Genomic DNA, 55,834 nt, shown 5'->3' on the forward strand with positions numbered 1-55,834 from the left:
GAGCATCCGCTCCAACTGAGAGTTCGTCAGGACCGGGAAGCGCAGCATTCGGCAGCGTGATCGGATCGTGGGCAACAGCCGCGAAGGGCGGTGCGCGACCAGCATGAAATAGGTGCCTTGCGGCGGTTCCTCGAGGCTTTTCAGAAGGGCGTTCGCCGCGCTGATTTCCATATCATCCGCGGGATTGATGATGATCACGCGCCTCTCGCCCAAGGTTGGCCGCGTGGTCAAACGGCGCTGCATTGCGCGGATCTGATCGACGCGGATGCTGCGCGCGCGTTCGAACTTCTTGCCATCGGCCTGGGCGCGCGCTTCCTTGTCGTTCTTGGCGCCATAGGTGAGGACGATGATGTCGGGATGGTCGCCCGGCGGCTGCGGAACACCCTCTTGCGCAACCAATTCGCGCGCGGCGGCCATGGCAAAGTCGAGCTTGCCGAGCCCCTTTTTGCCTGCGAGCAGCCAGCCATGATGCATCCGCGCACCCGCCATCGCCCCGCGCCAGTCGCGCCAGGCATCCGCGTGGTTGAGCCATTCGGGGGTTGGCGCATTGCTCATTCGGGCGAGTTCTCCAGCATCGACGCAAGAGCGGACAAAACGCGAGCATGGACTTCTTCCGGAGTCCCAATCCCGTCGAGGCGTTTGATGCCAACAGGGTCTTCAGTGGCCAGCATGCGGAAACTGTCAGCCACCGCCTCGTGATAGGCTGCGCTGCGCCCTCCGATTGCGTCGCTTTCCCCGCCGTCGCGTGCGGAAAGACGCTCGGACAGGCGCGCGCTGTCGACTTCAAGAAGAAGCGTGCAGTCAGGTCGCATCCCATCGCTGCCAAAGGCGTGGAGTGTTTGGATGGCTTCATCCCCCAGCCTCCCTGCTCCGCCCTGATAGGCGCGGCTTGAATCGACGAAGCGATCACAGACTACCCAGGCTCCGCGCGCCAAAGCGGGGCGGATCAGCGTCGCAACATGGTCAGAGCGAGCCGCCGCAAACAGCAACGCCTCAGCCTTCGCGTTCCACCCCTCCCCCGGCGGATGGAGCAGCAATTCACGAATAGCCTCTGCACCCGGAGTACCGCCTGGCTCGCGAGTGACGATCACTTCGAGCCCACGCGCCCGCAAAGCCGCTGCCAACATCTTGGCCTGAGTGGACTTGCCGGTCCCCTCCCCGCCTTCAAAGGCAATGAAGCGCCCTCTTGGCGTCCGACCGATCATGAGAACCACCCCGCAATCCCGTTGAACAGGCGAGAGAAGAACCCAGCCTCTCCCACCGCTTCAACCGCGTGCAAGGGAATGCGGGCGGGCTCCATTCCCGGCACCTCGACCACCAAAGTCGCGATGCTTTGCCCTTCTGCAATCGGAGCGCGTACCGGACCATTGTAACGGATCACAGCGGAGACTTCGCCCATTCGCCCTTTAGGGACGTTGACGAACACATCACGATCAGCTCGCAACTCGACCGAGCGCGCATTGCCGTTTTGCACCCGCGCAGAGCCGATGACCGTTCCCGCATTAAACAGCAGTTTGCGATCAAACTCGGCAAAGCCCCATTCCATCAACCGCCGCGCAGCCCGTGTTCGGACCGATTGTCGCGGGGCTCCAGCGATGACCAACACAAGCCGTTGCCCGTCGCGCTCAGCGGTACCGAGATAGCCGAAGCCTGCCTCGTTCGTGTAGCCGGTCTTGATCCCATCCGCCCCTTCGATCACGCCAATAAGAGGGTCGCGATTGGTCTGTTCGATCCCGCCATAGGCAAAGCCGGGCTTGCCCATATAGCGCGCATATTCGTTCGGATAGCGCGTCACCAGCGCCTGAGCGAGCTTCACCAGATCGCTTGCGGTTGTGAAAGTAGCACCTTCATCCGGCCACCCATTGGGCGTGCCGAAATGGCTGCTCGTCATGCCCAAAGCGCGCGCCTCTGCGTTCATGCCGTCGACCCACGCAGCAACCGACCCCGCTTGTCCTTCAGCGAGCATTATCGAGGCATCATTGGCGGAGATATTAGCGATACCCATCAGCAAATCGTGGACCGCAACCTGATCGCGCGCATTGATCCACATCGTGGAGCCCTGCCCGTTCCACTCCTCCCACGTTTCATCACGCATCGTATATGCCTGCTGCGGATCGAGCGCGCCCTCCTCCATCCGCCTGAAGGCCGTGAACAAGGTCATGGTCTTTGTGATCGAGGCGGGGACAAAGCGCCGCTGCGTTTCCCGCGCGAACAACACCTGCCCGCTGGTCACGTCGACCAGGATCGCGATGGGGGCATCCTCAGCGCTGGGCACACCCGGCTGAACCTGCGCAAATGCTACATGCGGCAGCAGGAATGCCGCAAGAAGGAGTGTGAGAGCTCTAATCACACCGGCGTTCTAGCCCGCAGACCCGCAATAGGCGAGGCCGGAGCGGTGCTTAGTTCACGATTTCGTCAGCCAGCAATCCAACGCTCATCGCGTAATAGTTCGAGCAATTATACTCGAGGATCACGCGGTAATTGCCAGTGAGGAGGTAAGCGGGCTCTCCCGGACCATCAGGCTGGAACAGGCTGGTGAGTGTGTCGTCTGGAAGCGGGCGTTGCGGTTGCACTCCCAGCGCGCGCCATTCAGCGATGGTCTTCCACTGGCTGTGCCGTTCATGCACACGCGAGCAGACGGGGGAAACCAATTCTGACTTATAGGCATCGACGTCGAAGCCGCGCGGAACACTGGCGCGCACGCCCCAAGGCTGTCCGGTGCGCCATCCGGCGTCTTTGAAGTAGTTTGCGATCGAGGCAAATGTATCGGCGCGATTGGTGAAGATGTTGGCCCGGCCGTCCCCATCACCATCCTTGGCGAGGCGCAGATACACCGAAGGCAGGAATTGCGGATTGCCGAAAGCGCCAGCGTAACTGCCGACGAGCTGACTGCGCGAATAGCCTTTGTCGGCGACCTGCATCAGGGCAACCCACTCGCCGGCAAACAGGTCGCGGCGGCGACCTTCCCATGCGAGAGTTGCAAGGCTGCGTGACAGGTCGAAATTGCCTCGGATCTGGCCATAAGCGGTTTCATGTCCGAAGATTGCGACGATGATCTCTCCCGGCACGCCATATTCCGCTTCGACCGCGCGAAGTTGGGCAGAGTTCGCGCTGTAAACCCGCTTGCCACCAGCGATGCGGGTCGGATTGACGTGGGTCCGAATGTAAGGGGCCATGGCCGGATAGCCGCGCCGCGTCGGGCTTCCGGGTTGGCCGCGGTCAAGGCGGATCACTCGCTCGTTCGGCGTCAGACCAGCGGTCATGCGGCTAAGCGTTGCCTCGCTCACACCCTCAGCCCGCGCCCGCGCCTTCAGAAGTTCGAGATAAGCGTCAAAGTCGATCCCATCGCGCGCGGCCACTTGCGCATGTGTCGGGGCTGGAGCGGAAAGGCTACCGACCATCGCGGCGGCAAGAATGGCGAAGGAAGTGGTAAGCAAGCGGTTGAAGCGCATCTTTGGGCGTCTCTCAATCAGGGGTTGTTGCAAGTCAGATCGCATAATTCAGCATGAACTCATAGTCTTCGCGGCACGCATCGGCTGTTTTTCTATACTCTCCATCGAGTGCCGGCAGCGCGCCGGGCGCAGTGCCAAACCCGGTGGAGGCGTTGACCTTATCATACCAATGTGAACCCCAGATGCCGTCTTGGGGATGAGGTCCGCGCTCCCAGCTGAGCATCGCAGGGTCCCAAGCGATATCGAGCGCGGCGCACAGCTTTCTCAGAGCGCTTTCGGGATCGAGCAAAATGGTGTGGCTGTCGATTACAGGCGGCGCGCGGCCTGTCCGCTCAGCTTCCTTCTCGAAATATTCGCGTTGGCGCATGACGCCCAGATGTTCGGGCCGGATGGCAGCGCGTTTGTTGGCATAGCTCGCCGCGACGCGGATCGGGTCTCGGATCAGGAAGGCGTGGCGGGTCTCGGGAAAGTCGAGGATGCTGACCGGGCCTTCCATGTGGTGGGGCATATGCTTCTGATACCAAATTGCGCTGCCATCGGGCGCGCTGCCGTTTTGAGCCTCCTTCACGCTTTCCCAGTCGCAATCCATGTCGGCGATGATCTCATCGATCATCGGCTGCGGATCGCGCGTGGTGTTAAGATAGGCTCCGTAGAACGGCTCATCACTCACGAACGTGTCCGACCGGCTCGAGAAACTGCGCATCATCGCGGTCGAAAGATTACGCGGCCCCGACCACATGGCGATACGAAGGGTCATGAGACGTCGCGATCCATCAGCTCGCGATAGAGACCCTGTAAGCGCTCGACCATCGGCCCGCGCGCAGGCGTGAGTGCTCGGCCATCCACTTCGGTCACGGGAACGACGCCTGCGAAGGTCCCGGTGACAAAGGCCTCATCCGCGCCATAAACATCGGTGAGCGAGAAGTTCTTCTCAAACACCGGAATGCCAGCCTCTCGGCAAACCTGGATGACATTGCTCCGGGTAATCCCGCCCAGGCAATAATCGCCGGAGGAAGTCCACACCTCACCCTTCCTCACAATGAAAAAGTGGGTCGAATTGCACGTCGCGACGAAGCCATGCGGGTCAAGCATCAAGGCCTCATCCGCACCCGCCTGCGTCGCCTGAATGCAGGCGGTGATGCAGTTGAGTTTGGAGTGCGAGTTCAGTTTCTGGTCCTGTACCGCCGGATCGCCTCTCCGCACATGCACAGTGAAAAGCCGGATACCGGTCTGAATGGTCGAAGGCAGCGGAGCCTTGTACTCCGGGATGATAACGATGGTTGCGGGCGAGATGACAACGCGCGGGTCTTGATACGGCGTTGAGCGAATGCCGCGCGTCACCATCAGTCGTATGTGCACGCCCTCTTCCTCACGCATGCCGTTGCCGTCGACTACTGCGTCGATGCGCTCGCACAGTTCTTCGCGGGTGAGGCCGATATCCATCGCAATGGCCTTCGCGCCTTCATACAGCCGGTCGAGATGCGCCTCCAGAAACGCGATCTTGCCGCGATGCAACCGCAACCCCTCCCACACGCCGTCGCCCAGCATGAAACCACTGTCAAAGACCGAAACCGTCGCCTCAGCGCGCGGGGTCAGCACCCCGTTGACGCTGATCAGAACCGTGTCATTGCGGAGATCAGGAGTGAAATCGTGCGTGCCTTGAGCCATGAAATGCTTCTACCTGCATGTTGGGTGGTGACAAGCGCCTCGCACCTCGCTAGCGAGCTTTTCGAACCACGGATGCGGACAGTTGGCAGAGTGGTTGAATGCACCGGTCTTGAAAACCGGCAAGGGTGCAAGCCCTTCCAGGGTTCGAATCCCTGACTGTCCGCCACCTCTTTTCTGTCCTACCGCTTCGCCGCTTGAGGACGGCTTCTCCAGCCATCACATATGGAGCGTGCGTCCATACGCATCGAGGACGCTTTCGTGCATCATCTCTGACAAGGTCGGGTGCGGGAAGACGGTTTGCATCAGCTCGGCTTCGGTCGTCTCCAGCGTCTTGCCGACCGTATAGCCCTGGATCAGCTCGGTCACTTCCGCGCCGATCAAATGCGCGCCCAGCAGCTCTCCGGTCTTGGCGTCGAAGACGGTTTTGATGAAGCCCTCAGCCTCTCCTAGAGCAATCGCCTTGCCGTTGCCGATGAAGGAGAAGTTGCCGACCTTGACCTCGTGACCTGCTTCCTTGGCCTTCGCCTCGGTCATGCCGACGCTGGCGACTTGCGGGTGGCAGTAAGTGCATCCGGGAATGTTACTGCGGTCAAGCGGGTGCGGATGGACCTCTGTGTTGCCGAGTTCCTGTGCGATGGCTTCGGCGGCGGTGACGCCCTCGTGGCTTGCTTTATGCGCCAGCCATGGTCCCGGAGTGCAGTCTCCGATGGCCCACAAACCAGCGGTCTTGGTGCGGCCATAGTCATCAATCTGGATGAAGCCACGGTCCATCTCAGCGAGGCCCTCCAGCCCGATATTTTCGGTGTTGGGGACGATCCCGATGGCGGTGATGCAGTGGCTGAACTCGGTCGTCTCGACCTTGCCCTTGGCATCCTTGATCGTCGCGGTTACGCCTTTGTCGGAGACCTTGATGTCCTCGACACCAGCGCCGGTCATGATGGTCATGCCCTGCTTGGTCAGGCTCTTTTCGAGGAAGGCCGAAACCGCCTCGTCCTCCACCGGAACGATCCGGTCGAGCATCTCCACCACCGTCACATCGACCCCGATATCGTTGTAGAAACTCGCAAATTCGATCCCGATCGCGCCGGAGCCAATGACCAGCAATTTGGAGGGCTTCTCCGGCGGGGTCATGGCGGTGCGATAGGTCCACACGCGCTTGCCATCGGCAGGCGCGAACGGCAAGTCGCGAGCGCGCGCTCCGGTGGCGACGATGACGTGCTTGGCGGTGAGTTGCTCTTCGCCTTCGTCTGATTTCACCGTCAGAGAGGTCGCGCCGGTCAGCGTGCCCTCCCCCATATGGACAGTGATCTTGTTCTTCTTCATCAGGTGCGTGACGCCCTGATTGAGCTGCTTGGCCACGCCGCGAGAACGCTTCACGATGGCTTCCAGATCCGCCTCAATCTCGCCTGCGACCTTCAGGCCGTACTCGCTGGCCCGGTGCATCTGGTGATAAACTTCCGCTGAGCGCAGCATCGCTTTGGTCGGAATGCAGCCCCAGTTGAGGCAGATGCCGCCCAGATTCTCTCGCTCGACAATAGCGGTCGTCAGACCCAGCTGCGCGCACCGGATCGCGGCGACATAGCCACCGGGCCCAGAGCCAAGAACGATAACGTCATACGAGTTTGCCATCAGGCGATTTCCTTTTCCTGGGGAGGATTATTGAGGGAGTTGCGAAGGGGGCGGAGGATCCAGAGCCAGCCTAGGATGCCATAAGTAAGGGCGGCGACAAACGAAGGTATGCCCAGAACCACCACTCCAGACTCCCCTCCCAGAACAAAGCTGGCAAGGATCATCATGATCCCCGCCAAGACTGCAACGATGGCAACCGTAGTGGGCGACAACACCAGATGATCCCACGAGAGATGGAGCGTCAAAAGAGCGATGGGCAGGCCCAGAATGAAGGAGCCAGAAAGACTAATCACAAACACGCCTTGGATAGTCTCTGGATTGATATCCGGCCCCAAGAATGCCCCGTTCTCAAGCATCAGAAAACCGATGAAATACAAAGTGGCCATCGCTGCCGCACAAACGGCAATCACGATAGCCTTCGCGATCACCGCCAAACTCAAACCACCAGCCCCATCGGGTTCTCGATCAGCGTGCGCAATTGGTCCATCAGCTTGGCGCCGTCCACACCGTCAATCGCGCGGTGGTCGAAGCTTCCCGTAGCGCTCATCACGGTTGCGACGGTCAATTCGTCATTGACGACATAGGGCCGCTTCTCGCCAGCGCCGACGGCAAGGATCATACCCTGCGGCGGGTTGATCACAGCGTCGAATTGCTTGGTGCCGAACATGCCGAGATTGGAGAGGCTCGCCGTGCCGCCCTGGAATTCGTGCGGTTGCAGTTTGCCCTCGCGCGCCTTACCAGCGAGTGCCTTCATCTCCGCTGAAATCTCTGCAAGGCTCTTGCGGCCTGCATCGCGGATGATCGGGGTGATGAGGCCCGAGGGAGCCGCCACCGCGACTGAAATATCAGCGCGGGTGTATTGATGCATCACGTCGCCCTGGAACGACACATTGCACTGCGGCTCGCGCGTCAGGGCCTTGGCCAGCGCCTTGATGATAAAGTCATTGACCGACAGCTTTACGCCATCGGCTTCAAGCGCCGCGTTCAGCTCGCTGCGGAGCTTCAACAGCGGGTCGAGGCGGATATCCACGGTGAGGTAGATATGCGGCACGGTCTGCTTTGCCTCTGTCAGGCGGCGCGCGATGACCTTGCGGACGTTGTTGAGCTTTTGCTCTTCGTAAGGGGCGTCGAGATCGCTGACGGGCTGTTTCGCCGTCGCCGGTGCAGGAGCCGCCTTGTCTTCCTTCGCCGTAGCGGGGGCAGGCGTGAAGGCGTCGACATCGGACTTGATGATCCGACCGCCCGGCCCAGAGCCCGAAATCTCGCCCAGCGAATAGCCTGCATCCGCCGCCAGCTTGCGCGCTAGAGGAGAAGCAATCACCCGGTCTCCCGAACGCGCAACCACAGCAGGAGCGCTGCCACCGATAACCGCTTCCACATCCGCCTTGACGATACGCCCCTTTGGACCGCTGCCTTCGAGGCCGGCGAGGTCCACACCCTCATTCACTGCAATGCGGCGCGCGAGCGGGCTGGCTTTCACATCATCATTGGCGGGATTGGAGTTGGCCGCTGCGGGTGCGGGGGCTGGCTCAGGTGTCGCAACAGGCGCAGGTGTCGCATCGGCTGTCGGAGCGCTCACATCGCTGACATCCTCGCCCTCTTCGGCCAGCATCGCGATGACCGATCCGACCGAGACGTTCTCCGTCCCCTCTTCAATCAGGATCGCGGCAAGCACGCCCTCATCAACAGCCTCAAATTCCATCGTAGCCTTATCGGTTTCAATCTCGGCCATGATGTCACCCGAGCTGACGGTATCGCCGACCTTCACCAGCCAGCGAGCGAGGGTCCCTTCCTCCATGGTCGGCGACAAAGCGGGCATCTTGATTTCGATAGCCATGATGTATTGCAAAACTCCCTAGGCGCGATCCCAAGGCCCAAAGGTCAAACACCGCAGGCCTTACGCGAAGTGTCCATCCATGCCTTTAGCCAATGATGCGTTTGGGGCAAGTCCTCTCACGTGCTTGCATTGCGGGAATTTTACCCGGATACCCTAGCGGCAATGGGATTGTAGGCTCGGACCTCGACACGGAGACAGTGAGTGCGCACATTCCTGGTGGTGATGGACGAAAGCGACGAAGCGCGTGCGGCAATGCGCTATGCGGCGCGGCGGGCAGTGTCGGTAGGCGGCGCGGTGCATATCCTGGCCTTGGTCCGGCAACAGAACTTCAGCGCTTTTGGCGGCGTGCAAGCGACCATTGAACAAGAAGCGCGCGACCGGGCAGAGGTTCTGGCCCACGGCGTTGCCGGTAATCTATTGGCTGAAAGCGGGATCATGCCAACCATATCGGTCAAGATTGGCAATGGCCCAAAACTGGTGAGCGAATTTCTGGAAGGCCATTCCGAAGTTGCCGCATTGATCCTCGGCGCGGCGAGCGGCGGCTCTCCTGGCCCTCTGGTGACGCACTTTGCCGCCAATGCGGGTGGGCTGCCCTGCCCCGTCTACATCATCCCCGAAAGCTACGACGAGAAAGCCGCCGAGCACGAAGCCTAGGCGCTTACTTGCGGCGCTTGGTCTGTTTGCGGACAGTGCCTGGTCCCCGGCGTTTTCCGACCATGAACTTTCCTCCGCCCTTGCCACCTGTTCCGCCGGGACCGCGCTTTCCCCGCCCTTGGCCCTTGCGCCCATAACGAGGCGCAGGGCGCCTCCCGCGCGCCTCGATCTCGTTGCCATCGGCATCGACGGGTACGAATTTGAGCGCGCCCGTCAGCGCGTTGGACTCTCCCAGTTTCAACTTTAACCGGTCGCCTGGCGCATAGGTTGTGCCGGTCTGCTCTCCGGTCAGGGTCTGCGCAGCCTCGTCATAGGCAAAGTGCTCGCGGCCCAGTGTCGAGACTGGCACAAGGCCATCCCCGCCCAAACCTTCGATTGTCGCGAAGAAGCCGAAGCCCTGAACGCCTGTGATGCGCGTGTCAAAGACCTCTCCCACCCGGCCAGAAAGCCATGCCGCGACATAGCGGTCGACCGTATCGCGCTCCGCTTCCATCGCGCGCCGTTCAGTCTGGCTGATCGCGTCTGAAGCTTCTTTCAGGCTTGCTCGGTCTTTGTCCGACAACCCACTTGCATCGGGCAGCACATCTCTTTGGGGCCCCTTGGGCGCGGGCTGTTCAAGCTTGTAGGCATCGACCAGAGCGCGGTGGACGAGCAGATCGGCATAGCGCCGAATGGGCGAGGTGAAGTGCGCATAAGACCCAAGCGCGAGCCCAAAGTGCCCAGCATTCGTCGGTGAGTAATAGGCCTGCGTCTGCGTGCGCAGCACCTGCTCCATCACCTGCGCCTTTTCGCTTTCATCATCGATATTGCCGAGGATGCGGTTGAACAGCGACGGCTTTACGACTTGTCCCAGCGCCAATGGCATATCGAGCGTCGCCATATAGTCGCGCAAAGCAATCAGCTTCTCACGGCTCGGCGGTTCGTGGACGCGGTATACGACCGGAGAAGTCTTCTTCTCCAGCGCAGTTGCCGCCGCGACATTGGCCGCGATCATAAAATCCTCAACCACGCGGTGCGCATCGAGGCGTTCTCGCACGGCAATCTCGGCGATTTGGCCTGCGTCGTCGAGCATCACGCGGCGTTCGGGTAGTTCAAGTTCGAGCGGTTCGCGCGCATCGCGTGCTGCGGCGAGCAGCTTCCACGCGGCCCAGAGGTTGGAAAGGAACTCCGGCGCGTCGCCTGCGTCCACTTTCGCCTGTGCATCTTCGTAAGCGATCACATGCGCGATCCGGACAATAGCGCGGGTGAAGCGGACTTTGCCGACTTTGCCCTGCGCATCGATATGGAAGTGGCACACCATCGCCGCGCGGTCCTCGCCCTCTCGCAAAGAACACATGTCGGCGGACAGCACTTCGGGCAGCATCGGGACAACGCGGTCGGGGAAATAGACAGAGTTGCCGCGCTTCCTCGCCTCGCGGTCGAGCGCTGAGCCGGGGCGCACATAGTAGGACACATCCGCAATCGCGACCTTGGCGTTGAAGCCGCCCTCGCCATCCGGCTCGGCCCAAATCGCATCGTCGTGGTCACGCGCATCGGCAGGGTCGATGGCTATGATGGGAAGATCGCGCAGGTCTTCGCGTTTGTCCTGTGACAAAGCGAGCTCGGCGGCTTGGCCCGCCTCTGTGATGACGGTTTCGGGGAAGGTGTGCGGGATGCCGTGTTTGGCAATGGCGATGAGGCTGAAGCTTTTGGGTGCGAGCGGGTCGCCGACCACTTCGATCACTTTGACCCCGGAACGTTCGGAGCGCCCCGCCCGCTCAGCGATAACCAGTTGGCCTTCCTCGGCCTCGCCCAAATCACTGATCGGAGAGCTCCTCCGCACACGCTTGTCGACCGGCGCGAGCCAAGGCTTGCCGGCGCCATCAAGCTCAACAACGCCCATCAGGCCTTCGGTGCGAGCGGGTAGCTTCTTGATCGGAAAAGCGACCCAACCACTCTCTCCCTCCTCGGTCCGGGAGAGCACGCGATCGCCGCGTTTCAGGGCGGGTGCGCGTTTGCCGCCCCGCCCCTGCATCTCGCGAACCGTCACACGCGGAGGCTTCTCGGGCGCATCGGGAGCCCAGTTGTCGGGCACTGCAATCGGCTCGCCATCCTCAATCTCGATCACGCGCAGGACAGTCACTTTGGGTACGCCGCCCATGCGGTGATAGGCGGTCTTCTTGCCGTCGATAAGGCCTTCCTCCGCCATGTCCTTGAGCAGTTTTTTGAGCGCGATCTTTTCCTGACCTTTGAGGCCGAAGGCGCGCGCGATTTCCCGCTTGCCTGCAGGCGTATCGCTGGTCTGGATAAACTCGAGAACCTGCTTCTTGGAAGGCAGGCCAGCGGGACGGCGGGTGTTGCGTTGAGCCATCAGTGACGGGCCATTCTAGAAGCGAACGGGGCCGTCTCCATACTGGTTCGGCCCTTCCTGCGATTTGAGGACGCCGAAACCGATGACGACGATGTAGCCAATCCATCCAACGAGACCCAGAACACCCATCTCTGCTTGCAAGGCATAAGGGTTGAATCGCTCGTCGGTTGCGCCAGTTGCGGATTGAGTCATCGCTTCGAAGGTCACTTCCTCGATGCGATCCAGAAAACTGAGCGTGTAGATCTGGCTGAAGAGCTGCGTGATGATCGGAATTGCTGCGATCCAGCCCGTATAGCCCGCATCATGCAAACGACGGACGAAGCTGGCCAGCATCAGAATCGCAGTCAGGATCGTGAGCGCAAAGCCGACATAGGTCAGGGTCCGGATCTGCCCCGCCATCTCCTGCGCCATGCCGCGCACAACCATGTCCGGGTCCTGCCCAACGGTTGCGGCGTCAAACACGGTCGAAAAGATCGCGACATACATCGGGATTGAAGCCACCATCGTGATGACGAACTGCGCGATCACCAGAAACAAAATATAGTACCAAAACGTCGAGCGCGCATCGCGGCCTTCGAAATTCAGCACATTGGCAAGGCTGTATCTGATTGAATCGAGCATGGTCGTGTCCCCTCTTCGCCGCCTAGTAGGCGCGTGCCACCAGAATACGCTCTACCGCCGGATCGCCGGTGAAGACACAGGTTCCACTCGCAGCTTCGCTATCCTTGGGCACATTGCGAATGGTCAGTTTTTCTGCCTTCAGCTTCTCAACCACCGCCTCCAAGGCCGCGCCCGTGGGCTTAGACCACTCAACCTCGACCCAGCCCGGATATTTGCCGCCCTTGCGGAAGTGGTTAACCGCGTCGTGCCAGTCGGTGATGCCGCGCGTGATATTTGCGTCGCGGCGGGTCGCCGCTTCGGTGAAGAGGCTGGTCTGAATGTCTTCGAGAAGTGCAGCGGCACCAGCGGCAAACTCATCACGCGGCGTGAAGGCCATGGCAGGCTTGCCATTGTCCATGTTCCACAAAGCATCGCGGCGCAGGACAGCGACCTTGCCGCCCTCCATATCGCGCGGGCCGACCTCCACGATGACCGGAGCCCCTTTCCGCACCCAGGCCCAGCGTTTGGCCGCCGCCTTGCCCGGTGTTTTGTCTAGTAGGACGCGGATCGGTTCGCCCATTGCGGATTGGCTAGCGAGCGATGCACGCACCTCTTCGCAATAGGCAAGCACGGCTTCATCCTCCGGCTTCTCGCGCAGCATGGGCAAGATGATGATCTGATGCGGAGCGATACGCGGCGGCACTCGCAGGCCGTCGTCGTCGCCATGAGTCATAACGACACCGCCAATCAGCCGGGTTGAGACACCCCAACTGGTCGTATGGCAGAGCTGCTGCGTGCCCTCGCTATCCTGATAGTGAATGCCCGCCGCATGCGCGAAATTGGTGCCGAGATAATGCGAGGTGCCCGCCTGCAGAGCCTTCCCATCCTGCATCATTGCTTCGATCGACCAGGTCTCATCCGCGCCGGGGAAACGTTCATTCTCGGGCTTCTCGCCTGCGATCACAGGCAGCGCTAAGTCCTCTTCCGCACAGGCGCGATACATTTCGAGCGCACGGTGCGTTTCCTCAAGCGCTTCGTCACGGGTCGCGTGCGCAGTATGGCCTTCCTGCCAGAGGAACTCGCTGGTGCGTAGGAACATCCGTGTGCGCATTTCCCAGCGGACAACGTTAGCCCATTGGTTGAGCATCAACGGAAGATCGCGCCAGCTTTGCACCCAGCGCGCCATCGCATCGCCAATGATGGTCTCGGAAGTCGGGCGAACAACCAGTGGCTCTTCGAGCTTGGCCTCTGGATCGGGGATCAGACCGCCCTTCCCATCCGCAATCAGCCTGTGATGCGTGACGACAGCCATTTCCTTGGCAAAGCCTTCGACGTGATCAGCTTCCCGTTCGAAATTGGCGAGCGGAATGAAGATCGGGAAATAGGCGTTCTGGATGCCCGCCGCCTTGATCCGGTCATCCATCAGGCGCTGCACGCGCTCCCAGATGCCGTAGCCCCACGGCTTAATCACCATGCAGCCGCGCACTCCGGATTCCTCGGCCAAGTCAGCCGCGGAGATCACTTCCTGATACCATTTGGCGAAGTCGTCTTCGCGCTTCACATTGAGCGCGTGCCTGATGTTAGCCACTCGATTTCCTGCTTGTCTGTTTGCCGGAGCGGAGTGGGCTTATTTGCCCAGCTCGTCCAGCTTCTTTTGCATCGCAGCCATCTGCTCACGCAGAGCCGCCAGTTCGGCGTCGGAGCTGTCATTGGCTGGCATGTCTGGCTTCGTCGCCTTGCCTTTTCCCGAAACACCCGGGATCAAAGTCTCAGCCGCTGCGCGCATCATCGCCATGTTCGTTTCGTGAATGGCAGAGAGTGGATTGTTGGCCAGACCCTTCTCAAATGCCTCACGTATCTTCGACTGGTTTTCGCGAAAATTCGTCATACTCGCTTCGAGGTATGACGGCATCATCGCCTGCATCGAATTGCCATACATGCTGATCAGTTGGCGCAGGAAGCTGACCGGCAACATCTGCCCGCCATTGGCTTCTTCGTCCATGATGATCTGGGTCAGGATCGAATGGGTTATATCCTCCCCACTCTTCGCATCGAAGACCGCAAAATCAATGTTCTCACGCACCATCCTGGCGAGGTCTTCCAGCGTGATGTAACTGGATGAAGCCGTGTTGTAGAGACGCCGGTTGGCGTATTTCTTGATGATGATGGTGTCGCCCGATCCTTCAGGCGTTTCTGCTGCTTTGCGTGCCATGTACCTTGACCCCAATACGCGTTTTTACCGACCGTGCTCCATCACTTAGCACCCGCACAATGTGCAGCGCAACAAGAGCGCAGCAATTTGTTTGCAAGCGCGAGAAGCGCGCAGCATTAGCCGCGCATTCTGTGGCCAAGCACAGTCAGCAATTCATATTGAGAAACAGAGCTTTGCTGCGCAGCATGCGGCAGATCAAAGGGCACGTCCAGCCAGTCACCCTCGCGCAGATTCTCTGCCCCTGACAGGTCAACCACCACCATGTCCATCGACACTTTGCCAAGGAGTGGCAGCGCAACCTCTCCTGCCATGAAAGCAGTGCCTTTGCCACGCGCCCGCAAAAAACCGTCTGCATAGCCAAGCGAGACTGTGGCCACTTTCATATCACGCGGTGCGGTGAATTCGCCATTATAGCCAACTGCATCACCGGCACCGATCTGGCGCGTTTGGATGATCGCGGCTTGAAGCTGAGCGACCTTCTGAATTCTGCCGGCAAACTCACCGCGCGGCACGCCGCCATACAGCGCAAGGCCCGGCCGCGTCATGTCGAAGGCGTAGTCTGATCCCAGCGCAATGCCAGCGCTGTTGGCAAGGCTGGCTCTCTTGTGAGCAATACGTGGCAGGCAGGCAGTGAATGCGCTGAGCTGACGCTGGTTCATATCGCTGTCTTCATCGGCGGATGCCAAGTGGCTCATCAACACATCCACGTCGAGCGCTTGGATGGCCGGATCGCCTACCTCGCCCGGAGCAATGCCAAGGCGATTGATCCCAGTGTCGATCATCAGGTGGCATGGCCCCCCGCCCGTCTCGCCCCAGAGCCGCGCCTGCACAAGCGAGTTGATCACCGGCACGCAGCCCATCGCACGTGCATAGTCACAATCGGCCTGCGTCATTGGCCCGTGGAGCACCGCGATCTGATTGGCAGGGACATGCTGAGCCACTGCAGCAACCTCGCTCCAATGCGCGACGAAGAATTTCTCCGCCCCCGCATCGCGCAAGGTTGGCACGCATTCGTCTACGCCCAGTCCATAGCAATTCGCCTTGACTGCCGCGCCAGCCACAGCCCTCTCCCCCGACATCGCATCGAGCATGCGCCAATTGGCGGCAAGCGCGGCGGTATCGACGGTTAGGCGAAGCGACGGCTCAGGTGGATTCATCTTCGAAATCCGTCGGTGGACCACTCTTCAAGCCCCACCATGCGACCAATGTGGCAATCAGGACGAAGCCCCAAGTGTACCAAAGGCCTGCATAGAGATCCCCGGTGCTTGCCACGATGAAGGCGGCAATAAGAGGCAGAAAGCCCCCGAAATACCCTGCACCAAAGTGGTAAGGGATCGACATTGAGGAGTAACGAATCTTGGCCGGGAACATCTCGGTCAATAGCGCTGCGACGGAGCCGTAATTGGCCGCTGACAATCCGCCCAGCACGACCAGCAATGCGACTATCCCAATCATCGCGCCCACGCTTGGCACGCCTTCTGAGAAGTCATAACCGTTGCTGGTCAGGAAGGCTTCGAGTTGGCCCGTCCGCGCCGCGCCATCATCCCACTGATAGCTCTCTAGGTCGAGCTGCGCCTCGCCAACACTCAGAGCCGTCTGCTCACCTGCTTCGACGGTGTAGGAGATGCCAATATCGGTCAGATCCTGCATCAAGCGGCCGCAATTGCTCGTCTGCTCATCGGCAAAAGGATCGTAGTCGCATTGCGGACCGGCGATCGTCACTGGGGAGCTTTGCTGCGCCTCTTGCAGGCCCGGATTGGCGAGCGAACCGAGCGCCCAGAACAGAGGGAAGAGCAAAACCAGCGTCGCGATATTGCCCATCAGGATCGGTTTCCTGCGGCCGACTTTGTCGGACCATTTGCCAACAACGATGTACAGCCCAAGCGCGATGAAACCGGCGATCCCGATCAGAATCTCAGCGGTCACATCCTCCATCCGCATCGGCCCTTTCAGGAACGAAAGCGAATAGAAGAACGCCGTATACCAGATCACTGTCAGACCCGCCGCGACACCGAACAGAGCGACAAAAATGCGCTTCTTGTTGCCCGGATAGGTGAAGCTTTCCACGAAGGGGTTCTTGGCAGTCTCGCCGGCTTCTTTCATCGCTTTGAAAACCGGGCTCTCCGACAGCATCAAGCGCATCCACAAGGAGATGATCAGCAAGACGATCGAGAGCAAGAACGGCACACGCCAGCCCCACTCAGCAAAGTCATCTGCTGGGATCAGCGCACGGCACGCCAACACGACCACGATCGAAAGGACAAAGCCGCCCGCCACACTCGCCTGGATATAACTGGTGTAATAGCCGCGCATATTGGGTGGAGAATGTTCAGCGACATAGATCGCCGCCCCGCCATACTCTCCGCCAAGTGCGAGCCCTTGAAGAATGCGGAAGGCGATAATTATGATCGGTGCGGCAATCCCGATCGTCTCGGCTGAGGGGATCATACCCACACCCGCGGTCGCGATGCCCATCAGTGTGACGGTGACCAGGAACGTATATTTGCGCCCCAGTTTGTCGCCTAGATAGCCGAAAAGGATTGCACCTATTGGTCGAAAGCCAAATCCGACCGCGAAGGTCGCCCAGAAATAGAGCAGGCTTAGCGTTTCATTGCCCGACGGGAAGAATACGGGGCTCAGTAAGCTGGCAAGCGTTCCGTAGATGAAGAAATCGTACCACTCGAAAATGGTGCCCGCAGAGGAGGCCCCGACGACGAGCCGGATTTCCTTCTTTGTCGGTTCGCGATCTGCAAGCGCAGCTGCTTCTGTTCCTGACATATGTCCCCGTTCAAATGTCCTGTGGCCCGCTATCACCAGGCCGATGTCGGCAAGGGTTTAGCCTTAGCTTTGCGGAGAAGAAAGCGCGCTGTGCATAGCCTTCCACGGCAGCAAGAGTGCACCGTGGCGTCCAGCATGGGGCAAAGCAGGCTCAAGAGCATCAAAGCCAGGCCAATCCGGCAGATCTTGCTCACCACTGAGCCACGCTTTGACAGCTTCGAGCATGGTGGTGAAATCCTGTGCCGATTTGCCAGACGCAGCCTTGGCTATCACCGCCGCAGAGCTTTGCCCAACTGCACAAGCGGTGACTTGCATCCCGAGCCGCATGACGCCGCCAGATGCATCGACGCTCAAGCCCAATTCAATCACACTCCCACATGTTCGCGAGCGTTCTTCGGCGGTATGAGTAAAACTGCCCGTCAGGGGAAAATCTGCAAGCTCAGCAGAAAGCGCGAGCAAGCGCGGAGTATAGAGCTTGGAGGAAGATGCGGCCTGATCGGTCACGCTATGGCGCTTCAGCAGCAGCCGCTTCTTCTTCACCCAAGACGCGCGCGCGGCGTTCAGCGATCATCTCGACAAGTTCACGAGAGAAGGCGTCAGCTGCCGGATAGGTGCGGCCTTGCTTGATCCAGTCAGGACGGCCTTCATATCCCCAGACCGTGTCAAAGCCGAGCGCTAAGAGCGAAAAGGCAAAGACAACGATCAAAGCGCCTTTCACTGCACCAAAGCCAAAGCCCAGCACTCGGTCGATCGGACCGAGGATAGAGTTGCGCGAAGCTTCGCCAACATTGCCCGCGATCAGCTTCATCGCGGCATAGGGTATCAGCAGCAGCAGTGCGAAGGAAAGGATCGCTGTCGCAGGGTCCGCATCGTAATATTCGCGCAAAACGTCGGTCATGTCGGAATGGAGGTAATAGACCGAGCAGGCCGCAAGGATCCAAGCCGCCAAGCTCAGCACCTCTTGCACTAGGCCCCGCATGAAGCCGCCAACCGCCGCCACCGCGACGATAATCAGCACGATAATATCAAAAAGAGTCATCCCGACTGCAATTATGAGCTGCCCATCACCTGGTCAACGAGGTTCGCAAGTTGTTTCAGACCTCGATATTCCAGCGTCGACGAACCGGTCTTGGCATCCGACGGGCCGTAGCCTCGACTGAATCCGAGCTTGGCCGCTTCGCGCAAACGCAGCTCGCTATGAGCCACGCGGCGGATTTCGCCTGCGAGAGAGACCTCTCCGAACCAAGCGCTTTTGTCCGGCAACGCTTTGTCGGCGAGCGCGGATACAAGCGCAGCTGCGACGGCCAGGTCTGCTCCGGGATCGGACAGGCGATATCCCCCGGCAATGTTGAGATAGACCTCGCATGAGGAGAAATTGAGCCCGCAACGCGATTCCAGCACTGCCAGCAGCATTGCAAGTCGGCCATTGTCCCAGCCCACCACCGCACGGCGCGGCGTTGCCCCGGATTGCAGCTTCACGATCAACGCTTGGATCTCGACCAGCACAGGTCGCGTGCCCTCCAGCGCCGGAAACACCGCGCTGCCAGCAAGCGGCTGATCCCGGCCAGAGAGGAACAGCATGGAAGGGTTTGAAACCTCCTCAAGTCCCTCGCTTACCATAGAGAACACGCCGATCTCATCCACCGCGCCAAAGCGGTTCTTGAGCGCACGTAGGATGCGATATTGGTGGCTGCGCTCACCCTCAAAGCTCATCACCACGTCGACCATGTGCTCAAGCACACGCGGGCCGGCGATGTTGCCGTCCTTCGTTACATGCCCGACCAGAACCAGCGCCGTGCCTGTTGCTTTGGCAAAGCGGATCAGTTCCAGAGCACACCCGCGCACCTGGCTGACTGTACCCGGAGCGCCCTCAATCGTGTCGGAGTGCATCGTTTGGATCGAATCGATCACCAGCAAAGCAGGCGGGTCGCCCTGCCCCAACGTGGTCAAAATATCGCGCACCGACGTTTCTGACGCCAATCGGATCGGAGCATCGGATACGCCCAGTCGCTGAGCGCGAAGTCGGACCTGCCCCGCCGCTTCCTCTCCCGAGACGTAGACGACATCATTGCCGCCGCGCGCGATCGTTGCGGCGGTCTGTAGCAGCAAGGTCGACTTGCCGATCCCCGGATCGCCGCCCATCAAGATTGCAGAGCCAGGAACAATTCCTCCGCCCAGGGCACGGTCAAACTCAGCTAGCCCTGTGCTCTTGCGCGTTGGCAGCTCCGCCGGGCGATTGAGAGGAACGAACTCGATCCCCCTGCCCCCGCTCGACAAATCATGCTTTTGTGAGAAAACGGTCGCAGGGACATCTTCGGTGAGCGTGTTCCACTCACCGCAATCCCCGCATTGCCCCTGCCAACGCGGGCTCACTGACCCGCAATTGGCGCAAACATATCGCTTTTTCGGCTTTGCCATGGTGCAATCTTTAACCAGAACATTTGCAGAACGCAATTGCCAAATGGAACTATCCACGTCATCAGGCTGACCTATGCGGCAAAAGGAACTTCGCCTCGCTCTGGTTTGCTATGGCGGTGTCAGTCTCGCCGTGTACATGCACGGGGTCACCAAGGAGGTGTGGCACCTCTCTCGCGCAAGCCGCGCCTATCACGGCAGAGATGGTGAACACGCGCCTGATTGCGCTCCGCCAAAAGGGGTCGCAGGGGTCTATTACGATCTGCTGAGCCAGATTGAGGCAGAGCATAAGCTGCGCCTGCGGGTCCTGCCCGACATCCTTACTGGAGCGAGCGCTGGCGGGATAAACGCGGTGTTTTTGGCGCAGGCGGTGCATTCGGGGCACTCGCTGGAGCCGCTCACTGACCTGTGGCTTCTGAACGCCGATGTCAGCGAACTGACCGATCCTGACGCCGAGCCAATGTGGCGCTATGCCAAGTTCTGGGCGCAGCCGATTGCAAACTGGTTTCTCAATCGCCCCGGAAACGCCGTCAACAAAAGCGTCGCGCCGGAAACCCGTGATGAGGTTCGCAACAAAGTCTCCCGCCTGGTGCGCGGGCGCTGGTTCGAGCCGCCATTTTCGGGCGAGCGATTCTCAGCAATGCTCTACGAGGCGCTGGATTCGATGGCCAAGGGTACGCCCGGACCGCCGCTTCTCCCGCCTGATCATCCGATTGACTTGTTCGTCACAGCTACCGACTTCCGCGGCCATGCAGAATTGCTGCGTCTGAATTCCCCTCCCATTGTGGAGGAGACCGAGCACCGCATGCCCATCGCCTTTCGCGCCAAGGCGGTTGAGGAACAGGGCGCACAGCTCGCCCATCCGATGGAGCTGGTGCTGGCAGCACGGGCAACCGCAAGCTTCCCCGGGGCCTTCCCTCCCCTAACACTTGCGGAGATTGACAATCTCGCCGCGCGTGAAGGGCAGATGTGGGACAGCCGGGGTGCGTTCCTAGCGCGCACGATGCCGATGCATATGCGTGGTGGGACGGTCGACAATGTCGCTCTGATCGATGGGTCTGTGCTGGTGAACAAGCCATTTGGCGCAGCCTTGGAGGCAATGGCCGGGCGCTCTTCCCAGCGTGAGGTCGACCGTCGCTTCGTCTATATCGAACCGCGCCCGGATCGCCGCTCTGAAAGCGAAGAGGATTTGGCGCGGCCCGTCGGTTGGTTCGGCGCGATCTTTGGCTCGCTTTCCACCATCCCGCGCGAACAGCCGATCCGCGACGACCTTGAGCGTATTGAGCAGCAGTCGCGCGATGCGCAGCGCCTGCGCCGGATTGTTATGGGTCTGCGCGCAGAGATCGACCGAGCGGTTGAGAAGTTGTTCGGGCTGACCTTTTTCATGGACAGCCCCACGCCCAAACGCCTTGCCAGTTGGCGTGCCAAGGCTCAGCAAGCGGCAGCGGAGAATGCTGGCTATGCCTTTGGGGCCTATGCCCAGACCAAATTCAGCGCGATTGTGGAGCGGCTCGCCCAGCTCACCTATGCCGCAGCGCCCGAGTTGGCCTCCGAATCCGGAGCGCCTGACAGCGATCCAATTGCTTCGGTTTTCCGCAAGGAGCTGGCGCAGCGCGGCCTTGAACAACTGACCGAGCCAAGCGGAGGAGCGACACCCGACGCTATCCGCTTCTTTCGCGCGCATGACATTGGCTTTCGCACGCGGCGTTTGGCGCTGCTGGCGCGGAGGTTATCGCGCGATTGGGAGGTTGATCCCGATATTCCCGACGATGCTCTCGATGTCGCGCGCGGCAAGATCTATGACATCCTCGCGCTTTATCGCCGGGCGGATGATAATGCGGTTCTGGCCGAAGGTTTGGGCAGCGAGTTTCATGCGCTTGCCAAGGATGTGTTCAACCATCCCGGAGCGGTGCTCGATCATCTGGAAACCAAGCGACTACTGCCCGCAACCGACCTTGAAGCGGAGCAAATGTTTGCCGAGGCTTTGCAAGAGATGCCCAAGGAATTGCGGCGGCGGATGCTGCTGACCTATCTGGGCTTTCCCTTCTACGACGTGGCAACCCTGCCGCTGCTGCAAAGCGAGGGGCTGGACGAATACAATCCGGTCAAGATCGACCGCATCTCGCCCGATGACGCACGCTCCATCCGCGAAGGGGGCACACGCGCGACGCTCAAGGGTATTGAGTTCTACAATTTCGGTGCCTTCTTCAGCCGTGCTTACCGCGAGAACGACTATCTGTGGGGTCGCCTGCACGGGGCCGAGCGGATGGTCGATTTGGTGGCCTCAACCGTCGAAGGCGGATTGCCGTCAGAGATGGTGCGCAATGCCAAGCGCTCGGCCTTTCTCGCTATCCTGGAAGAAGAGCGTGAGGCGGGGCGGTGCCGCAGCCATCTGATTGATCAGATCGAGCTTGAGGTCTGCGAGCGGATGGGTTGACCCCCCCCTCAAGTCACGCGCCCGAAGAATAGGAGCATCACTAGTCGCGCATCCTCTGGCGTCTTCCCGAAACCGGGGGCCGCATTGTGAAACTGCCACGGCGAGAACAGCAGCAGCCGGTTGAACTTGGCTGGCACGCGCATGGTGCGCTCCCATTTGCCAGGCGAAGTCGTATCGGCGTTCACCACCCCTTCGATCAGCGCATTGATGTCCGAATAGCCCGCTGCGGTCATGCTTGCGGCGTCTTGAGGGAGAGCCTCCAACCCTGTTCGCTTGTGCCGAAAAAAGTCGGTTCCTCCGGCAATCGGCTTGGCGCAATCCTCAGGCCGCGAGAGGTAGAGGATGCCGGAATAAAAGGCCGGATCGATATGAACCCCGCTGCGGCCCTTATCGGCTCTTCGGGTTAAACGGCAGTGGCCGTGCTGCGTGCCAGGAGCAGCGGCCACTTCAACGCCAAGGGTCTTTGAGACACTCGCATTGAGTGCATCGGTGTTCAGTGGTGTCGAGGAGTTTAGGCCAGGAAAATTCCCGTGCTGCTTTGCCGGATCATACTCCAGATTCAGCGCCGCCCGCCGAGCCGCCCATGGGTCTTTCAGGAAATCGTCGATGATCGTGATGGACGGCAGCATAATGCAGCGCGTTTTATGAGCTTGCGGCGTGATAGCAAGGTGCAGCTAAACTACGCTCCAAAAGCATCCTTCAACTTGCTGAAGAAGCTGCGGCTTTCAGGGCATTCATCACCGGTTTCGGTTTCACGGAACTCTTCGAGGATTTCCTTCTGCTTACGGCTGAGCTTGGTCGGGGTCTCGACCTTGATCTCGACCACGAGGTCCCCTCGTCCGCGTCCCTGCAACACCGGCATGCCGGCACCGCGCACGCGCAATTGCTTGCCCGACTGGATCCCGACCGGGATGTCGATCGTATTGGTCGAACCGTCCAAGTCAGGAATATCGACCGTCCCGCCGAGCGCTGCCGTCGTGAAGCTCACCGGAACGCGGGTCGCCAGTGTCGTGCCCTCACGCTCAAACAAAGCGTGCTGTTTGACGTGAACGAAAATGTAGAGATCACCCGGAGGCGCGCCGCGCTGGCCTGCCTCGCCTTTTCCAGACAGGCGAATGCGCGTGCCGGTGTCGACACCGGGAGGAATATCAACGCTGAGCGCTTGCGCACGGTCCACGCGGCCCTCTCCCCGGCAATCGCCGCAAGGATCTTCAAGGATAACGCCGCGTCCGCCGCAGGAAGGGCATGGACGTTCGACAACGAACATGCCCTGCTTGGCGCGCACCGTCCCTTGGCCATGGCACATATTGCAAGTGCGCTCGCCCGTTCCCGGAGTGGCACCGGAGCCATCGCAGGTGTCGCAGGACTGGCTGACTTCGATCTCGATCTCTTTGGTCGTGCCATGAAAAGCCTCGTCCAGAGTGACTTGCATGTCATAGCGCAAATCCGCGCCGCGCCGAACCTGCTGTTGGCGAGGTCCGCCGCGAGCACCGCCGCCAAAGGCGCTGCCAAAGATGCTTTCGAAAATGTCGCCGATGTCGGCAAAGCCGTCCTGACCTTGCCCGCCAAAGCCGCCATGACCGCCGCCGCCACCATTCATCCCTTGGGTGAAAGCCTCGTGGCCAAAACGGTCATAGGCCGCGCGCTTTTGCGGGTCTTTGAGGACTTCGTAAGCCTCATTCGCGGCTTTGAATTTCGCCTCTGCCTCAGCATCGCCCGGATTGCGGTCCGGGTGCCACTTCATCGCCTGTTTGCGATAGGCAGATTTGAGCGCGGACGCCTCAACATCGCGGGACACGCCCAGCGTCTGGTAATAGTCGGAACCGGTGGTTGCCATCGATCTAGCTCCCCCAAAGACCGCTCACCTCCGCGCGCTTAGAGCGCGGGAGGTGAGTGTCTTTGCGCATCAGGACATCAGTCCTTTTTGCCGTCTTCGTCGACTTCGGAGAATTCAGCTTCGACGACATCTTCGTCTTCGCTGTCCTCTGCGGGAGCGTCTTCGCCAGCGTCACCTTCGGCACCGCCAGCTTCCTGTTCCTGCTTGTAGATCTGCTCGCCCATCTTCATCGCAGCTTGGGTCAGTTCCTGAGCGGCGGTGTTGATTGCTTCCGCATCGTCGCCTTCAAGCGCGGTCTTGGTCGCGGCAATCGCCTCCTCGACAGCAGTCTTGGTTTCAGCGTCGATCTTGTCGGCGTTTTCTTCCAGCTGCTTCTCGGTTGCATGGACGAGGCTGTCGGCCTGGTTGCGGGCTTCGGCACCTTCGCGGCGCTTCTTGTCCTCTTCGGCAAACTTCTCAGCATCCTGAACCATCTGGTCGATATCAGCATCGCTGAGACCGCCCGAGGCTTGGATCTTGATCGTCTGCTCTTTGCCGGTGCCCTTGTCCTTAGCCGCCACGGAGACAATGCCGTTGGCGTCGATGTCGAAGGTCACTTCGATCTGCGGAACACCGCGCGGTGCGGGCGGGATGCCGACAAGGTCAAAGTTGCCGAGCAGCTTGTTGTCAGCCGCCATTTCGCGCTCACCTTGGAAGACCTTGATCGTCACAGCGTTCTGATTGTCTTCGGCGGTCGAGTAGGTCTGCGTCTTCTTCGTCGGGATCGTCGTGTTGCGATCGATCATGCGGGTGAAGACACCGCCCAGCGTCTCGATACCGAGCGAAAGCGGCGTCACGTCAAGCAGCAGAACGTCCTTGACGTCGCCCTGCAGAACGCCCGCCTGAATGGCAGCGCCCATCGCGACGACTTCATCCGGGTTCACACCGGTGTGCGGTTTGGCTTCGAAGAACTTCTCAACGACTTCGCGCACCTTCGGCATGCGGGTCATGCCGCCAACGAGAATAACCTCGTCGATCTCGTCCTTCGAAACACCAGCGTCCTTGAGCGCCTTCTTGCAAGGGTCGAGCGTGCGATTGATGAGGTCGCCAACCAGCTTTTCGAGGTCCGAACGGCTGATTGTCTCCACGAGGTGCAGCGGAGTTGATGCGCCGCCTTCCATACGCGCGGTGATGAACGGGAGGTTCACTTCGGTCGTGGCCGAGCTCGACAGTTCGATCTTCGCCTTTTCAGCGGCTTCTTTAAGGCGTTGCAGCGCAAGCTTGTCCGCCTTCAGGTCCATGTTTTCCTTCTTCTGGAAGGCATCAGCCAGGTGCTCGACAATCGCGTTGTCGAAGTCTTCACCGCCAAGGAACGTGTCGCCGTTCGTGGACTTCACTTCGAACACACCGTCACCGATTTCAAGGATCGAGACGTCGAACGTACCACCGCCAAGGTCGTAGACAGCGATGGTCTTGCCGTCTTCCTTGTCCATACCATAGGCGAGCGCTGCTGCGGTTGGCTCGTTGATGATGCGCAGAACTTCCAGACCGGCGATCTCGCCCGCATCCTTGGTCGCCTGACGTTGAGCATCGTTGAAGTAGGCAGGAACGGTCACAACCGCCTGCGTCACGGTCTCGCCAAGATAGCTCTCAGCGGTTTCCTTCATCTTTTGCAGGATGAAGGCGGAAATCTGCGAGGGCGAGTAATCTTCACCGCCTGCTTCGACCCATGCATCGCCGTTCTTGCCCTTGACGATGTCATAGGGAACGATGTCCATGTCCTTCTTGGTGGTTGGATCGTCGAAGCGGCGTCCGATCAAACGCTTGATAGCGAACAGAGTGTTGTCGGGGTTGGTAACGGCCTGACGCTTTGCCGGCTGGCCGATCAGGCGTTCACTATCCTTCGTGAAAGCAACGATCGAGGGCGTTGTGCGCGCACCTTCAGAGTTTTCAATAACCTTTGGCTTTCCGCCATCCATGACAGCGACGCAGCTGTTGGTCGTGCCGAGGTCAATTCCGATTACTTTACCCATGTTTTTCCCATCTTCTGACGTTCGTTGGACACCTGCCTTGGCACCTCCCGTACAGTGGCGAGGCGGCTCGGCGGCTCGTTATGAGGCGCATATAGGTGCGGTTTCGCTTGGCACAAGAACCGTGCTGCCCTAGAAATTTGCCTATCCACAAAGTGGGACGTTTTTTCAGAAAGAGAAGAGAATGAGTTCAATGCACAGGGGAACAAACTTTCGCGCGCTAGCAAAGCGTGCTGGCGCAGGCGCACTTTTGGGTGCCGCCATGACGCTTTCTGCCTGCGGTGGAGATGCCGCTCCAGAAGCAACCGCAGTCGAAGGCGTGATTGAAGGGGTCTCGATTGAGAATGCCCGCATCGTTCTCGCCCCGGTCGAAGGCAATCCCGCGGCGCTCTATTTTGACCTAAAGAATGAAGGCACGCGCTCCTTCTCGATTGACCGGTTCGATGTAGTGGGCTCTGAAAGCACGATGCTGCATCAGTTCATGGAGTATGATTTCAAGGTGCAGATGATGGAGACAACTTCCGTCCCTGTACGCGCAGGCGATACGGTCGAGTTTAAGCCGGGCGATCTGCATGTCATGGTGATGGAGCCCTCCGCTGACTTGGCAGCCGGTGGCAGCACCGATGTCACGATGAAGATTTCCGGCGGCGACACGCATGAATTCACCGCTGAGATCCGCGCTGCCGGGGAAGAGCGCTGAGCGAAGCGGTTGTAGCTGAGGAAGAGGCCCCCGCCCCGCTCGGGTGTCCGGCAGGCGGGGTGCGGCCTTTAACTCCGGGAGAAGTTGATCTTGCCCGGACCATCTTTGGCGACGCGATTGACTACAGCGAAGTCACGATCCAGCGGCGCAAATGGTTTCCCTTCCAGCCCAAGCGCGTGACGATGGCTCCGCGCGGGCACATTCACTTCCACCCCGCGGGCAATGTCTATTGCGATGATTTTGCTAGCGCGCCTCTGGTACGCCAAGGCCTCTTCATCCACGAGATGACCCATGTCTGGCAGACCCAGACCCATGGCAGCTGGTATCTTGTCCTCAACCGCCACCCCTTTTGCCGATACGATTACAGTCTGAAACCAGGCTGGTCGCTTGGCCGATATGGCATCGAGCAACAGGCCGAGATCGTGAAACACGCCTTCTGGCTGCGCCACGGGGCGAAGGTGGCCGGGGTTGCTGACCGGACAGCGTATGAAGTGCTGGTGCGGTTTCCGGGGGCGACTTTGCCGGCTTGAATGGACAAGGATTGAAAAGTTGAAACACAAACTCTTGGCAGCTTGCCTGCTTGCCATCGGCGTGACCGCCACCACTCAGGCGCAAGACAGTGTCACCGAACCGCATTTCGGCACGATCACTCTAAGCGCGAACTTTCCTGAGGACCCAACCACTGTTGCTGTGCTGGCGGGCGGGGTCATGAACGCGAGTGAAATCTCCGATGTCTGCTCGGGCTATATCGGCGTGTCTCCCGATGTGCGGCTCGAATTCAGCGCTAACGAACTGCCTGATGCCTTGCCCTTGTATATTTCGGCTTTCTCAGAGGATGACACCGTCCTCGTAATCAGCGCACCGGACGGCAAGTGGTATTGCAACGACGACGGTCCCGAGGGCTTCAACCCAACCATAGTGTTTGGGCCAGCGCAGAGCGGCACCTACGACATATGGGTCGGCTCGTATGACGAGGACCAATATGCTGACGCTGTTTTGGCCGTCTCGGAGCTTGGAGTAGACGCCCAGCAGGCCCTCACCGCAGCCGAGAGTGACGCCATCGCAGAAAGCGGGATCGATATGCCCGCAGACGTTCAGCCGTAAAGCTACTCCGGCTTCTTCGCCACACCCACCATTGCTGGTCGCAGCAGACGGTCCTTGATCATCCAGCCTGACTGCATTTCCTGCACAATCGTGCCGGGTTCTGCATCGTCAGAGGGGATTTCGATCATCGCCTGATGCTGGTTGGGGTCGAGCGGCAGGCCCATGGCCGCGACGCGCTCAACGCCGTGCTGCTTGAAGACCTTCTCAAGCTCGCGCTGGGTCGCCTCGATACCAAAGACCAAACCCTTCATGCTCTCATCTTCACGCAAGCTTTCGGGGATCGCATCAACCGCGCGGGAGAGGTTGTCCCATACCGACAGAATGTCGCGGGCAAAGCCTGTTGCCGCATAGTTGCGCGCATCCTGCATGTCTTTCTCGAGCCGGCGGCGCACATTCTGCGTTTCGGCCTGAGCGTAGAGCACATCCTGCTTGGACTTTTCGAGGTCGTTGCGAAGGTTCTCCAGCGCTTCAGTCATGGCCGCATCGCCGCTGTCTTCGGTGTCATCAGAATCGTCCAGAAATTCCTCCGGAACGCCCTTCAGCTCCTCTGCCACTGCCTCATCTTTTGCCGCATCGCCCTGCGGCTTGTCGTTGTCGATCATGTCTTTTGAATACCCAGTTTAAGCTATCAGCTTGCCCAGTGAACGGGCTGTAAGGTCAACCATGGGGACCACCCGCGCGTAATTCAAGCGTGTGGGGCCAATCACACCCAAAACGCCAACAACACGCCCCTCCATATCGCGGTAGGGGGATGCGATCACGGAGGAGCCGGAGAGGCCGAACAGCCGGTTCTCCGCCCCGATGAAGATGCGCGTGGCCTCAGCTTCCTTGGCGCTTTCGAGCAAGCCCGCGACCGATTGCTTGTCCTCCAGGTCATCGAGCAAGCTGCGCACCCGTTCAATATCCCCCAAGGCTGCTTCATCGAGCAGATTGGCCGCCCCGCGCACGATCAGAACGGGACGCTGGTTCGCATCCTCGCTCCACACCGCAAGACCGCGCTCCACCAGATCGCGGCTGGCTTCGTCGAGCTGGGTTTGGCCACTCGCAATCTGCTCACGCATCACTTGGGCTGCCTCTGCCAGGGTGCGCCCGGCGAGGTTTGCGGTGATGTAATTGCTGACCGCTTCAAGCGATCCGGGGGCGGAGGTGTCGAGCTCAACCACGCGGTTTTCGACCCCACCATCCTCTCCGACTAGCACGGCTAGCGCCCTGCCCTGTCCAAGGCTGACAAGGCTGAATTGGGCGAGCCGTTGCTCGCGCGTCGGAACCATCACCATGCCCGCAGCGCCCGAGAGTTCGGATAGCAGCATGCTGGTCTGTTGCAGCGCCTGCTCCACCGGCCCACTCTCGGCAAGCCGCGCCTCGATCTGAGCGCGTTCTTCCGCCGTCGGCTCTGCCATGCGCATCATGCCATCGACGAAAATCCTGAGCCCAGCGTCGGTCGGCATCCGCCCTGCACTGGTATGGGGAGCCGCAAGCAGGCCAAGCTGCTCGAGTTCGGCCAACACACTGCGGATCGAGGCCGGCGAGAGGTTGACCGCCGCGTCACTCGACAAAGTCTTGGAGCCAACCGGCTGCCCACTGTCGATATAACTCTCCACCACACGCTGAAAGATATCGCGCGCACGGTCTGTCAGTTCAGAGATGGGCGGAGAAGTCATGCCCCCCAATTAAGCTGCGCAACGCCGTTCGCCAAGCCTTGCTACTCCCCCCGTTCCCCGCCAAACCGCCTCAGCAATCGAATCAAGCAACAGGACAGACCAAATGCGCCCTTCAGGACGTAGCGCGGATGAAATGCGCGCTATCACAATCGAGACCGGATACACCAAGCACGCAGAGGGCTCCTGCCTCATCAGCTTTGGCGAAACCAAGGTCCTTTGCACGGCCTCCGTCGAAGAACGCATTCCGCCATGGCTGCGTGGTAAGGGCGAAGGATGGGTCACGGGCGAATACTCGATGCTCCCGCGCGCGACGCATACTCGCGGATCGCGCGAGGCAGCACGCGGCAAACAGTCGGGGCGGACGCAGGAAATTCAGCGGCTTATCGGGCGTTCTTTGCGTGCGGTAGTCGATTTGGAAAAGCTGGGAGAGCGTCAGATCACGCTCGACTGCGATGTTATTCAAGCCGACGGAGGCACGCGCACCGCATCGATCTCTGGCGCATGGGTCGCTTTGCGGCTGGCGGTGAATGGTCTGATGGCATCGGGCGCGATCAAGGATGATCCGATCACTGGCCAAGTCGCGGCCATCTCCTGCGGAATTTACCAAGGCACGCCAGTGCTCGATCTCGACTACCCCGAGGACTCCAACGCAGAGGCCGACGCCAATTTCGTCCTGATCGACGGTGGGCAAATCGCGGAGGTTCAGGCGACCGCTGAGGGCGCGACCTATGACGAAGAAGGCCTATTGCGCCTCCTGCGCCTCGCCAACATCGGCTGCGACGCGATCTTCAAAGCGCAGTTGGACGCGGTGAAGTGACCCGCAAACTCGGCGGAGGATCACTGGTCATTGCGACCCATAATGATGGCAAGCTTAAAGAGATTTCGGCGTTGCTTGATCCCTATGGCCTAAAGTGCATCTCCGCCGGTTCGCTTGGCCTGCCCGAGCCGCCTGAAACCGGCACGACTTTTGCCCAGAACGCCCTCATCAAAGCGCGCGCTGCAGCGGAGGCGTCGGGATTGGCGGCCCTTGCCGATGACAGCGGGCTGAGCGTCGATGCGCTGGGAGGTCGTCCGGGCGTCTACACCGCCGACTGGGCGGAGCGGCAGCACTTTGAGGGCGCGCCGGGCCGCGACTGGTACATGGCGATGGGCAAGGTCGAAGGAATGCTGCAACAGCTTGGCCCTGAAACCGACCGCAGCGCCGCCTTCCACTGCGTTCTTGCGCTCGCATGGCCGGATGGAGAACACGCTGTTTACGAAGGGCGATGCCCCGGCGCTTTGACATGGCCTCCGCGGGGGGAAATGGGCTTTGGTTACGACCCCGTCTTTGTCCCTTCGGCCCGCTCAGGTGAGGAAACCTTTGCCGAGATCGACCCTGCCGAAAAGCACGCTATCAGCCACCGCGCCGATGCCTTCGCCAAGCTGGTCGCGGATCAGTTCGGCGCTTGATTGGGACTAGGGGCGCGGGTTCGAACGCTCGCCCGGAGCAATCCTGCGGCCCATCACATTGCCCGATGGATAATATCGGCAAACGAGGAAGTCATAGCGCTGCCCCCGCGACACTGCGCAGCCTACCTCGCGCGTCTCGGCCCATACGATCTGCGTGTAATGCCCGACATCCGACCAATTGCCTGTGCGCGAGACATTGGGAAAGCGCCCGGGCGCAAAATACTGCTTCTCTGAGGCCAGATGCGCGATCATCTGCTCGGATCGGAAATAGCCCGCCGTGCCCATCCACAGATTCTCGCCTGTGCCGTTACGCTGCTCATAAGAGGAGTGGCGCATAATTCCGTCGCTGGCGAGCGTGTCGGCCCACTGCTTGGCCTCGCGCTCAAGATCACCCGACCAGCGCAGGGGCGCAACCCCAAACTCCGCGCGTTCGGCATTGTGCGCGATCAGCCAGACTTGCTCGCGCGTTTGCGCATTGGCGTGCGGGAGAGCGTGGAGGCTCAACCCCACACTCAATAGCGCCAAAACGCCTGCAATTGTCGCACGGATGCTCATGGCGTAGAGCCTTGGCCGGAACCATTTAAGAAAGTTTGAAACCAACCCTTGGCCCGCGCCCTCTACATCCACTGGCCCTTCTGCGCGAAGAAATGCCCCTATTGCGACTTCAACTCGCATGTGAGGGAGAGCGTGGACGTGGCCGCATGGGAGGCGGCGCTCTTGGCCGATATGCGCGCGGAAGCCGCGGAAGCTGGCGGTGAGACGCTCACCTCGATCTTCTTCGGCGGCGGCACGCCCTCATTGATGCCCCCTGCGCTCGTTGCGAAGTTGCTGGCTGAGGCAGAAAAGCTTTGGGGCTTTGACCCGCAGATCGAGATCACGCTTGAGGCCAATCCCTCGTCAGTCGAAGCGGCCAACTTCGCCGATCTGGCAGGCGCGGGAGTCAACCGTGTCTCGCTCGGCGTGCAATCGCTGGAAGATGAGACTTTGCGTTGGCTTGGACGGCTGCATGGGGCGGAGGAAGCCCTTGCTGCACTCGATACGGCGCAAAAGCATTTCGAGCGAGTGAGCTTCGACCTCATCTATGCCCTCCCCGATCAGACGACGGAGCAGTGGCGCGAGCAGCTCTCCCGCGCGCTGAGCTTTGGTACCTCCCACCTCTCACTCTATCAGCTGACAATTGAGCCCAGCACTCGGTTTGAAACTGATGTGCGGCTGGGGCGCTTTACTCCGCTCGATGACGATGCGGCGGCGGAGCTTTACGAGGTGACCCGGGAGCTAACATCGGCAGCGGGCCTCCCCGCCTACGAGATCAGTAACCATGCGCGCGCAGGTGAAGAGAGCCGCCACAACCTCACCTATTGGCGCTATCAGGACTATTCCGGGATTGGACCGGGCGCGCATGGACGGCGCGGTGGGTTCGCGACGGTACGACACAAAAAGCCAGAGAACTTCTTAAAGGCGGTGACGGAACGCGGCCATGGCATCTCCGAGCAGCGATCCTTGAGCGCAAACGAACAAGCTTCCGAAGCCCTGCTGATGGGCCTTCGCCTGACCGAGGGACTGGACCTTGCGGCCTTCGAGGCCCGTTTCCACCGTTCGCGCTGGTCAATGGTCAGCGAAAGCGCCCTCGCGACCTATCAGGAGCTCGGCTTCGTCTGGCGCGATGGCGACCGCATCGGGGTTGAGCCCAAGGGCATGCCGGTGCTCAACACATTAATCGAAGTGCTGGTCAAGGATGAGCTGGTCCAGGCATGAGCGCGCTCCAAGATCACGCCGAAATCCTCGAACAATGGCGCTCGCACCTCAAAGATGCGCGTCGGCGTTCAGAGCATACCGTGCGCGCCTATGTCAGCGCCGCGCAGCGACTGATCCATTCCCGAAATCTCTCCGATTGGGAGGCGATTGCTGCGCTCGAGGCGTACGACCTGCGCGCGCACCTCGCAAGCCGCCGCGCTGAGGGTCTCGCCAACACCAGCGCGGCACGCGAGCTATCGGCATTGAAGGCCTTCATCGCCTATGCCCGTTCGGAAAGCGGCGATCCTGATCCGTCCGCGCCGAGGGTACGGGGGCCTAGGCTCAAGAAAGGCCTCCCCCGCCCCGTCACGCCAGACGACGCAGTGAACATCGCTGACCTTGTCGATGGCACCGCAACCGAGGACTGGATTGGCGCGAGGGACAGGGCCGTGCTGTTGCTGATGTACGGAAGCGGTCTGCGGATTGCGGAGGCCTTGTCATTGAAAGGCAGCGATGTGCCTTTGGGAGAGACGCTCCAAGTCACCGGCAAAGGCGGCAAGCAGCGGCTAGTCCCGATCCTACCCATCACAAGCGAGGCGGTCGCGGAGTATGTCGACGCCTGCCCCTATCCGCTGCCCGCCGAGGAAGCCCTGTTCCGAGGCGCCAAGGGAGGCGCGCTCTCCCAAGGCATGGTGCAAAAGGCCATGGCGAAGGCTCGGCGCGCGCTGGGCCTGCCCGACACCGCTACGCCGCATGCTCTGAGGCATTCCTTCGCAACGCATTTGCTGGGAGCAGGAGCGGATTTGCGCAGCTTGCAGGAGCTGCTGGGCCACGCGTCGCTAGGCTCAACGCAGATCTACACGAAGGTCGACGCGGCTAGCTTGCTTGAGACTTATCGCGGGGCACATCCTAGGGCGGGGAAAAAGTAGGGGCGGTTTATCTGCCCGCTCGCAGCGGCCCCGTCAGTTCTTTGAGTGAAATGCTCTGCTGACCCTTCGCATCAAAGTTCGCACTATCAAGCCACTCAACATAAGCAGGCCGCAAGCCCTTCCAATCCGCATCCGTTATGGCGAACCATGCTGTATCACGGCTGCGCCCTTTCACGATCATATCGTTACGAAAAATGCCCTCAAAGGCAAAGCCGAGGCGCTGAGCTGCGCGCTTCGAGGCGATGTTCAGATTATCACACTTCCACTCGTAGCGGCGGTAACCCAAAGTGCTGAAGAGGTAGTCTCCGAGCAGGAAAACCGCCTCTGTGGCAGCCCGAGTTCGTTGCAATTGCTTGCCAAAAACGACACAGCCGATTTCCGCACTGCCATGTTCAGGGCGGATCCGCAACAGGCTGACGGTCCCCACTACCTCGTCTGAGGCCAACTCCCGCAGCGCGAAGCTGTACCAACCAACATTCTCGGCAGCGGCTTCTAGGATGCTGAAGAGCACTGCGCTGTTGGAAGGCGCCTCAAACGGGATATATTCCCACAAATCTTCATTCGCGGGGCCGCATAGATGCTTGTCGAAGCCCTCAGCATGGGCTGATGGGTCTACCTTCTCAAGCTGCACAAATCGCCCTGTCAGGATGGTAGCGTCGGGAGCCTGCTTGGGCTCCAGAGATGCAGCACTCACTTGAGCCTAGCCTCAATCGCGTCCCAGATCATCCCCGGCAAATCGGACCCGTCATACTCCGAGATGGCAACAATTCCGGTGGGTGAGGTCACGTTGATCTCGGTGAGATACTTCCCGCCGATCACGTCGATGCCCACGAAGGTCAGGCCAAGGCGCTTCAGCTCCGGGCCCATCGCCTCGCAGATTTCGACCTCGCGCTCGGTTAGCTTTGTGGGTTCGGCTGTGCCTCCCATGGCGAGGTTGCTTCGGAACTCGCCCTCGCCCGGAATGCGGTTGATTGCACCGGCTATCTCGCCGTCGATCAGGACGATGCGTTTGTCGCCGGTGGCCACTTCGGGGAGGAAGGGTTGGACCATGTGCGGCTCGGGCCAGGTCTGGTTGAAGACCTCGAACAGAGCGGTCAGATTGTCGCCATCGGCGGGGACGCGGAAGATCGCTTTGCCGCCATTGCCGTGGATCGGTTTGACGACGACCGCGCCGTGTTCCGCCATAAAGCGGCGCACTTCGTCAACCGAGCGCGTCACCAGCGTAGGCGGCATGAAGCGACGATAGTCGAGCACCATCACTTTCTCCGGCGCATTGCGGACATTGGCGGGGTCGTTGACCACGAGGGTCTCGTCCTTGATCCGCTCTAGCAAATGTGTCGCCGTGATGTAGCCCATGTGGAAGGGCGGGTCCTGCCGCATCAGGATGACGTCGATATCCTTGCCAAGATCGAGCCGCTGCGCCTCCCCCTTCTCGAAATGGTCGCCCTGCACCTTGCGGACTTTCACGGGAAAGCACTCCGCAAAAAGCCGGTCATCGGCATCCAGCGTCAGGCTTTCAACGTGATACTCGAACACTTCATAGCCGCGTTCCTGCGCGGACAGCATAAGCGCGAAGGAACTGTCGCCCTTGATGTTGATGCTCTCGATAGGGTCCATCTGGACGGCGATGCGCAGTGGTTTTTTGGGTGTCATTGCGAGAAGTTCCTAAGGCATCCAGGCATTTTCGATGTGGCGTGGTCTCTTGCCGGGCGCAAGCAGGATGACATCGATGCGGATGTCATCGTTGGGTTCGGTGTATTCATGCGCGACCGCCTCCACTGCTGCTGCGACCCGCCCCAAGCGGCGCTCATCAATTGCGGTGTCGAGGTCGCTGGCACGCTTTCGCCACTTTACCTCGATGAATGCAACCAAGCCCTTCTTTCGGGCGATCAAGTCGATCTCTCCGAGCTTGGTCTTGACCCGTTCGGCGAGCACTTCGAAGCCCTGCTGCATGAGGTATTGTGCGGCCTGCGCCTCAGCCTCGCGGCCCTTCCGGTCGGCGAGTTGTCTTTGTTCAGAGGGGCGCTTGCCCTCGCTCATCCCTCAGCTCGCAATTCCACCGCGCGGGTGTAGAGCGTCTGGCGATCGAGGCCGGTTGCTTTGGCGACTTGGCCCGCCGCTTTGCTGACGCTCATCTCGGTAAGAGCCTCGCGCAAGAGCGCATCGGGATCGGCGTCGCATGTGCTCTCAACCGGAGGACCGACAAGCAGGACGATTTCGCCTTTAGGTGGGTGATCGGAATAATACTCGATCAGCTCAGCCGAAGTGCCGCTACGACATTCCTCATGCAGCTTGGTGAGTTCACGGGCAACAGCGACGGTCCGATCGGGCCAAACCTGCGCCATCGCCTCCAGCGAGCGGACCAATCGCGGACCGGTCTCGTAAAAGATCAGCGTGGTCTCGACCCCGCCCAACTCGTCAAGAACCCCAGCCCTCGCCTTGTCCTTCACCGGCAGGAAGCCTGCGAACAGGAAGCGGTCGTTGGGCAGACCCGAAATGCTCAGGCCCGCAATCGCCGCGCAGGCTCCGGGTAGAGCGGTGACCTCGACCCCCGATGCGCGCGCATCCTTGACCAACCGATAGCCCGGATCAGACACCAAAGGCGTGCCCGCATCGCTGACCAGAGCCACTGCCTCGCCCTTCGCTCGCTCGATCAACCGCTCGCGAACCTCGGTCGAGGCATGGTCATCATAACGCTGCATCCGCGTTGCAATACCATGCGCTTTCAGCAGTTTTCCGGTCACCCGCGTGTCTTCGCAGGCGATCACCGCCGCCCGGCGCAACACGTCGATGGCACGGAGCGTTATATCGCCAAGATTGCCAATCGGCGTCGCGACAATATAGAGACCCGGATCAAGAGGATCGAATGAAGCTGATTCAGGGGAGCCGGTGTCCATATACCGTTCCGTCTAGAACCAGCGCAGAGGGGTCGGCAAGAATGAAGCTTACGCAATTGGGTACTATTGGGGGAATGTCTGTGATGAAGTCGATGCGCGGTGTCGCAGGCAAGGTGCTGAACCGGCGCAATTTTGTAGTCGGAGCGAGCGCGGCTCTGCTCTCTGCCTGTGCGGTGGTGCCCAAGACGGAGACAGTCTCAACCACGCCAACAACGCCCACGCCTCAGCCCAGCGCAACCAGCATGCCGGGCGACACGTCGCGCCACCGCATCGCGCTGCTTGTGCCTCTGGGGGGAAGCACGGCGGAAGTTGGGCAATCTCTGGCTAACGCGACCACCATGGCGCTGCTCGACACCAATGCGAGCAATCTGCGCATCACCACTTACGACACTTCAAACGGAGCTGGAGCCGCGGCACGTCAGGCGATTGTCGATGGCAACAAGCTGATCCTTGGCCCTCTGATGGCGGAGAATGTGCCCGCCGTGCAGGCTGCTGCGCGCGCTTCGGGCGTGCCCTCGATTGCCTTCACCAACGATTCGACGCGGGCGAGCGCCGATGTGTTCGTAATGGGTCACATCCCAGAACAATCCATCCGCCGCTCGGTCGCCTATGCACGAGCGAACGGGTCGGACCGCTTTGCAGCCCTTTTGCCAGAGGGGGATTATGGCGACCGCTCTTTCTCGGCCTTGCAGAATTCGCTCGGCGATTATGGCGGGACGCTGATCCGGTATGAGCGCTATTCGCGCGGCAACACCTCGATTGTTGGAGCAGCACAACGCCTGCGTCAGAGCGGTGGCTATGACACTGTGCTAATCGCAGACAGCCCGCGCTTGGCCGTGCAGGCAGCCGGTCAAGTCCGAACCGACGGGGCAGAAGGAACTCGTATCCTTGGCACTGAACTGTGGAGCGGCGAGTCTGGCCTAACCCGCACCAATGCGGCGCGCGGTGCCTTGTTCTCCGCTGTCTCCGATGGCCGCTTCCGCCGTTTCTCCGACAGCTACGAAGCGCGCTTTGGCAACAAGCCTTATCGCATCGCGACGCTCGGCTACGATTCCGTCCTCCTCACCCTGCGCATTGCGCGTGATTGGCAGGTCGGCACCGACTTCCCGGTCACGCGCCTCTATGATCGCGGCGGATTCCTGGGCGTGGACGGAGCCTTCCGCTTCAACCGCAGCGGCATTGCCGAGCGCGCTTTGGAGGTTCGCGAGGTGCGTTCTGGACAAGTTGCCACGGTCGAAGCCGCGCCAACCAGTTTTGAGGACTGATATTCGGCGCAAAACCGATTCACTGTCGCTTGTGACGGGGGCGCCTTGCACCCTATGTAAGGGGTATGTCCGAAGACCTGTTTGAAAACACGCCCACATCCAGCGGCGATTACGATAGCTCCTCCATCGAAGTTTTGGAGGGCTTGGAGCCCGTGCGCCGCCGCCCCGGCATGTATATTGGCGGGACCGATGATCGGGCTTTGCACCACCTTGCGGCCGAAGTGCTCGACAACTCGATGGATGAAGCGGTTGCAGGCCATGCGAACCGGATTGAGGTGCGGCTTGAGGAAGGAAACCGGCTGAGCATTTCGGACAATGGCCGCGGCATCCCTGTCGATGAGCATCCCAAATATCCGGGCAAGTCGACGCTGGAGGTGATCCTGTCGACGCTCCACTCGGGCGGCAAGTTTTCCGGCAAAGCCTATGCCACCAGCGGCGGTCTGCACGGCGTCGGGGTCAGCGTAGTCAACGCCCTCTCCAGCCACACGAGGGTTGAGGTGGCGCGCGACAAGCAGCTCTATGCGCAGGAATTCTCGCAGGGACAGACGCTCGGCCCGATTGAAACCGTGGGCGCGGCTCCAAACCGGCGCGGGACAACCGTGACCTTCACACCGGATGAGGAAATCTTCGGCGACCGCAAGTTCAAACCGCACCGCCTGTTCAAGCTCGCCCGCTCCAAGGCCTATCTCTTTGCAGGTGTCGAAATCCGCTGGAAATGCGCGCCCTCGCTCGCATCGGAGGATGTGCCAGAAGAGGCGGTGTTCAAATTCCCCGGCGGCTTGGCCGATCACTTGGCTGAACAAGTGGGCAAGCGCGAATGCGTCACAGCTGAACCCTTTGCTGGCAAGCAGGACTTCCCAGAAAAAGACGGCGTCGGCCAAGGCAGCGTTGAATGGGCGATCGCATGGCCGCTCTATTCCGACGGCTCGACCAGCTGGTATTGTAACACTGTTCCGACCCCTGATGGTGGCACCCACGAACAGGGCGTTCGCGGCGCGCTGACCAAGGGGCTGCGCGCCTTTGGCGAGCTGACCGGCACGAAGAAGGCCAAAGACATCACCGCCGACGACATCATGACTGGCGGCGAGGTGATGCTGTCGGTCTTTATCCGCGACCCGCAATTTCAGTCCCAGACCAAGGACCGCCTGACCTCACCCGAAGCCGCGCGTCTGGTCGAGGCCGCCGTTCGCGACCATTTCGACCACTTCCTCACCGACAATATGGAGCGCGGCAAGGCGCTGCTGGGTGAGGTGATGGAGCGCATGGACGAGCGGCTCCGGCGTAAGCAAGAGCGGGAGATCAAGCGCAAGACCGCGACCAACGCGAAGAAGCTGCGCCTGCCCGGCAAGCTGACCGATTGCTCAGGCGAAGGGGATCGCGAGACCGAGCTGTTCATCGTTGAGGGCGACTCCGCAGGCGGTTCGGCCAAGCAAGCGCGCGACCGCAAGAGCCAAGCGATCCTGCCGATCCGGGGCAAGATCCTGAACGTCGCTTCGGCCAGCGCCGACAAGATCCGCGCCAATTCCGAAATCGCCGACCTGACCCTCGCCATGGGCTGTGGAACACGCAAGGACTGCGATCCTGAGGCTCTGCGCTACGACCGCATCATCATCATGACCGACGCCGACGTTGACGGCGCGCACATCGCGACCCTGCTGATGACCTTCTTCTTCCAGGAGATGACAGAGATTGTCCGCGACGGGCGCCTCTATCTAGCCCAACCACCCCTCTATAAACTGACCGCTGGCAAAGAGAGCCGCTACGCCCAGGACGAAGCGGATCGGGAGAGGCTCGAGAGCACGGTCTTCAAAGGCAAAAAGGTCGATGTCGCCCGTTTCAAAGGCCTCGGCGAAATGAACCCGCAGCAATTGCGTGAGACGACGATGAACCCGGACACGCGCAGTCTCGTGCGGATCACTCTGCCTCAGGAATTCGAGCAGCGCGCCAGCGTCAAGGAGCTGGTCGACCAACTCATGGGCCGCAACCCAGAGCACCGCTTCAACTTCATCCAGAACCGCGCGGGCGAGATGGATAGGGACATGATCGACGCGTGATGCGGTTCGTACCTGCCCTTGGCCTTGGGGGCTTATTGGCCGCAGCTCCTGTTTCCGCACAGGAGGCGCAGTCAACCTACCCGTTCGAACGTTTCGTCGGCGAATGGATGCTCAAAGATGACACGTTCCGCCAGGTTTGGGACGGCGAGACGGTAGAGACGCTCTCCATCCCCGGCCACTACACCAAGTGCGACAAGGTCAACACTGACATGACCATTCTGTGCGAGGTCGATGCGGTTGATTTCGAGGGACACATCCTGTGGGCTTATGACGCCGGTGACGAAACGGTCAGCCATCTCTCGCACTTCGGCACATCCCGGCTGGGCAAAGGAAGGGGGGCATTTAACGAAGAGGGTGACCTCATTCTGGTCGTGCACTTCACCGACGAGCCTGAAGGCACTCTTCGGATATACGCCTATCGCTGGGTGTCCGATAATGAGTATGAGATGATCTCGACCCAATATGACGCAGACGAGAACCCAACCGGCAATTGGTACGGCGGCACCTTCGTCCGCATCGAGAGCGCAGTCGAATGACCGAAGAAGAAAAACCCGAATACCCCAACCCGCGCGAGGAGGACATTTACGCGGGCGATCGGCGTATCTCTCGTCCGGACAGCGCGTTACCGGATTGGTATATCTCAGACGCCAAATACCGCCCCATCCCCATCGCGTGGTTTGCAGCCGCCGTTCTGATTCAGACGGTGCTCATCAGTTTCTTCTGGTATGTCCTTTCCTCGCAAGCAGGATGGCTCACCGTCGTCTTCGCCTCACTCGCTACCGGAGCGGTGTTCCAATGGTCTTGGGCGCGCGGGATCGGCACGGCAGGGCGCGGCTGGCAGATTGCGACCGCCGTGGTGATGGTCTTGCAACTGGCGCTCATCATCATGGGCGTTAGCGACCGTTTGTAAGAAACCCTCGCCCCGTCCGACTATGGGGGTATGACGCAGCCAATCTCTCAGGACGCAGACAGCCTTTATGCCCAAGCCGGGGAGCAATTCGCTCCTGCGCTTGCACGCCTCGCCCGCGCGGTGGAGCGTGATCGGGAGAAGGCGCGCGACCTTGAACAAGAGATGCATTGCGCACTGTGGACCAGCCTCAAACGGTTCAAAGGCGATTGCGCGCTCAAGACTTGGGTGTACCGGGTGGCGCATAATGTCGCAGCGGATCACGTGTCCAAGGCCGTGCGAGGCCCCAAGAAGGTGCCGTTGGAGGAAATCGACGCCCTCCCCGATCCCGCCAGCACCGAAAGCAACGCGGCAGACAGCCTCGTCATGCGTCAAGTCGCAGAGCTGATCCGCACCCTCCCCGCACTCGATGCGCAGACCATTGTGCTGTGGCTGGAGGGGGAGAGCGCCGCTGCTATTTCCGAGATCACCGGCCTGTCACCCGGCGCGGTCGCGACGCGGGTCCACCGCATCAAAGCGCTGCTCGCCGACCATTTCGAAGCCCCTGAACCCCAAGGAGACCCATCATGAACCCCCTTCCAGAATGGCATTCCGCCGCCTCCGACGCGCATTTCAGCAAGCCGAGTGAATGCGCTCAGCGCGCGAGCAAATTCGAGCGCCGCATCCGGTATCGCAACATCCTTGAATATGCCGCCGGAGCACTCGGCATCGTGCTGTTCACAGGAACCGCCATGGGTTCGCTTTCCAAAGGCGAGACGCTGATCGGACTTTCAGCGCTGGCAATCATGGCCGGAATCGTGGTTGTCATGGTCGGCCTCCACCGCCGCGGCAGCAATCTGGAGCGTCGGCCAGAGGACAATTGCCTCACCCATCTGCGGCGCCAATACGAACGCCAGCATGATGCGCTGGCGAGCGTGCCGCTTTGGTATGTCGGACCGATAATGCCGGGGATCGTGCTGTTCTACTTCGCCGTTACAGCCGGTGTGGCGGACAAGATCGGCTGGGCACAGGCGCTGATTGGAATTGCCGGGCCGGCTGCAATCAGCCTGGGAATTCTTGTGGTAGTGCTCCTCGCCAATTGGTGGGGTGCGCGCTCGCTCAAAGCTAAGATTGAGGGGCTGGATAAACTGGCCTAAGCCCGATCACCACACTCGAAAGGTCCCGAAATGAAGCTGTGCGCCCTCCCCGCAATCTGTGCTGCAACCTTGGCACTTGCCGCCCCCCTTTCACCGCTTGAGGCGCAAGCGAGCGGCGAGCAGGTGGAGGTGGAAGAGCAAAGCGCCCTCAAGATGCGCGCGGAACAGGTGGTCGCGGTGGTGAACGGTGAGCTGGAGCCGGAGGAGGTATTCACCGACGGCTTCCTTGCCGCTGTCCCGCCCGAGCAACTCGCCGCCATTTCGCACAGCCTCACCAGCCAGTTTGGAGCGGCCATCGCGGTCGAGGAGCTAGGCAACCCGCAAGGCACCCGCTCCGCCCTCGCCATCCGCATGGAGCGGGCCATTGCGCGCGGTGGGATCGCGATTGATCCGGCGGATGACAACCGCATCAGCGAATTGCTGTTCCAGACCTTTGACCCCATCGATGACAGCTATGCCAAGATCGACGAGGACCTCGACGCGCTGCCAGGTGCCATTGGAGCATGGTTCGGGCCGCTCAATTCAAGCGCACCGATCATCGACATTGATCGCGACTTGCAGATGCCGGTTGGTTCAACCTTTAAACTCTACGTTCTGGCGACCCTTGCCCACGAAATCGCCGAGGGAAAGCGCGCATGGGACGATTTGATCGTCCTTTCCGATATCCGCAGTTATCCCAGCGGCGTGATGCAGGATTGGCCTAAGGATGCACCCGTAACGCTCCATACGCTTGCGAGCATGATGATCTCGGTCAGTGACAACACCGCGACCGATGTGCTGCTGAAGGAGCTCGGCCGCGACGCTGTTTACCAGACAGTACTTGATAGCGGGCACCGTGAGGCCTTGCTCAACAATCCCTTTTTGAGCACGCGTGAGATGTTCCTACTGAAAGCTGGCTCAGCGGAACGGCTGCAATCCTACCGCGATGCATGGCCGGGGGACGAGCGCGCGGCGATCCTTGCGACTCTGGAGGATTCCCCTCTGCCCGCGTCACAAATCGAAGCCGCCTTTTCGCAGGGCCCCATCGCTCTCGACATTGAATGGTTTGCGAGTGCCGAGGATCTTGTGAGGCTGCTGGCTTGGATGCGAGCGACCGCCGATCCCAAGGCTTTCGAGATCATGGCGATCAACACAAATATGCCAACCAGCACGGCGAATAAGTGGGCCTATGCAGGCTACAAAGGCGGTTCCGAACCCGGCGTCCTCAACCTCACCTGGCTGTTGACCGACGATGCGGGAGTGGACCACGCTTTGGTGCTCAGCTGGCGCAATGATGAGGCGAACCTTGACCAGACCGCTCTGGAGCTGATTGCTCAGCGTATTCTAAGCCTCCCGCGCTAGCGCGCACCCTCTTGCACTCCCCCTTGCGTTGGCGCCCTCACCTCCGTATCGCTCGCCATCAAAGATACGTTTTGAAGGGAAACTCATGAGCGACGAGACCGTAGACCAGCGTTTTGAAGGCACCAGCGACTACATCGCCACTGACGATCTGAAGGTCGCGGTGAACGCAGCCGTGATGCTGCGCCGCCCGTTGCTGGTTAAGGGTGAGCCGGGCACGGGTAAGACCGTCCTTGCGCATGAGATTTCCAAAGCCATCGGCGCGCCGCTGATTGAGTGGAACGTCAAGTCCACGACCAAGGCACAGCAAGGCCTCTACGAATACGACGCGGTTGCCCGTCTGCGCGATGGCCAGCTGGGCGAAGAGCGGGTTCACGACATCCGCAACTACATCAAGAAGGGCAAATTGTGGGAGGCCTTCACTTCTGAGCAACTACCCGTCCTGCTGATCGACGAGATCGACAAGGCAGACATCGAATTCCCGAACGACCTCCTGCAAGAGCTCGACCGGATGAGCTTCGACGTTTACGAAACGCAGGAGCGGATTGAGGCGAAGGAACGTCCGATCGTCGTCATCACCTCAAACAACGAGAAAGAGCTGCCCGACGCCTTCCTGCGCCGCTGCTTCTTCCACTACATCAAATTCCCCGACCGCGAGACGATGCAGGACATCATCGAGGTTCACTATCCGGGCATCCAGAAAACGCTGGTGAAGAAGGCGATGGATGTCTTCTACGAACTGCGCGAAGTGCCGGGCCTGAAGAAGAAGCCCTCCACCAGTGAGCTGCTCGATTGGCTCAAACTGCTGCTGAACGAGGATATGCCGCTGGAGGTTCTGCAAGACGCAAACCCCAACAGCGCGATCCCGCCGCTGCACGGCGCACTGCTCAAAAACGAGCAGGACGTGATGATGTTTGAGCGTCTGGCCTTCATGGCACGCCGCAATCCTAGCTGATTGTCTACACTGACAAGCGGACGCTTGCGCTTCATCATGGCAGCCATATAGTCCCCCTATCACTAGGGAGGGGGCCTTTTTCATGTTGCTTCAATCACTTCGCCGTGTTGCCTGCGCGATTGCATTTGCAAGCGGATGTCTGGCGTCGCCACTTAGCGCTCAGCCGGCAGATGTCGAAATTGATGCGAAAGCCACTTGGGAGCATCAATGGAGCGCAATGGAGTTTCCGCCCAGCTTTGGCCCCTTCACCCGCACACGCATCACGGCGTTTGAGGCGAACGAGACGAACATCGCGGCCAACTACACCAACCGCGAAACCGGCACGCTCCTGACGATCTACATCTATCGCCCCGGCAATCCCTCGACAGCGATCTGGTTCGACCGCGCGCTGGTGGCCATCGGAGCGGGAGAGACCGGAGAGAGTGAAGCCTATGGCGAAGTGGACTTGGACGACCTGAAAATCCGCCGCTTCGTACCCAGCGGAGGTTCTGCGCCGAGTGGCCTCTCAGCGGTGATGGCGGTTGAGGGAAGCAATCTGCGCAGCACAGGCGTTGCCATGTATCGCTCTGACCAATGGCTGGTGAAGCTGCGCATCAGCTCGCAAGGTCTGGATGTGCCGCAGATGGACCGCTTCCTGAAAGTCGTCGCCAATGAACTGCCCGCGCTTGCCGGGGTCGAAGAAATGCCCGCGCAGTTTGTGGCGCAATGCGACACACCCTTTGCGGCAGGGGATGCGTCGCAATTCGAAGGTGAGTTGGGCGCGATCGCGCTGGGACAAGCGACAACAATCCTTGCGCTGCAAATCCCCGAGGAGGAGCTGGGGGACGAGGGGCTCTCTGAAATTCGTCCAGACCGTGCCTCGCTCACATATTGCCGCGAGGGCGCGCGTGATCGCCGCTTGAATATCTATCGAACGCAAGGTGATACTTTGGGCTATTCACTGGCGCTGGGCGATGCTGGCGTGAGCGTAGAGGTCTACCCGGACCCGATCGCGATGGAGCTAACCCCGGATAGCGATGCGGTCATTTACGCAGTGCGGACGGCCACTGGCCTCGAATACAGTCTGTTCACACCGTTTGAAGGCTTGCCCAATCTGGATCAGCTGGGCGAAAGCTTGAATGGGCGGGTGATAGCCAAGGTGTCACGCGCACTTGAAGAGGGTGACGGCGGGACGATCAGTCTGGGCGTAACGCCCTGACGCCTGGAACGCCCAAAACCTAAAAACTGTAGGCCAGCTCAAAGTCGCCCCAGCGCTTCCCGTTGATATACATCGGGATATAGATGTTGCGCACGACGCTGTAATTCTCGCCATCGCCTTCCTGACGGTAGACCGCCATCATGTAAGGCGCAGTGCTCGCCTTGGCAGCGACGTCAACGCCTTCAAAAAGAATGCGACCATTGCGGCAATATTTGGTGTCGTGGGTCAGATCGCCCGTAGGCTCACGTGACATCCGCGTCAGGTGCGTCGGCAAATAGCCCTTCGTGTCCGTACAGGCCGCCGCGATTGCATTGGGGTGATCATTCTCGGCTGCGTCCAGCATCGGACGCCAAATCCTGTCTGCCCAATTCATCAGCTTGTTGCGGAAGCGCGGCGGATTGCTGCCTTCGATGGGTTGATAGTCCTGATCGAACAGCGCTGCCTCGTTGATCTCGCCTTTGGCCAAGGCTTCTTCGGCAACTTTTGCGAACTTTTGGGCTTGGCTCTGAGCCAGTTCCACCATCGCGCTGTCCTGCGGGCTGAGTCCGGCTTGAACGAGCGAGTCGAACATCGAGCTTGCCGTCAATTCCAGCTCATTCACCCGCTTGTGACCGATCTCGAGTTGAGCCTCATTGGCGCGCGCCGCCTCGTCAAAGCTGGTGAGCACACCTTGAACCTTGTCGACATGGCTGCTGATCGTGCTGGTCGCGCGGGCGATGACATCGTTTTGCTTATCGACCTCAACGACCAACCCGCTGACGCTGGACATGGTCGTCTCAATGCGTGCGATGGATTCTTTGGCCTTGCCGCTCGCGACAGAGCCTTCTTCGATCCGCCCGATGACCGTCGCCGCTTCCTCGCCCAGATTGTCGATGGTCGCAGCGATTTCTTCGGTGGCCTTGCGCGTGTCGTTGGCCAGGCTCTTCACCTCGCTCGCCACCACGGCGAAGGTCTTGCCCGCCTCGCCTGCACGCATCGCTTCGATGGTGGCGTTAAGGGCAAGGATGTTGGTGGTCTCGGCAATGTCCTCAATGTCCATCGCGCTGCGCTTCACCTGGTCCATCGCGGCGGAGAAGCTGGTGACGTGCTGGCCCAAAGCATCGACCAGCTCGAGTAGATTGCTGATCTGGCCTAGCGAGGATTCAATCAGAGATGTCCCCTCGCCCAGTCGCTCAATCGCGCGTTCGGACAGCAGACGCGCTTCATCGCTGGCCTCAGCCACTTTGGTTTGATCTTCTTCCAGAGCGGTGACCGTGCCGCGCAGGGCCTCGTGCTCTTCACGCAGGACCTCGGAGGAGCGAATTACCTTCTCGACAATTCCTGCCACATCCGTGCAGCCTACCGTGACTGTCCCGCACTGCTCCGGAATCGCGTCGAGCGGGCTGGCGCCTTCGCTAGAGATTGCGTTGGTATCGATGACGGTGTGCTTCATGGTCTTATCGCGTCCCCTGTGTGCATCCGTCCTACCTGCGATATGGTTAGCGAAGGTTTAAGGGAGAGACCTTGAAAACGGCTTTTTTGGCAGAATTGTGGGGGCTAGAAAGCGTTGCAAAAGCAGACTAGACCAAGACCATGTTTTTCAACTTCATGGACGAGCTGCGCGATGCCGGCATCGGCGCAAGCTTCAAGGAACACCTCACCCTGCTTGAGGCGCTCGACAAGGACGTGATCGAGCAGACGCCAGAGGCGTTCTATTACCTTGCGCGCACCACCTTCGTGAAAGACGAAGGGATGCTCGATAAATTCGATCAAGTGTTCCACAAAGTCTTCAAAGGCGTGCTGACCGACTACGGTCAGAACCCGGTCGATATTCCTGAGGATTGGCTGAAAGCCGTCGCCGAAAAGTTCCTCTCCGAAGAGGAAATGGCCGAGATTGAGAAGCTGGGCGATTGGGACGAGCTGATGGAAAAGCTCAAGGAGCGCCTCGCCGAACAGGAAAAGCGCCACGAGGGCGGAAACAAATGGATCGGCACGGGCGGCACCTCCCCCTTTGGCAATTCAGGCTACAACCCTGAAGGCGTGCGGATCGGCGGGGAGAGCAAGCACAAGCGCGCGGTCAAGGTGTGGGAGAAGAGGGACTTCAAGAACCTCGACAACACCAAGGAGCTTGGCACCCGCAACATCAAGATGGCGCTGCGCCGTCTGCGCCGCTTCGCCCGCGAAGGCGCTCAGGATCAGCTCGACCTTGATGCAACGATTGACGGGACAGCCAAGCAAGGCTGGCTCGACATTCACATGCGCGCTGAGCGGCGCAATGCGGTGAAGCTGCTGCTGTTCCTCGACGTGGGCGGGTCAATGGATCCCTTCATCAAGCTATGCGAGGAGCTGTTCAGCGCCGCCACGGCCGAATTCAAGAATATGGAGTTCTTCTACTTCCACAACTGCCTCTACGAAGGCGTGTGGAAGGACAACAAGCGCCGCTGGCAGGAACGCACCAAGACCTGGGACGTGCTCCACAAATACGGGCATGACTACAAGGTGATCTTCGTCGGCGATGCCGCGATGAGCCCCTATGAAATCACCCATGCCGGCGGCAGTGTCGAGCATATGAACGAAGAAGCCGGCGCGCTATGGATGAAGCGCGTGACTGATACCTATCCGGCGACCGTATGGCTCAACCCCGTGCCCGAAAAGCAATGGGGCTATTCGCAGTCGACGAAAATCATCAAGGAACTGGTCAACGACCGCATGTACGGCCTGACGCTGGATGGTCTGGATGACGCAATGCGGGAGCTCAGCCGCAAGCAGGGGCATTGAGCCGAACTGGAAAAGCCCGCCTAATTCTGCTATTGCCGCAACGGTTTTTATGGAGTGTCTCATGCGAGTTATTCTTGTCCCAGTCGCGGCACTGGCTCTGATCGGTGCCACCGAAGAAGGCGCACCTGCAGTCGAAACGGTGGACCGCGCCTCTGATTTTGAAGCCCCTACCCCCGAATTGCCCGTTCAAGATGGCGAAGCGGAACTGACCGCACTGATGCCTGAGGAACTGCGTCAGGAGCCATCTTGTAGAGACACGCTCACTCTGGCTGATCTGGATGCTGGGCTTGTATCGCCACCGCCATCGCCGCAAGGTTCGCTTCGTTTTGAAAGAGAGCCTGCGTCGCCGGAAAGGCCTTACTTGATCTATGCAGTCGACCGGCGGCAAGACGGGTGTTCGTACATGGTAATGATGGGCGACCGCGAAGACATCCGCCCCCTGCCACTTCCGATGGAACGGCCGATGACCCGATTGTCAGCGGTGACTGAGGACGAAGCCGAGACGGGACAATAAGGCCGGGGCTCTGTGGATGAAGCGATGCGCGAGCTGGGCCGGAAACAGGGGCATTGAGCGCATTGCCCAACCCAAGTCAGCAATAGACATTCACATTCACGCCAAAGCCCTCACTGATTGCCACCGTGCAGAACTCGGCATCGTTGGGAATCGAGAATCTTCCACTGTAGCTGCGAACGTCGGAGCCACCCGAACCCCCAATCCACCTTGCATCATTTGTGTAAGTGAACTGGTATGAACCACCGACGCAGTTGTCTGATACACCGTAAAAGCTGACTGTATTCCCGCTGTTACGATCTTCGAACACGCCGCTCGGACCGCTCATAGAAATAGACGGGTCATTGTCTGGTCCAGGGCCGTCAAAGCTGAATGTCACGAATTCGCTACATGCCCGCTGCACGGGTGGGGAGCTGACATAGCCTTGGTCCGAACCAGAACCGCTTTCGCTATTCGCGCTTGTGTAATCTAGGTATTCTTGGACACATCCATCAAGCGCTTCTGGTTCAATGTAACGGACATGATCCTTGTCCTCTTCGCCGATCCCGTTGATTTGAATTCGCGCAATGCCATCATATGGAGGCATCAGGCCAGTGGACCTCACGCGCTCGACTTCGTCACTTTCAGAATAGTATACAGGGTCACTGCTGTCATAAGCGGTTTCATAAACGGGGAAGCGCCCATTCCCGCTGACGGCCGGATAGATGCCCTTGCAAACATCGAGCATGATGTCGTCAGGGGTCCCCTGGACGAAGTCGGGGAATTCCCCGCCATTGAATATATATTTCCCAATAAGCGGGTCCATGTCCTGCGGATTGGAGGCAGTGAAGCGAAGCCAGCCCTCATGTCCTGCGACCCGTTCAAGATGGACCGACTCTCCGACCGAGACCATATCATCCGGAATTGTTTCGAAGGTAGGAGCAGAACCGTCCGATAAGTCATCGGGATGAGAATACACTGCAGTCTCATTCGAAAGTGCGTAGCGGATGAACTCCTCGCCGTCGGCGAGCGGCTCCCCCGTCTCGCTTTCAGCGGTCTCAACCGCTGGCTCGGCGCAGGACGCGGTCACTAAAGCTGGAATGCAAACGATTGAAACAAAGACTTTTTTCATCGAACACCTCCGGTCGAGGAATACTTGGCCAGATCAATAAAGCAACCACCCCTTCACCGCCTGCACCCAGGCCATCTCGTCCGCTGCGGTCTTCGCTTCGAGCTTGTCCGGCCCGGCTGAGGTATCATCGACCCACTCTCGCAATCCCGGACCGCCGTTGATCACGTCGATTGCGAGGCGGTCGAGTTCGTACTCATAGGGAAAATCGCGCCACAGATCGTAGTCGGGATAGAGCCGTCGGATCGCTTTGAAGGCGAGCGCCTGCATCCGCCAAGGTTTGAATGCCCCATGATCGTAATCCGGGCCTTCTGCGTGCAACATCAATGCATTGCAGAGCTTTCCTGCGTGTTTATGGAAGGTCGGCTCGAACCAGCAATCGCGCATTTTGACGCCAGCGCACCATTCCGGCGCGAAGGAGAGCATCTCTGCGGCCACGGCTTTGGCATCGATGTCGGGGGCTCCGAACAGGACCTCCAATGGCCGCGTGGTCCCGCGGCCCTCTGACAAAGTGGTCCCTTCCAGCATCACGGTGCCGGCATAGCAGCGTGCCATATTGACGCTGGCGGCGTTGGGCGAAGGGTTGATCCAGATGCGCTCTGACGGCCAGCCATAGCCGCTTGCGACCTCTGGTCCACCGGCGTCAGGCTGCCAACCTTCCATCGCCACGACTTTGTAGGCGACGTCGAGGCCCATCTGCTCGATGAAGACGTGGCCCATCTCACCCATAGTGAGGCCGTGGCGCATCGGCATCGGCATCGCGCCGACAAAGCTCTCCTGCCCCGGCTCCAGCATCAATCCCTCAACCGGGCGGCCTGCCGGGTTCGGGCGGTCCAGCACCCACACCTCTTTGCCCGATTTCGCTGCTTCCTCAATTAGATAGAGCAGAGTCGTCACAAAGGTGTAGATGCGGCAGCCAAGGTCCTGCAAGTCGAACAGGAACACATCCGCGCTGCTCATCATCTGCCCCGTCGGGCGGCGCACTTCGCCATAAAGCGAGAACACCGGGATGCCGTATTGCGGGTCAATCTCGTCCCGCGTCTCGACCATATTGTCCTGCTTGTCGCCCTTCAGCCCGTGCTGCGGGCCAAAGGCGCTGGTCACATTCACCCCCGCCCCAATCAGCGCGTCAAGGCTGTGGGTGAGGTCAGCGGTAACACTCGCCGGATGGGCAACCAAAGCGACGCGGCGCGATTTGAGCTCACCGAGCAGCGCCTCGTCGGCGAGCAGGCGGTCGATGCCGAATTGAACATTTGCAGTCATGTTTGCCGAGGTGGCGCAGCTCAATCGCAAAGGCAATTGCTTTTGTGCCGCTACTCCCTACCTGTTGATACATGGAAATTGAATGGACCCCCGCCATCGTGGCCGCGCTCTGGGCGATAGTGCTCGGCGGAGCAGGTGGTGTGCTGACCGATGTCGGCGAGTGGTATCGCAATCTCAAAAAGCCCAGCTGGCAGCCACCTGACTGGCTGTTCGGCCCGGCTTGGACGGTTATTCTGGGATTGGCTGGATGGAGCTTTTACCGCGCTTGGGTGGCCGCGCCCGACGCGCTCCCGGTCATCGCAAGCCTGTTCGCGGTGAACTTCGTGCTGCATTTCTTGTGGTCGCCGCTGTTCTTCAAATGGAAGCGGCCTGACCTCGCGCTCTATGAAAACGTGCTGCTGTGGCTCTCGGTCCTGTCACTGGTGGTCGTGATCCCGCTCTATGACGGGCTCTCGCTATGGCTGCTCGCACCCTATCTCGCGTGGGTAAGCTTTGCGTGGGTGCTCAACTGGAAGGTCGTGCAGCTCAACCGACCCTTCGGCCAAGAACTCTCGCGCTAATCTCGATCAACGATAACCTCACGACACGCCTCGGAGTGGAACTCCGCCTTGCCCGGCGGGAATGCCAGCGCCCAATATTGCAAACCGCCGTCCTGATGCTCGACAATAGCGTTCAAAGCGACCTGCGCGGGCGTCGGCAACTCGGCTGCAATCGCGACTTTCAGGACCAGCTCGCCCTGCCCGTTCGCATTATTGTGCGAGCACGCCAGACTGATCGCATCGACGGGGGCATCGCGCATGCCCTCCCGGAAGCTGTCGAAGTCATAGGCCGCCCAGCGCCCTGAGGGTGAGAGGTTGAACTCGCGGTAACCGGTCCCGCCAATGGGTTGCCAGAAAATCTCGAAACAGGTCGTCTTCCACAGATCATCCGTCCGCACAGACGGTCCGCGTTCGGGCAACACAATCGAGCCAACGCCGCCATCAAGTCGAAACTCCGCCTCGCATCCGGTGGAGGTGGCTTTGATATCAGCGGTCACGGCCTTGATCGGGCCGAGGTCGCAAGTGCGGTGGAGCATAAGTGGACGCATGCCGCACGCTATTGCTCACCACACAGGCTCTCGCAAGGACTAGCAGCGCCGCGTCCACGCTGTTAAGCGCCTCCCCACTATGTCTGCATACGAATCCGATTTGCTGCGCCTGCTTGAGGAACGCGGCTACATCCACCAAGTGACCGACCCCGGCGCGCTCGACCAGCTCGCCGCTAAACAGGTCGTGCCCGGATATATCGGCTTCGATGCGACCGCACCTTCCTTGCATATCGGCTCTCTGGTGCAGATCATGATGCTGCGCCGGCTCCAGCAAGCGGGTCACAAGCCTATCGTCGTGATGGGTGGCGGGACGACCAAGATTGGCGATCCGTCCGGCAAGGATGAGAGCCGCCAGATGCTCACGCCCGAGGGGATCGACGCCAATATCGCCTCGATCCGCACGGTGTTCGAGCGGCTGCTGACTTTCGGAGACGGTCCCACCGATGCGGTGATGGTCAACAATGATGAGTGGCTTTCGAAGCTCGGCTATATTGAGCTGCTGCGCGATGTCGGCCCGCACTTCACCGTCAACCGCATGCTGACCTTCGATTCGGTCAAATTGCGCCTCGACCGAGAGCAGCCGCTGACTTTCCTCGAATTCAACTACATGATCCTCCAGGCCTATGATTTCCTGGAGCTGGCGCGTCGGTATGAGTGCCGCTTGCAGATGGGCGGAAGCGATCAGTGGGGCAATATCGTCAACGGCATGGAGCTGGGCCGCCGGATGGAAGGGCACGAGCTGTTCGGCCTGACGACGCCGCTGCTGACCACTGCTGACGGCGCGAAGATGGGCAAGACCGCCGCGGGAGCCGTGTGGCTTAACGACGACATGCTGCCCGCCTATGACTTCTGGCAATATTGGCGCAACGCCGATGACCGCGATGTGGGCCGCTTCCTGAAGCTGTTTACGGACCTGCCGCTGGATGAGATCGCCCGTTTGGAAGCGCTTGAAGGCGCAGCGATCAACGATGCCAAGGTGATCCTCGCCAACGAAGTCACGAAGTTGGTGCGCGGTGAGGAAGCTGCCAAAGCCGCCGAGGCCACCGCACGCGAAACCTTCGCAGGCGGCGGTGCGGGGGAAGATCTGCCCACTCTCAGCGTAGGCGCAGAAGGCATGCGTATCGGCGCAGTCCTGACCGAGATCGGCTTCACTGCCTCCAACGGAGAGGCCAAGCGCAAGCTGGCTGAAGGCGCGGTCAAGATTGACGGTGAAACGATCAAAGAACCCGGCCACCTTGTGCTGCCCGATGAAGGCGCGACGCTGAAGCTCAGCCTCGGCAAGAAAAAGCACGGTCTCGTCACGCGTTAGGTTACCCGGCTACCGCTCCTGACAAGCCAAAGCGACAAGCTGCCTTGCCCTCGCGGTGAGGTGCTGCACCGGCTTTACCAATTATCAGCCTTTACGCGGCATTACTGTGCAGACCCGTTGTGGGCCTAAGAAGTATTGGAGGTCGAAGAGCCGTGTCATCCGGAGCAAACCTAAGCGTAACTGACATGCGCCGCGCTGCGCGTCATCCGGTCGATTTCCCGGTTATCGTCGAGCATTTCGTGCACGGCGACCTGAGCCTTCACGTCAGCAACCTGTCCGCTCACGGCTTCATGGTCGACAATGCGGAGAAACTCTCCCGCGGCGACCGCGTCATCATCCGCCTGCCAATCGTGGGCCGGATCGAAGCTTATGTGATCTGGACCCGCGACGAACGCGCTGGCTTCCAGTTTGAGCGGATCATTCGTCTGGACGATTTTGTTGCGATCATCGACACGCTCCAACCCAATCCACGCCTGCGCAAAGGGCGCTAGGGGACGACCGGGGCGAAGCTGAGCTTCACCGACAATTAGCACCACTCGCTTGGCAGCACTGCTTGTGCCTGCCATGGCGCTCCCGTGAGCGATATCGAGACAACAAGCACGCCTGAGTCCCACCCTTTCCGGGTCCACAATTTCCGCTGCTATTGGCTAAGCCGTCTGGCGATGACGCTGGCGCAGTACGCCATGCTGCTGATCATCGGGTGGCAGACCTACAACATCGCGCGCGATGGCGGCATGACCATTGCGGAGGCTTCGGGCCAGCTGGCGCTCATTGGCCTCTTGCAATTCCTGCCCCTGTTTGTGCTGACGCCGTTTTCAGGCTTGGCCGCAGACCGCTTTGACCGGCGAGCCCTCGCGCGGCTTACGGTTTTTGGACAATTGCTATGCGCCGCAGCTTTGGGATGGGCGACCTATGACGGAAGCATCTCGCTCCCCATCCTATACGCCGTCGCAATTGTGCTTGGCATCGTGCGCGGATTCGCAGGGCCAGCGCTCTCCGCCCTCGCCCCCAACCTTGTGCCCAAGGCGATCCTGCCCACCGCCATCGCGTTGTCCTCCATCGCCTGGCAGGTCGGAATGATCGGAGGGCCTGCTTTGGGTGGCTACCTCTACGCCATAGAGCCTGCCCTGCCCTATGCGGTCGCGACCGGGCTGTTCGTCATCTCCATGATCGCGCTCAGCGTCATCGGCAAAGTTCCGCAACCTGCCGTGCGCAAGGATCAGCGCCCCATCGGAGCCATCGTCGACGGAGCGCGCTATGTCGTGCAGAACAAGATGGTGCTGGGTGCGATCACGCTCGACCTCTTTGCCGTCTTCCTAGCAGGCGCAACCGCGCTTTTCCCTGTCTACGCCCGCGACATTTTGCAGGTCGGCGAGACCGGTCTCAGCCAACTCGCCATGGCACCTGCTGTCGGAGCGGCCATCACTGCTGCATGGTTCTCCTTCCGCCCGATTGAGAGCAATGTTGGCCCCAAGATGCTGTGGGCGGTCGGGATATTCGGGATCGCCACGATTGTCTTCGGCCTCTCGACTTCGATGCCACTCAGCCTTGCAATGCTGTTCATCGTCGGAGCGGCCGATATGTTCAGCGTCTATATCCGCCAATCCCTGATCCAGCTCCACACGCCCGATGACAAGCGCGGGCGGGTGTCCTCGGTCTCGCTGCTCACCATCAGCGCGTCGAACGAAGGGGGCGATTTCTTCTCCGGCACCCTCGCCTTCCTCATCGGCCCCGCAGCCGCAGTTGTCGCAGGCGGCGTGGGCGCGATTGTAACCGTTCTCGCTTGGAGCCGAATATTCCCTGTATTGCGGACAACGAAGACCTTCGATCCGCCCGATCATCTGCTAGAAGAAGAGCCAACGCAGTCCGAAGAGACTCGCACAGACAAATCCCAGGAGGCCTGACATGAAAGCTGCCAACATTCTTGAGACCATCGGCAACACCCCGCACATCCGTCTTGCGCGCCTGTTTCCCGATCACGAAGTCTGGCTGAAGTCGGAGCGCTCCAATCCCGGCGGATCGATCAAGGACCGCATCGCGCTGGCCATGGTCGAGGATGCTGAAGCCAAGGGGCTGCTCGGCCCCGGCGGCACTATCGTTGAGCCCACCAGCGGCAACACCGGTATCGGCCTTGCCATGGTCGCCGCAGTCAAGGGCTACAAGCTGATCCTTGTCATGCCGGAAAGCATGTCGATTGAGCGCCGGCGACTGATGCTCGCCTATGGCGCGAGCTTCGACCTCACGCCCAAGGAAAAGGGCATGAAAGGCGCCATCGAACGCGCAACCGAGATCGTCAACACCAAGGGCGCATGGATGCCGAGCCAGTTCGACAATGGCGCCAACCCCGCGGTCCACGCGCGCACCACTGCGCAGGAAATCCTCTCCGACTTCGCCGATGATCCAGTGGACGTGATGATCACTGGCGTCGGCACAGGCGGTCACCTGACGGGTTGTGCGGAGGAGATGAAGAAGAGCTGGCCCGGCATGAAAGCCTATGCGGTCGAGCCCGCCGCCTCCCCCGTCATCAATGGCGGAGAACCTGGCCCTCACCCGATTCAGGGCATCGGCGCAGGCTTCATCCCCGGCAACTTGCA

General features: G+C 60.2%; 57 protein-coding genes and 1 tRNA gene (2 of these 58 cut by a window edge). 26 read left to right on the forward strand and 32 right to left on the reverse strand.

Features of this window, described 5'->3' with window-relative positions; translation table 11 throughout:
* The 6 genes in view from AC0V6X_RS05715 to AC0V6X_RS05740 are tightly spaced (at most 49 nt apart) and all read right to left on the reverse strand, a layout consistent with a single transcriptional unit that may run on beyond the window.
* On the reverse strand, window positions 1-555 hold the 5' portion of the coding sequence (locus AC0V6X_RS05715; RefSeq protein ID WP_486183625.1) for a DNA polymerase III subunit delta'. 426 nt of this gene lie to the left of the window's left edge; only the first 555 of its 981 coding nucleotides appear in the window; its start codon is at window positions 553-555; its stop codon lies beyond the left edge, outside the window.
* A complete protein-coding gene (tmk, locus tag AC0V6X_RS05720; protein ID WP_486183626.1) occupies window positions 552-1,205 on the reverse strand; it encodes a dTMP kinase in 654 nt (217 codons plus the stop codon). Before tmk ends, AC0V6X_RS05715 begins: the two co-directional genes overlap by 4 nt.
* Complete coding sequence (locus AC0V6X_RS05725; RefSeq protein ID WP_486183627.1) at window positions 1,202-2,350, reverse strand: D-alanyl-D-alanine carboxypeptidase family protein; 1,149 nt, start codon at window positions 2,348-2,350, stop codon at window positions 1,202-1,204. Before AC0V6X_RS05725 ends, tmk begins: the two co-directional genes overlap by 4 nt.
* A gap of 49 nt (window positions 2,351-2,399) precedes the next feature.
* Window positions 2,400-3,452, reverse strand: a complete 1,053-nt coding sequence (locus AC0V6X_RS05730; RefSeq protein ID WP_486183628.1) for a lytic murein transglycosylase — start codon at window positions 3,450-3,452, stop codon at window positions 2,400-2,402.
* Window positions 3,453-3,486: 34 nt separating this feature from the next.
* Window positions 3,487-4,209 (reverse strand): sulfotransferase-like domain-containing protein, encoded by a 723-nt coding sequence (locus AC0V6X_RS05735; protein ID WP_486183629.1) that lies wholly within the window; start codon window positions 4,207-4,209, stop codon window positions 3,487-3,489.
* Entirely contained in the window at window positions 4,206-5,120 is a 915-nt protein-coding gene (locus AC0V6X_RS05740; RefSeq protein WP_486183630.1) for an aminotransferase class IV, read from the reverse strand. The genes AC0V6X_RS05735 and AC0V6X_RS05740 overlap by 4 nt, the downstream gene beginning before the upstream one ends.
* Window positions 5,121-5,196: 76 nt before the next feature.
* Between AC0V6X_RS05740 and AC0V6X_RS05745 the strand changes: the two genes are divergently transcribed.
* Window positions 5,197-5,286, forward strand: a tRNA-Ser gene (locus AC0V6X_RS05745).
* A gap of 50 nt (window positions 5,287-5,336) precedes the next feature.
* Here AC0V6X_RS05745 and lpdA read toward each other — a convergent pair.
* The 3 genes from lpdA to AC0V6X_RS05760 are packed head-to-tail and all read right to left on the reverse strand — an operon-like array spanning window position 5,337 to window position 8,586.
* Window positions 5,337-6,749 (reverse strand): dihydrolipoyl dehydrogenase, encoded by a 1,413-nt coding sequence (gene lpdA / locus AC0V6X_RS05750; protein WP_486183631.1) that lies wholly within the window; start codon window positions 6,747-6,749, stop codon window positions 5,337-5,339.
* The gene (locus tag AC0V6X_RS05755; RefSeq protein WP_486183632.1) at window positions 6,749-7,189 is read right to left on the reverse strand and encodes a hypothetical protein; all 441 of its coding nucleotides are present in this window, start codon (window positions 7,187-7,189) and stop codon (window positions 6,749-6,751) included. Before AC0V6X_RS05755 ends, lpdA begins: the two co-directional genes overlap by 1 nt.
* Window positions 7,186-8,586, reverse strand: a complete 1,401-nt coding sequence (locus AC0V6X_RS05760) for a 2-oxo acid dehydrogenase subunit E2 (protein ID WP_486183633.1) — start codon at window positions 8,584-8,586, stop codon at window positions 7,186-7,188. Before AC0V6X_RS05760 ends, AC0V6X_RS05755 begins: the two co-directional genes overlap by 4 nt.
* Window positions 8,587-8,787: 201 nt before the next feature.
* On the opposite strand from AC0V6X_RS05760, the gene AC0V6X_RS05765 reads away from it, so the two are divergent.
* Entirely contained in the window at window positions 8,788-9,240 is a 453-nt protein-coding gene (locus AC0V6X_RS05765; RefSeq protein ID WP_486183634.1) for a universal stress protein, read from the forward strand.
* 4 nt (window positions 9,241-9,244) lie between these two features.
* Here AC0V6X_RS05765 and AC0V6X_RS05770 read toward each other — a convergent pair whose 3' ends face one another.
* From AC0V6X_RS05770 to radA, 9 genes are all read right to left on the reverse strand, one after another.
* A complete protein-coding gene (locus tag AC0V6X_RS05770) occupies window positions 9,245-11,590 on the reverse strand; it encodes a ribonuclease R family protein (RefSeq protein WP_486183635.1) in 2,346 nt (781 codons plus the stop codon).
* 15 nt (window positions 11,591-11,605) lie between these two features.
* Window positions 11,606-12,211, reverse strand: coding sequence for a DUF805 domain-containing protein (locus AC0V6X_RS05775; RefSeq protein WP_486183636.1), 606 nt, complete (start codon window positions 12,209-12,211; stop codon window positions 11,606-11,608).
* Between the two features lie 22 nt (window positions 12,212-12,233).
* Window positions 12,234-13,778 (reverse strand): proline--tRNA ligase, encoded by a 1,545-nt coding sequence (gene proS, locus AC0V6X_RS05780; RefSeq protein ID WP_486183637.1) that lies wholly within the window; start codon window positions 13,776-13,778, stop codon window positions 12,234-12,236.
* Window positions 13,779-13,817: 39 nt separating this feature from the next.
* Window positions 13,818-14,402, reverse strand: coding sequence for a polyhydroxyalkanoate synthesis repressor PhaR (gene phaR / locus AC0V6X_RS05785; protein ID WP_486183638.1), 585 nt, complete (start codon window positions 14,400-14,402; stop codon window positions 13,818-13,820).
* 116 nt (window positions 14,403-14,518) lie between these two features.
* Window positions 14,519-15,559 carry an alanine racemase gene (alr, locus tag AC0V6X_RS05790; protein WP_486183639.1) on the reverse strand — a complete coding sequence of 347 codons (1,041 nt, stop codon included), beginning with the start codon at window positions 15,557-15,559 and terminating at the stop codon, window positions 14,519-14,521.
* On the reverse strand, window positions 15,546-17,180 hold the full coding sequence (locus AC0V6X_RS05795) for an MFS transporter (RefSeq protein WP_486183640.1): 1,635 nt from the start codon (window positions 17,178-17,180) through the stop codon (window positions 15,546-15,548). Before AC0V6X_RS05795 ends, alr begins: the two co-directional genes overlap by 14 nt.
* A 63-nt stretch (window positions 17,181-17,243) precedes the next feature.
* A complete protein-coding gene (locus AC0V6X_RS05800; RefSeq protein WP_486183641.1) occupies window positions 17,244-17,720 on the reverse strand; it encodes an iron-sulfur cluster assembly scaffold protein in 477 nt (158 codons plus the stop codon).
* Window positions 17,686-18,219 (reverse strand): CvpA family protein, encoded by a 534-nt coding sequence (locus AC0V6X_RS05805; protein WP_486183642.1) that lies wholly within the window; start codon window positions 18,217-18,219, stop codon window positions 17,686-17,688. The genes AC0V6X_RS05800 and AC0V6X_RS05805 overlap by 35 nt, the downstream gene beginning before the upstream one ends.
* A gap of 11 nt (window positions 18,220-18,230) precedes the next feature.
* On the reverse strand, window positions 18,231-19,598 hold the full coding sequence (gene radA / locus AC0V6X_RS05810) for a DNA repair protein RadA (RefSeq protein WP_486183643.1): 1,368 nt from the start codon (window positions 19,596-19,598) through the stop codon (window positions 18,231-18,233).
* 73 nt (window positions 19,599-19,671) lie between these two features.
* Between radA and AC0V6X_RS05815 the strand changes: the two genes are divergently transcribed.
* Window positions 19,672-22,032, forward strand: coding sequence for a patatin-like protein (locus AC0V6X_RS05815; protein WP_486183644.1), 2,361 nt, complete (start codon window positions 19,672-19,674; stop codon window positions 22,030-22,032).
* A gap of 8 nt (window positions 22,033-22,040) precedes the next feature.
* Here AC0V6X_RS05815 and AC0V6X_RS05820 read toward each other — a convergent pair whose 3' ends face one another.
* From AC0V6X_RS05820 to dnaK, 3 genes are all read right to left on the reverse strand, one after another.
* The gene (locus tag AC0V6X_RS05820; RefSeq protein WP_486183645.1) at window positions 22,041-22,661 is read right to left on the reverse strand and encodes a DUF6445 family protein; all 621 of its coding nucleotides are present in this window, start codon (window positions 22,659-22,661) and stop codon (window positions 22,041-22,043) included.
* A gap of 50 nt (window positions 22,662-22,711) precedes the next feature.
* Window positions 22,712-23,869, reverse strand: a complete 1,158-nt coding sequence (gene dnaJ, locus AC0V6X_RS05825; RefSeq protein WP_486183646.1) for a molecular chaperone DnaJ — start codon at window positions 23,867-23,869, stop codon at window positions 22,712-22,714.
* Window positions 23,870-23,946: 77 nt separating this feature from the next.
* A complete protein-coding gene (gene dnaK, locus AC0V6X_RS05830; RefSeq protein ID WP_486183647.1) occupies window positions 23,947-25,881 on the reverse strand; it encodes a molecular chaperone DnaK in 1,935 nt (644 codons plus the stop codon).
* Window positions 25,882-26,140: 259 nt separating this feature from the next.
* Between dnaK and AC0V6X_RS05835 the strand changes: the two genes are divergently transcribed.
* Genes AC0V6X_RS05835 through AC0V6X_RS05845 form a run of 3 tightly spaced genes read left to right on the forward strand, consistent with a single transcriptional unit; the run spans window position 26,141 to window position 27,682 of the window.
* Complete coding sequence (locus AC0V6X_RS05835; protein WP_486183648.1) at window positions 26,141-26,578, forward strand: copper chaperone PCu(A)C; 438 nt, start codon at window positions 26,141-26,143, stop codon at window positions 26,576-26,578.
* 59 nt (window positions 26,579-26,637) lie between these two features.
* The gene (locus tag AC0V6X_RS05840; protein ID WP_486183649.1) at window positions 26,638-27,108 is read left to right on the forward strand and encodes a vgr related protein; all 471 of its coding nucleotides are present in this window, start codon (window positions 26,638-26,640) and stop codon (window positions 27,106-27,108) included.
* A 19-nt stretch (window positions 27,109-27,127) separates the two neighbouring features.
* Complete coding sequence (locus AC0V6X_RS05845; RefSeq protein WP_486183650.1) at window positions 27,128-27,682, forward strand: hypothetical protein; 555 nt, start codon at window positions 27,128-27,130, stop codon at window positions 27,680-27,682.
* Window positions 27,683-27,684: 2 nt separating this feature from the next.
* Here the strand turns inward: AC0V6X_RS05845 and grpE are convergent, their stop codons facing one another.
* Both grpE and hrcA read right to left on the reverse strand, forming a co-directional pair.
* Window positions 27,685-28,284, reverse strand: coding sequence for a nucleotide exchange factor GrpE (grpE, locus tag AC0V6X_RS05850; protein ID WP_486183651.1), 600 nt, complete (start codon window positions 28,282-28,284; stop codon window positions 27,685-27,687).
* 18 nt (window positions 28,285-28,302) lie between these two features.
* Complete coding sequence (hrcA, locus tag AC0V6X_RS05855) at window positions 28,303-29,343, reverse strand: heat-inducible transcriptional repressor HrcA (protein WP_486183652.1); 1,041 nt, start codon at window positions 29,341-29,343, stop codon at window positions 28,303-28,305.
* Window positions 29,344-29,446: 103 nt separating this feature from the next.
* On the opposite strand from hrcA, the gene rph reads away from it, so the two are divergent.
* Both rph and rdgB read left to right on the forward strand, forming a co-directional pair.
* Window positions 29,447-30,160, forward strand: coding sequence for a ribonuclease PH (rph, locus tag AC0V6X_RS05860; RefSeq protein WP_486183653.1), 714 nt, complete (start codon window positions 29,447-29,449; stop codon window positions 30,158-30,160).
* On the forward strand, window positions 30,157-30,792 hold the full coding sequence (gene rdgB / locus AC0V6X_RS05865; RefSeq protein WP_486183654.1) for an RdgB/HAM1 family non-canonical purine NTP pyrophosphatase: 636 nt from the start codon (window positions 30,157-30,159) through the stop codon (window positions 30,790-30,792). Before rph ends, rdgB begins: the two co-directional genes overlap by 4 nt.
* A 6-nt stretch (window positions 30,793-30,798) precedes the next feature.
* On the opposite strand, the gene AC0V6X_RS05870 is transcribed toward rdgB, so the two are convergent.
* On the reverse strand, window positions 30,799-31,347 hold the full coding sequence (locus AC0V6X_RS05870) for a CAP domain-containing protein (RefSeq protein ID WP_486183655.1): 549 nt from the start codon (window positions 31,345-31,347) through the stop codon (window positions 30,799-30,801).
* Between the two features lie 48 nt (window positions 31,348-31,395).
* On the opposite strand from AC0V6X_RS05870, the gene hemW reads away from it, so the two are divergent.
* Together hemW and AC0V6X_RS05880 are read left to right on the forward strand one after the other, a co-directional pair.
* On the forward strand, window positions 31,396-32,547 hold the full coding sequence (hemW, locus tag AC0V6X_RS05875; protein ID WP_486183656.1) for a radical SAM family heme chaperone HemW: 1,152 nt from the start codon (window positions 31,396-31,398) through the stop codon (window positions 32,545-32,547).
* Entirely contained in the window at window positions 32,544-33,455 is a 912-nt protein-coding gene (locus AC0V6X_RS05880; protein ID WP_486183657.1) for a tyrosine recombinase XerC, read from the forward strand. Before hemW ends, AC0V6X_RS05880 begins: the two co-directional genes overlap by 4 nt.
* A 7-nt stretch (window positions 33,456-33,462) precedes the next feature.
* Here AC0V6X_RS05880 and AC0V6X_RS05885 read toward each other — a convergent pair whose 3' ends face one another.
* The 4 genes from AC0V6X_RS05885 to rsmI are packed head-to-tail and all read right to left on the reverse strand — an operon-like array spanning window position 33,463 to window position 36,352.
* Window positions 33,463-34,149: a GNAT family N-acetyltransferase gene (locus AC0V6X_RS05885; RefSeq protein WP_486183658.1), complete on the reverse strand. Its 687-nt coding sequence runs from the start codon at window positions 34,147-34,149 to the stop codon at window positions 33,463-33,465.
* Window positions 34,146-35,108, reverse strand: coding sequence for a glutathione synthase (gene gshB, locus AC0V6X_RS05890; RefSeq protein WP_486183659.1), 963 nt, complete (start codon window positions 35,106-35,108; stop codon window positions 34,146-34,148). Before gshB ends, AC0V6X_RS05885 begins: the two co-directional genes overlap by 4 nt.
* A 12-nt stretch (window positions 35,109-35,120) precedes the next feature.
* Window positions 35,121-35,495 (reverse strand): YraN family protein, encoded by a 375-nt coding sequence (locus tag AC0V6X_RS05895; RefSeq protein ID WP_486183660.1) that lies wholly within the window; start codon window positions 35,493-35,495, stop codon window positions 35,121-35,123.
* On the reverse strand, window positions 35,492-36,352 hold the full coding sequence (gene rsmI, locus AC0V6X_RS05900) for a 16S rRNA (cytidine(1402)-2'-O)-methyltransferase (RefSeq protein ID WP_486183661.1): 861 nt from the start codon (window positions 36,350-36,352) through the stop codon (window positions 35,492-35,494). The genes AC0V6X_RS05895 and rsmI overlap by 4 nt, the downstream gene beginning before the upstream one ends.
* A gap of 41 nt (window positions 36,353-36,393) precedes the next feature.
* Between rsmI and AC0V6X_RS05905 the strand changes: the two genes are divergently transcribed.
* The 9 genes from AC0V6X_RS05905 to AC0V6X_RS05945 all read left to right on the forward strand — a co-directional run bounded on the left by AC0V6X_RS05905 (window position 36,394) and on the right by AC0V6X_RS05945 (window position 45,205).
* Window positions 36,394-37,617: a penicillin-binding protein activator gene (locus AC0V6X_RS05905; protein ID WP_486183662.1), complete on the forward strand. Its 1,224-nt coding sequence runs from the start codon at window positions 36,394-36,396 to the stop codon at window positions 37,615-37,617.
* A gap of 65 nt (window positions 37,618-37,682) precedes the next feature.
* Window positions 37,683-39,671: a DNA topoisomerase IV subunit B gene (gene parE, locus AC0V6X_RS05910; protein ID WP_486183663.1), complete on the forward strand. Its 1,989-nt coding sequence runs from the start codon at window positions 37,683-37,685 to the stop codon at window positions 39,669-39,671.
* Window positions 39,671-40,207 carry a hypothetical protein gene (locus AC0V6X_RS05915; protein WP_486183664.1) on the forward strand — a complete coding sequence of 179 codons (537 nt, stop codon included), beginning with the start codon at window positions 39,671-39,673 and terminating at the stop codon, window positions 40,205-40,207. The genes parE and AC0V6X_RS05915 overlap by 1 nt, the downstream gene beginning before the upstream one ends.
* A complete protein-coding gene (locus AC0V6X_RS05920) occupies window positions 40,204-40,581 on the forward strand; it encodes a hypothetical protein (RefSeq protein WP_486183665.1) in 378 nt (125 codons plus the stop codon). The genes AC0V6X_RS05915 and AC0V6X_RS05920 overlap by 4 nt, the downstream gene beginning before the upstream one ends.
* A 30-nt stretch (window positions 40,582-40,611) precedes the next feature.
* Window positions 40,612-41,148 (forward strand): RNA polymerase sigma factor, encoded by a 537-nt coding sequence (locus AC0V6X_RS05925; RefSeq protein ID WP_486183666.1) that lies wholly within the window; start codon window positions 40,612-40,614, stop codon window positions 41,146-41,148.
* Window positions 41,145-41,714 carry a hypothetical protein gene (locus AC0V6X_RS05930; RefSeq protein ID WP_486183667.1) on the forward strand — a complete coding sequence of 190 codons (570 nt, stop codon included), beginning with the start codon at window positions 41,145-41,147 and terminating at the stop codon, window positions 41,712-41,714. Before AC0V6X_RS05925 ends, AC0V6X_RS05930 begins: the two co-directional genes overlap by 4 nt.
* 30 nt (window positions 41,715-41,744) lie before the next feature.
* Entirely contained in the window at window positions 41,745-43,055 is a 1,311-nt protein-coding gene (locus AC0V6X_RS05935) for a serine hydrolase (RefSeq protein ID WP_486183668.1), read from the forward strand.
* 85 nt (window positions 43,056-43,140) lie between these two features.
* Complete coding sequence (locus tag AC0V6X_RS05940; protein ID WP_486183669.1) at window positions 43,141-44,007, forward strand: AAA family ATPase; 867 nt, start codon at window positions 43,141-43,143, stop codon at window positions 44,005-44,007.
* A gap of 82 nt (window positions 44,008-44,089) precedes the next feature.
* Window positions 44,090-45,205, forward strand: a complete 1,116-nt coding sequence (locus AC0V6X_RS05945) for a hypothetical protein (RefSeq protein WP_486183670.1) — start codon at window positions 44,090-44,092, stop codon at window positions 45,203-45,205.
* 19 nt (window positions 45,206-45,224) lie between these two features.
* Here the strand turns inward: AC0V6X_RS05945 and AC0V6X_RS05950 are convergent, their stop codons facing one another.
* Window positions 45,225-46,637, reverse strand: a complete 1,413-nt coding sequence (locus tag AC0V6X_RS05950; RefSeq protein WP_486183671.1) for a methyl-accepting chemotaxis protein — start codon at window positions 46,635-46,637, stop codon at window positions 45,225-45,227.
* A gap of 140 nt (window positions 46,638-46,777) precedes the next feature.
* On the opposite strand from AC0V6X_RS05950, the gene AC0V6X_RS05955 reads away from it, so the two are divergent.
* Window positions 46,778-47,962 carry a vWA domain-containing protein gene (locus AC0V6X_RS05955; protein WP_486183672.1) on the forward strand — a complete coding sequence of 395 codons (1,185 nt, stop codon included), beginning with the start codon at window positions 46,778-46,780 and terminating at the stop codon, window positions 47,960-47,962.
* Between the two features lie 61 nt (window positions 47,963-48,023).
* Window positions 48,024-48,476, forward strand: coding sequence for a hypothetical protein (locus AC0V6X_RS05960; protein WP_486183673.1), 453 nt, complete (start codon window positions 48,024-48,026; stop codon window positions 48,474-48,476).
* 76 nt (window positions 48,477-48,552) lie between these two features.
* On the opposite strand, the gene AC0V6X_RS05965 is transcribed toward AC0V6X_RS05960, so the two are convergent.
* Window positions 48,553-49,584: a hypothetical protein gene (locus tag AC0V6X_RS05965; protein ID WP_486183674.1), complete on the reverse strand. Its 1,032-nt coding sequence runs from the start codon at window positions 49,582-49,584 to the stop codon at window positions 48,553-48,555.
* A gap of 33 nt (window positions 49,585-49,617) precedes the next feature.
* Complete coding sequence (locus AC0V6X_RS05970) at window positions 49,618-50,844, reverse strand: exo-beta-N-acetylmuramidase NamZ family protein (RefSeq protein ID WP_486183675.1); 1,227 nt, start codon at window positions 50,842-50,844, stop codon at window positions 49,618-49,620.
* A gap of 98 nt (window positions 50,845-50,942) precedes the next feature.
* Between AC0V6X_RS05970 and AC0V6X_RS05975 the strand changes: the two genes are divergently transcribed.
* The gene (locus AC0V6X_RS05975) at window positions 50,943-51,404 is read left to right on the forward strand and encodes a TspO/MBR family protein (RefSeq protein ID WP_486183676.1); all 462 of its coding nucleotides are present in this window, start codon (window positions 50,943-50,945) and stop codon (window positions 51,402-51,404) included.
* Here AC0V6X_RS05975 and AC0V6X_RS05980 read toward each other — a convergent pair.
* The gene (locus AC0V6X_RS05980; protein WP_486183677.1) at window positions 51,401-51,931 is read right to left on the reverse strand and encodes a DOMON-like domain-containing protein; all 531 of its coding nucleotides are present in this window, start codon (window positions 51,929-51,931) and stop codon (window positions 51,401-51,403) included. The two genes, AC0V6X_RS05975 and AC0V6X_RS05980, sit on opposite strands and share 4 nt — an antisense overlap.
* 79 nt (window positions 51,932-52,010) lie before the next feature.
* Here AC0V6X_RS05980 and tyrS point away from each other — a divergent pair, with 79 nt between their 5' ends.
* The 4 genes from tyrS to cysK form a co-directional block, all read left to right on the forward strand.
* On the forward strand, window positions 52,011-53,240 hold the full coding sequence (tyrS, locus tag AC0V6X_RS05985) for a tyrosine--tRNA ligase (RefSeq protein ID WP_486183678.1): 1,230 nt from the start codon (window positions 52,011-52,013) through the stop codon (window positions 53,238-53,240).
* A gap of 152 nt (window positions 53,241-53,392) precedes the next feature.
* The gene (locus tag AC0V6X_RS05990; protein ID WP_486183679.1) at window positions 53,393-53,731 is read left to right on the forward strand and encodes a PilZ domain-containing protein; all 339 of its coding nucleotides are present in this window, start codon (window positions 53,393-53,395) and stop codon (window positions 53,729-53,731) included.
* A gap of 93 nt (window positions 53,732-53,824) precedes the next feature.
* A complete protein-coding gene (locus AC0V6X_RS05995; protein WP_486185519.1) occupies window positions 53,825-55,144 on the forward strand; it encodes an MFS transporter in 1,320 nt (439 codons plus the stop codon).
* Between the two features lies 1 nt (window position 55,145).
* Window positions 55,146-55,834 carry the 5' portion of a cysteine synthase A gene (cysK, locus tag AC0V6X_RS06000; protein ID WP_486183680.1) on the forward strand. Its footprint extends 229 nt past the window's final position, so 689 of the gene's 918 nt are visible here — the first part of the coding sequence; its start codon is at window positions 55,146-55,148; its stop codon lies off the right edge, out of view.

This window comes from Erythrobacter sp. S267, from assembly GCF_057365045.1.

Excerpts from the sequence above, each read along its gene's own strand:
- AC0V6X_RS05735 (WP_486183629.1), bottom strand. The coding sequence starts at position 4,209 with ATGACCCTTCGTATCGCCATGTGGTCGGGGCCGCGTAATCTTTCGACC.
- grpE (WP_486183651.1), bottom strand. The coding sequence starts at position 28,284 with ATGATCGACAACGACAAGCCGCAGGGCGATGCGGCAAAAGATGAGGCA.
- AC0V6X_RS05935 (WP_486183668.1), top strand. The coding sequence starts at position 41,745 with ATGAAGCTGTGCGCCCTCCCCGCAATCTGTGCTGCAACCTTGGCACTT.
- AC0V6X_RS05740 (WP_486183630.1), bottom strand. The coding sequence starts at position 5,120 with ATGGCTCAAGGCACGCACGATTTCACTCCTGATCTCCGCAATGACACG.
- AC0V6X_RS05965 (WP_486183674.1), bottom strand. The coding sequence starts at position 49,584 with ATGAAAAAAGTCTTTGTTTCAATCGTTTGCATTCCAGCTTTAGTGACC.
- AC0V6X_RS05915 (WP_486183664.1), top strand. The coding sequence starts at position 39,671 with ATGCGGTTCGTACCTGCCCTTGGCCTTGGGGGCTTATTGGCCGCAGCT.
- AC0V6X_RS05930 (WP_486183667.1), top strand. The coding sequence starts at position 41,145 with ATGAACCCCCTTCCAGAATGGCATTCCGCCGCCTCCGACGCGCATTTC.
- AC0V6X_RS05970 (WP_486183675.1), bottom strand. The coding sequence starts at position 50,844 with ATGACTGCAAATGTTCAATTCGGCATCGACCGCCTGCTCGCCGACGAG.
- AC0V6X_RS05795 (WP_486183640.1), bottom strand. The coding sequence starts at position 17,180 with ATGTCAGGAACAGAAGCAGCTGCGCTTGCAGATCGCGAACCGACAAAG.
- AC0V6X_RS05815 (WP_486183644.1), top strand. The coding sequence starts at position 19,672 with ATGCGGCAAAAGGAACTTCGCCTCGCTCTGGTTTGCTATGGCGGTGTC.
- alr (WP_486183639.1), bottom strand. The coding sequence starts at position 15,559 with ATGAATCCACCTGAGCCGTCGCTTCGCCTAACCGTCGATACCGCCGCG.
- AC0V6X_RS05980 (WP_486183677.1), bottom strand. The coding sequence starts at position 51,931 with ATGCGTCCACTTATGCTCCACCGCACTTGCGACCTCGGCCCGATCAAG.
- AC0V6X_RS05950 (WP_486183671.1), bottom strand. The coding sequence starts at position 46,637 with ATGAAGCACACCGTCATCGATACCAACGCAATCTCTAGCGAAGGCGCC.
- AC0V6X_RS05940 (WP_486183669.1), top strand. The coding sequence starts at position 43,141 with ATGAGCGACGAGACCGTAGACCAGCGTTTTGAAGGCACCAGCGACTAC.
- AC0V6X_RS05730 (WP_486183628.1), bottom strand. The coding sequence starts at position 3,452 with ATGCGCTTCAACCGCTTGCTTACCACTTCCTTCGCCATTCTTGCCGCC.
- tyrS (WP_486183678.1), top strand. The coding sequence starts at position 52,011 with ATGTCTGCATACGAATCCGATTTGCTGCGCCTGCTTGAGGAACGCGGC.
- AC0V6X_RS05925 (WP_486183666.1), top strand. The coding sequence starts at position 40,612 with ATGACGCAGCCAATCTCTCAGGACGCAGACAGCCTTTATGCCCAAGCC.
- AC0V6X_RS05960 (WP_486183673.1), top strand. The coding sequence starts at position 48,024 with ATGCGAGTTATTCTTGTCCCAGTCGCGGCACTGGCTCTGATCGGTGCC.
- AC0V6X_RS05955 (WP_486183672.1), top strand. The coding sequence starts at position 46,778 with ATGTTTTTCAACTTCATGGACGAGCTGCGCGATGCCGGCATCGGCGCA.
- AC0V6X_RS05945 (WP_486183670.1), top strand. The coding sequence starts at position 44,090 with ATGTTGCTTCAATCACTTCGCCGTGTTGCCTGCGCGATTGCATTTGCA.
- tmk (WP_486183626.1), bottom strand. The coding sequence starts at position 1,205 with ATGATCGGTCGGACGCCAAGAGGGCGCTTCATTGCCTTTGAAGGCGGG.
- dnaJ (WP_486183646.1), bottom strand. The coding sequence starts at position 23,869 with ATGGCAACCACCGGTTCCGACTATTACCAGACGCTGGGCGTGTCCCGC.
- AC0V6X_RS05770 (WP_486183635.1), bottom strand. The coding sequence starts at position 11,590 with ATGGCTCAACGCAACACCCGCCGTCCCGCTGGCCTGCCTTCCAAGAAG.
- AC0V6X_RS05880 (WP_486183657.1), top strand. The coding sequence starts at position 32,544 with ATGAGCGCGCTCCAAGATCACGCCGAAATCCTCGAACAATGGCGCTCG.
- parE (WP_486183663.1), top strand. The coding sequence starts at position 37,683 with ATGTCCGAAGACCTGTTTGAAAACACGCCCACATCCAGCGGCGATTAC.
- rph (WP_486183653.1), top strand. The coding sequence starts at position 29,447 with ATGCGCCCTTCAGGACGTAGCGCGGATGAAATGCGCGCTATCACAATC.
- AC0V6X_RS05895 (WP_486183660.1), bottom strand. The coding sequence starts at position 35,495 with ATGAGCGAGGGCAAGCGCCCCTCTGAACAAAGACAACTCGCCGACCGG.
- rsmI (WP_486183661.1), bottom strand. The coding sequence starts at position 36,352 with ATGGACACCGGCTCCCCTGAATCAGCTTCATTCGATCCTCTTGATCCG.
- gshB (WP_486183659.1), bottom strand. The coding sequence starts at position 35,108 with ATGACACCCAAAAAACCACTGCGCATCGCCGTCCAGATGGACCCTATC.
- AC0V6X_RS05905 (WP_486183662.1), top strand. The coding sequence starts at position 36,394 with ATGAAGCTTACGCAATTGGGTACTATTGGGGGAATGTCTGTGATGAAG.
- dnaK (WP_486183647.1), bottom strand. The coding sequence starts at position 25,881 with ATGGGTAAAGTAATCGGAATTGACCTCGGCACGACCAACAGCTGCGTC.
- AC0V6X_RS05820 (WP_486183645.1), bottom strand. The coding sequence starts at position 22,661 with ATGCTGCCGTCCATCACGATCATCGACGATTTCCTGAAAGACCCATGG.
- AC0V6X_RS05775 (WP_486183636.1), bottom strand. The coding sequence starts at position 12,211 with ATGCTCGATTCAATCAGATACAGCCTTGCCAATGTGCTGAATTTCGAA.
- AC0V6X_RS05805 (WP_486183642.1), bottom strand. The coding sequence starts at position 18,219 with ATGACTCTTTTTGATATTATCGTGCTGATTATCGTCGCGGTGGCGGCG.
- AC0V6X_RS05760 (WP_486183633.1), bottom strand. The coding sequence starts at position 8,586 with ATGGCTATCGAAATCAAGATGCCCGCTTTGTCGCCGACCATGGAGGAA.
- AC0V6X_RS05835 (WP_486183648.1), top strand. The coding sequence starts at position 26,141 with ATGACGCTTTCTGCCTGCGGTGGAGATGCCGCTCCAGAAGCAACCGCA.
- AC0V6X_RS05870 (WP_486183655.1), bottom strand. The coding sequence starts at position 31,347 with ATGAGCATCCGTGCGACAATTGCAGGCGTTTTGGCGCTATTGAGTGTG.
- hrcA (WP_486183652.1), bottom strand. The coding sequence starts at position 29,343 with ATGACTTCTCCGCCCATCTCTGAACTGACAGACCGTGCGCGCGATATC.
- phaR (WP_486183638.1), bottom strand. The coding sequence starts at position 14,402 with ATGGCACGCAAAGCAGCAGAAACGCCTGAAGGATCGGGCGACACCATC.
- lpdA (WP_486183631.1), bottom strand. The coding sequence starts at position 6,749 with ATGGCAAACTCGTATGACGTTATCGTTCTTGGCTCTGGGCCCGGTGGC.
- radA (WP_486183643.1), bottom strand. The coding sequence starts at position 19,598 with ATGGCAAAGCCGAAAAAGCGATATGTTTGCGCCAATTGCGGGTCAGTG.
- AC0V6X_RS05920 (WP_486183665.1), top strand. The coding sequence starts at position 40,204 with ATGACCGAAGAAGAAAAACCCGAATACCCCAACCCGCGCGAGGAGGAC.